We start from the raw sequence: 54,332 nt of genomic DNA on the forward strand, positions 1-54,332 counted from the left end.
GCATGGTGCGTGCGCTGAATAAAATAACGAAGGCTGGTATGCCAGAAAGCGTGCGTATTGCCTGAAAACCCGGTCAGCTACAGAGTCACTCGTCCTGAAGCTGATTTATTCAACAAAGCCGGTTATAGATCTATTTGAAACTCATGGCTTAGTTGTATCTTCTGGTCACAAAGCTGGTCTGATTTTGATATCCTTACCAATTGAAAGTGCGTCAACTGAAGGTAGAGCGTTAAGCACAGAATGGATTATTACCCATTGGGCCAAATGGATTTATCCGGAATGCAATGTTGAAGATGTTCATATCCTTGACGAATATGTAGCAACGCCCATTGAGTAAACAAATGCCAGCCAAACGGCTGGGATTTTAATTTTATCAGTCAGTTACCCTTCAGCCGCCAGCTGAATAATCAACTGTCTCGGCCTGGTGATCACTTCGATCTTCTGCCTGGTCGTAAATCCCAGCGCTTCCAGCCAGCGGCCTCTAATCGGGAACTGTAGCAGCGGGTTCTAGGCCGGTATTCAACTTTTTAATAATGCGCTTGCGATTCACTGACGGCGGTTGTAGTGGCTTATGAGCGCAGGCAACCAGGTGACGATGAAGAGCGGGCAGGACAGCGACCGCTACGACTCGAAGCAGCAGAGCGCCAGCGCGGGCGGCAGCTTTACCTTAGGCTCGATAACCGGCTCGGCCAGCGTCAACGCCTCGCGCGACAGGATGCACAGCATCTGGCAGAGCGTGGAGGAGCAGACTGGCATCTTCGCGGGCAAGGGCGGCTTTGACGTGAGCGTCGGGGGGCACACCCAGCAGAACGGGTCGGTAATCGGCACCACCGCGACGGCGGATAAGTCTGAAGGCAAGACGCTGGAGCAGAAGGCGGATGAGTACGTTGAGGCAGAAAACGAGCGCTATAAGAAAGCAAACTGCGGCGGCATAAGTGCTGAAGCCTGCTCGGTGAAGATGTACACGGAGCGGCGCGAAGCGCTGAAAGATACGGTATCACTGGGCGCTGACTTTATGCCGATCGTGGGAACCCTGAAAAGTGCTGCAGAAGCTAAGAGTGCACTGGATTATCTGGTGGCAGCCGCATCCCGGATACCGGGAGAACGTGTTGCTACGGGTGTGCTGAAAACAGCAGAAAAAGCGCTAACTAAAGGTGATGTGGTTGAAGCGTCGAAGCTGAGTAATAGGGCCAGTGATGAGATATCAGGCTATTTACCGAGTTCCGGACATACATCTTTACCCAGCTCTGGCATCGGATCTAATGCTGCATTTTCAGTTATCAATGTGCAATTAGGTAAAAAACCTGGAAAGCATGTTGAAGATTTCGGTGGTAATGCATCGAATGCGACAGACAGGCAACATGTATCAGATATTATAAATGATATCGGTTCTAATCCTGATAAGGTCGTCGCCGGTAAATTTGCAGGTCAAGGCATATCACAAGGTGCTGACCGCGGAGATGTTTTCTTCAGAATTAAAGGAAATGATGTTGTTGTTACTAAGCCAGATGGCAGTTTTGTCACCATCCTTAAGGATGGTGATAATAACACAACGGTGAAAAATGCATTTAAGGGCGATCCGAAATGATAAATTCTTTAGGGCAATATCAAGTGTGGGTTAGCCATGTTATTGGTGAGAGACTCTCAGGAGTGAGAGGGTTAATCTATGTTTTTGAAACACCTGATTTTGAACATCCACAGCAATTACAGTTTATTTTTTCCAATATGGAGAATAAAGCCAGCTTCAGGTGTGGTAAAGATGGTTCAACTCTGGAAGTAACAGACTTTCCTGTTCAGGGAAATGATCTTGGAGAATATGGAAAGGAAGTAATTATGGATATTTCAAATTTACCATTATTTGTTGATTGTATCGGAAAATCCTTGTTGAAAGTTTATTCGATATTTTCTTCGGTAGAGGATGCCTATATAGGTATCAACTTGGTTTTTGAAAGTGGTTTGAGTTTGATTGCCATAAATGTTGGTGATGAACTAAATATTAGTGATTCTTTATCATCATCATACGAGCATGGTGAAGGTATCCAATATCAAGAGTTATAAATAGTTAATTCCGGCCACCGCCCAGGGGTTTTGATTTATCAGTCAGTTACCCTTCAGCAGCCAGTTGGAAAATCAATTGTTCTGGATCGGCCAGCACTTCAATCTTCTGTCCTACCTCAAATCCCAGTGTTTTCTTTTACGGGTAGTAAGTATAAGCCTGCGACAGCAATTGGTGCCGTAGACTTCTTAACGGGACTATGTAGTTATAACTAATGGAATCAGGAGGATAAGTTAATATCAGAGCCTCAGTACCCATTGAGATATAGTGTCTTACCAGATGATATACAAAATATTTATATCTCGTCTGAACATATCCCATGAATGGAATGAACTGGCTGTATAAAATGATGCTCCCGATTTTTCAGCGGGATCGTGTTGTCAGCCCTACTCAAAATGCTCATTCCTCCGCTTAATCACCGGGACATCACCGGTGTCGTTAAGCGCGCCGTGGAATGCCTTAAACCACTGGAGCATCTTCGGCCTTTCGATGCTGGTGACGCTAAGCCCTTCGTCACGGCCCTACAACTCGAGGGTGTTTTGAGTGGTGATAATACAGGAGCAGAACCGCCTGCGCAGGCGCAACTTAATCTCTTCGGCGGTACAGAAGATGGTCAGGTAAATTTTGCTCAGGAACATGGCAAAAATGTCTTGTCATGCAGTACGGACCCTGATTCGGCTTCATGTCAGAAAGGCCTGGCTATGCAAAATGCGCTGATGGTTGCATTGCCAGCAGGTCTTGGCGGTGGTCTATTGGCAGCGGCAACACCAGAAATAGCGACAGCGGGCAGAGTTGCACTCCAGACTTGCAAAGGCGCCTTTGCCATCTGCCTCAATAATATTGGTATTCAGGTTTCTGAGACAGTTGTTCCGGGCGGAGTTGGAGCTGGTGGAGCAATAGGTATTGGCAAAACAGTTGCAGAGGCGACGACGGCGAAAGCTGAAGCTGTAGCGGCTAATGTAGCTAAAGTTAATCAATTACAGACGAGTACTGTCTTTGACGCAATTAAAGGGTCTCAGCCTGTGTAACCTGGTTCCGTAATTCCTAAGTCCTTTGAAATGACGCTCCCAAATGGACAAAAAGTATGGGTCCATGGTAATGCTACAGAGCATGTGGCTGAATATGCAGCGTCTAAGACCGTTAACTATACTCCTGAAGCAGTAAGGCTCGCGAGTCAAACAGAGCTCAAAAGCTTCCAGGCAGCACTTAACACAGCTTCGAAAAAATGGCATGACTTATGGGCGTATGGAGGTTGATGGTTGGCAGTTAGAAATTAAACCGCCACGTGCAGCAGGAGAACTCCCGATAATTATTCATGCTCGTTATTTAGGGTCACATTAAATGAAAATAGAAATTAATAAATTGCTCAAAATTGTGTTTGATGTGAAAGATTTTGATGAAAATCTACCCTCAGTGCAATTTGAAGTAAGAATTGATGTGCAAAATTTTGCCTATAATTTATGTGCTGAATCAAGCTTTTGGTTCGAGTGTCGGATTTTTGATGAGTTTATTAAAGATATGCAAAAAAATCAGTGCGCTGTTTTAAGGATATCAATGAGTCCTTTGAAATTATCATTGACCCGCATAAAGAAATCCTACAGTGGCTGATGAGAAAAGAAGACCTTGAAGGTAATGTTTCAGTAGCTCAAGGCGCTGAGAAATTAATGGCAGATATGAGGGAAGTTATCTGCCACTTATTCATGGCATATCCCAAATGGTGGTGATTTGACTGTTAATACTAACTGGGCTTGGCTATCTCGTCTATGAGTCGCAACACAGAATCGGCTACTGTCCGTGCAGCAAAAATGGGCGTGAAATGGAGTTCGAGCAATATGAAGCAGGGTATGCCGAGGGGGGTATATCTGTAAATTATTACTGGCAGATGCGCAGTTACCACATAAAGTTAAGACGTTCTATCATAAAAAATGGAGCAACTGAAAAGGCAGTAAATGGTGTAAATGTACGAGATATAAAAACAGGTGAATGTTTTTAGCGGGACCGTAGACTTAAGCCTACTCTTGACAGGATACAGACTGGTGGTTCCTATCCACATAAAAATGATGGAACTACATTCCAGAATCGCCCCAACAGGGATACTGGTGAAACTGGGCTTCCTACGCAACAGCCTGAATACTTTAAGGAATATGTACACCCAACTCCGGGCATTTCTAGTCCTGGTCCCCAACGGATAGCTGTTGGTCAGAAAGGTAAAACATATTATACGAATGACCATTATAAGAACTTTATAAAAATTTAATAGGGGGATACGAATGACTAATAGTAATGATGTTTTCAGATTTATTGATGGTCCGGTATCATATGATACAGGGAAGGTTTTCTTCGCCAGATTAGATCCGTTAATTTCTAATACTGATGAGTTATTAAGATTTCTTTATTACTTGTTATGGTTTCCGGGGTATTTCGGTTTCAACTGGAATGCATTGGAAGATTGCTTGCGTGATTTTAGTTGGGTCAGTGAAGAAAAGATAATAATAGTCCATGATGCGCTGCCTAATATTTCAAATGATGATCTAAAAATATATTTGGAGATTTTAAGAGATACTGTGTTGGATTGGTATGGTTATGAGCAGCATACATTAAAAGTGGTTTTTCAGAAAAAGGATCGTGAGCGCATCACTAAAATTCTATTAACTTGATATCACGTTCTGTAATTCAAGTAAATAAATAGGATTCAGGTTGAGAATAACTAGCTGAGCGTGCAGGAAGCCGAAAGAAAAGCCATTCTGCAGTGTAAGGAGAAGGCTGGCACCATTACGCCTGACGAGCGGCAGGAGCTGTCCAGTTTCAACCAGACCGATAAAATCCGTGACCAGGCTATTCACGATATATGTACACAGGGCAATAAAGGCAGTGCGGCCTGTAGGCGCTGGTCAGCCAGGCTCAGACGGCACTGTATAAATACGGCGACAGGGTTGATTACTCGCTGGTTTACAAAGATCTGTACCCGCAGGAAGCTGCAAATCCTGGAAGCGTACTGAAGGGGCTGGATACGGAAGGCATCAGCCGTGATCAGGCAATAACGGCGATAGCAAAGCAGTCCGGGCAAAGCTGGGACGGCGCAGCGCCCGGCGTAAACCCGACTGAATAAAGGAAATACAAATGGCAGGGCTGTTACTGGCTGCTAAGATGCGGCTGTGCAGATCGGGCGATCACAGCATGGCGGTAGCTTGTGCGGGGGGAAAAGGCGCATCGGGGAAAAAATCTCCGGGTAGCAAAGCGCACCGGGAAAACCTATCAATAAGTTATTGAAATAAAATGGATAAATGGGTTGTGCCGGCCATCTTCGCAACGGAAAATGTTGTTGTTGAGAATAACTTCTTGAGTCAGGGAAGGCCGAAGGACTTCACCGAACAACTCAACGGCTTTAACGGAAATCCATCCTGTGAACAGGGTGTTCGTAAGGATATGGCCAAGGAGTCTGCGGAAAACATCCTGAAGCTAAAATCATGCTGGGAGGCGAGAGATACCGCCTGCGTGGCGCAGATGCGTACCCAGATAGAGCTGAACGAAAAAGCTTACACGGCGTTGCGTGTTCAGGACGATCTCGTAAGCCGTACCTATGAGGACCCGGCAAAGTGGTACGCTGACATCATCGACAACTGTAATGGTCAGTGTGAATGGCTGTCGGCAAGTCTGCAAAAGACGTTCGCGGACGGGATGACAAATGCAGTGTATGGCGCACTGGCAGTGAGTACGGGGAGTTTACCGAAACCGGGGCAGGCGGTGAAGCCTGTCAGTGAAACAATAGGGAGAGGTCTCGTTCCTGAACAAGGTTCCGTCGCAAATGCTAACTTTGCTCAATCAAAAATTAGGGTCAATGAAACATTTAGTGCCGAAGGGGGAGCTAAATATAGTCAAATGGCAGGCCAGCCAGTAAATACTGTGGATGACTTAGCCAATGCGATTCGTAGTGGCCTTATCAAACCAAGTCAACTGTCTGTTGATTATATGGAAATGATGGCACAAGATTAATCCTTAATACAAGAACATCTGTAGCATTAAATCGTGCAGGGATACCTAAATCTGACAGGTAAGGAACCAACTAAACGAACGTGAAAGTACCTGGAATGGATGGTAAACCTACAATGATCTTGCTGCCGATCACTCAATAAGAAATAACCTGCCAGAAACTGGTATTTCAGATATTCCTCGCGGGAGAAAATAATGAGTTCAGGAGCTGCCCTTTCTATTTTAGATCCCTATGAGTGGTTGCCCTCACATGGGGAGAATGCACTATCTGTTGAATCTAAGGGGTTGGATTTAATTATTAAGATCGAATATGACACCGAAGATGAGTATCAGACTTTACATTGTCGTGAGTTACGATTTGATATGGTATGTGCATTTTGTCGTACTGCGTTTCCCGGCGTATCAATGCTCAATATAGATTACGATGTAAGCGTCAAGGATCCATCAACAGGAGCCTTGATTGAATACCCTAATTCTGAGGCTGCATTTGCTTGGAACAAGCATTTTTGTGGCTCAAGACAGATAAAACACTATAAGATTGCTTTTCTTGCTGAAAATGTCTTAATGGAAATTTTTGCTAACAATGTAACTTTAGGTTCTGAATATATTATTCCATCTGAATAAAAGATAATGGGGAACGGATTTAGTTAAACAAACGCCATTATCAGCCTGATAGAATTTAAAGCCCTTTTCATACATGTTTAGGGCTTTAATTTTTAGAACAACTGGTTTGCCATGGCGTAAACCGACTTGAATTGCTGTATCTTCATCTGCGGATAAATGAACATGTTGACGAGATTTTGCATTTAACCCTTGTTCATTAATTGACGGTAAAAATCGTGTAGCGGTTCCATGGTATAGAAATTCAGGGGGGATTTTTTCTTGATATTCAATACCAACCTGTTGTGAGGAATGTCCCTGAACAGCCCGAATACGTAATCCATTTTCTGAAATCGCGAATCGTTTTTTATCACTATTTTCAACAATCGATTTAATCAGATGTTGGTCAAGATCTTTACCGTTTTTAGTTGCACAGATAATTAATAAACCAATATCAGCCCATCCTTCACGATCCAGAGTTAAACCAATGGCTTCAGGGTGGTGACGTAAAACGTAACTTAAAAATTTGCTTACTTCTGCGTATTGTTTATCCATTTACTTTAGTCTCAAAAAGATCCCAGTTCTATATGCCGGGATCATCGTTTAAAAATTGAAAAAATACATTTTATAAAATTATTCCGGCTATTGGAAATAGAGTCTTCTCTTTTCATCGCTGACCATGAAACAAACATGAGTAATTATACCTGGCTAAAGGCTGTAGACCTTTATGAATATGAGCGGCAGCGCTTCCGGCACCACGCGTTCGGCGGTGACGGACGGTGCGATTAGGGGGCGCGACGCTCAGCACCAGGCACAGGACGTGACGGGCCTCAGCCGCGACACTGAAAACGCCAACGGCCGCATCGACAAGATTTTCGACAAGGATAAAGTCAACAACCAGATGGCTTTTGCGCAGGGTGTCAGCATCTGCCATGAAACGTTGTCGGCGATATGAAAGCCCGGGCTACAAAACGGTGGCGGCGCGATGGCGCCGTACCTCGCTAACGCAATCAGGAAAGCCACGACAACCTATGACGCCCAGGGTAACCCGAACACCGTCGTGCTGACGAATACCATGGCGCACGCGGTCGCGGGCGCAGTGCTGGCGCAGATAGCGGGCGGCAGCGCGGCGGCAGGCGCAGCGGGTGCGGCAGGCGGAGAGCTGGCGGCGAAAGCTATCGTGAAGGTGATGTATCCGGACACGGATATCAGCGACCTGACGGAGAGCCAGAAGCAGATGGTGAGCGCGCTGAGCCAGATGGCGGCCGGACTGGCGGGCGGGATCGCGTCGGATTCAGCACTGGGAGGCGGGACCGGGGCGGGGGCCGGGAAGAATGCGGTTGAGATTAATGCTTTGAGCGATCTCCACGAGCAGTTAATCACTTGTGAATCGCAGATAGACAAATTTAAGAAACAGCTAAAAATAGATGAAGAGAAGTTTAGTCAGGAGAACTGCGCAGGGATAAGCGCGGACGCCTGTACTGTTAAATTTTATGATCATCGTAAGAAAGAACTAAACGAAATCACCTCAACCACTGCGGACTTTATTCCTGTTGTAGGTACGATAAAAAGTCTGGCAGAGGCAGAAAGCGCGCTTGATTATCTTGAAGTTGCCGCATCCCTTATTCCGGGAGAGCGAGTGGCTGCTGGGGTATTTAAGTCAGCAAGCAAGGCGCTGGATAAAGGGGGTATTGGGGGAGCGTCGCGGTTGATCAATCTGGCCAGTGACGATATAGGTTCGGCAAAATATTTTTTGGCAGGAACGTAAATATTGGTCGTCAGAGCCAATTAATTTTAATGGTAATAAAGTTTATCAGCGAAATGATTTGTTTGATCCAAAATATGTTGACCCTAAATCGGGGGGGGAATATGGAGTTGATGCAGGCAGGTCGTGTCCCTAGGTAAAGATGGGAAATCTGTTAACTTACATCATATACTACAGAGACAGGATGGCCCTAATGCTGAAGTGACTCAAAGCTTTCACAAGGATAATCATGGTGTTATTCATATTAATGATAATAGTATACCATTGGCAATTAATCGTTCTGAGTTTAACAAATGGCGTTCTGATTATTGGAAGAACAGAGCCAATGATTTTAGATGGAGGGGGTTATGAATAACGAATTACATAAGGTTATCAGTGAACTAAAAAGATTGTCTGGTGATAAAAGAAATAGCTTACCATTACCAGATGATGAGCTTATTAAACAATATGAAAAAGAAATCGGATTTAATTTTACCCCCGATTATAAAGAAGCAATTAAGAAGGTCGGTAATATATTCTATGGCACAATAGATTTATTATCTCTAACCAAAGAGCGAAATTATTATGGTGAGCTGGCACAAGCTTTAGCAGATGCAAGAGAGCAAGGTCTACCAGAGACTTGGTTACCTATCAGCGAAGATAATGGCAGTTACTATTGCATTGATCCTGAAGGAATTATTAGATACTGGACAACGGATGGATACAGTGATGATCACTGGCCAGACCTAGCCAGTTGGATAAAAGAAGTATGGATCGATGGCAATTAAATGAAGATCCCGGCCTCAGTGCCGGGATCGTATTATCAGCCGCCAGGCTCACCCAAAATGCCCGTCCCCGCGCCTGCACACCGGCAGATCGCCGGTGTCGTTCAGCGCTCCCGGAAACGCCTTAAGCCACTGCTTCATCTTCGGTCTGTTGACGGGGACTACGCTCAGCCCCTCGGCGCAACCATACAGCTCGCGGGTGTTCTGGGTGGTGGTGATGATGGCGTCCGGCATCACCCGTATCTTCACCGGCATCCCGTCGGTAAATCCCGCCTGCGCTGTCCACTCGCCGCGTAAAAACAACGCGTTATGCGCTGCCCGGCTGTAGTACTATCATTTTAAATGAAACAGGAAGTATAAGAATTCCTGAAATTGAAAAAGCACTGTTCTATTTTTACTGTGCAAAAAATGAGACAGACCCTTACCCTGTACCGGAGGGTTTATTTAAAAAACGCATGGAAAGATATGAAGAACTGAAAGACGAGCCTGATGCAAAATTCTATCATCTTCATGAAACTTACAATCATTTTGTAAAAGCCTATAATTTAATCACCTGATAACGGTCAGTTACAAAGCGATTATGTAAACCGCATCAATGAACTGATGGAAAAAGGACATCAAAACGGTTGGATAAGCCCTAGGGAAAGGAAGAATTAGAATTTCTTAAAGGGACTCAATTTTAGCTTGAAGCTGACCGTACGCAATCGCTACATAATGCGCTGATGTCTGGTGATTCCGGGGACACGAAGCAACTAACAAGCATTTTGCTGGCTCAGGCAATTGGAACCAGTGCCGCTGGCATAGCTGATGGAGTTGGTAAGGGCAGAGGAAGCGCATTGTCTTTGCCTACCCTAACAAAAGCCAGTAATAGATCGTTTTACAAATCTAATTCAAAACATACGCCTGATCAGCAAGGTAACAGACCTGACGCTGGTGTTGAGCCACAAGATTCGCTGAAACTTTTTGAGCATTCAATTCCAAGCACAAATCAATATTCAAATAGAGAAGTTAGATTTGCTGTTGATGGCCAAGGAAATGTACATCGTTTTGTTGGTATAAATGGTGAGTATCACTGGAACGGAAGCACTGCAGATAAAAATGCTTTAACCAGTGCTCAGATACCAACAGCAATCCAGAAACAATTAGGAGTGAGAATAAAATGATTTATGGCGACCCATTTCGTTTTGCTCTCCAGTTTGATGTCGTTGAAAACTGGAATGAACCGGGAGATATCTGGAAAAATGGCCTTTTTGCTTTATATATCGAAGGTGATAAAGTGTTTGATGTCGTAGATTCTTTTGAGTTGCGAACTACATTCAGTTTTTATTCAAAAATGCCAATAAATGAAATCGCTATTAACGATTTAGATATTGATAAAAGTAAGCTTTACACGAATGCTAAGGATTATTTTCTTGGCGAAAGTGAAAAACTGATTGATGGATTATTTGATATGACATGTATCCCAATGGAAGATAACAGGTGTTATCTTTACTTTATGAAAACGAATGCTGGAGATCGGCTTGTATGGAGTACCAATAAGAGTGGCAAGGTAAATGAGACAGTTCTCGCACCAGGAACAATATTGAATGTGATCAATGAGTTGGCTAACTGCATTTTATAAAAATATTCCAGCTATTGAAAAATAGCCTTTTTACATCGCTGACCATGAAACAAATATGAGTAATTATACCTGGATAAAGGCTGTAGACCTTTATGAACATGAGCTGCAGCGCTTCCGGCACCACGCGTTCGGCGGTGGCGGACGGTACGATCACGGTGCGCGACGCTCAGCACCAGGCGCAGGACGTGTCGGGCCTCAGCCGCGACACTGAAAACGCCAACGGCCACATCGACAAGATTTTCGACAAGGATAAAGTCAACAACCAGATGGCTTTTGCGCAGGGCGTCCAGCAGCTGGCAGGAAACGTTGTCGGCGACGTGAAAGCATGGAAGCTGGATGCGGCAGCGAAAGAGACTTCAGAGCGCCTGCTTAAAGAACATCCTGACTATGCCCGCCTCTCTCAGGCCCAGTTCAATGAGCACGTGCAGAGCGACCCGGGCTACAAAGCGGTGGCGGCGCAGTGGGGCACAGGCGGCACCTATTCGATGGTGGCGACCGCAGTGGCGGGCGCGCTGGGCGGGCTGAGCGCCAGCAACCTGGGCGCCGCAGCGGGCGACGCGATGGCACCGTACCTCGCTAATGCAGTCAAGAAAGCCACGACAAGCTATGGGCGAAGACTGTGACCGCAAATTTTAATTAATGACCTTTATAGACCTAAGGCGAAAGTCGATAGCGGAAGTACTGCGGATGCGGTCCTTTATGAACTTGCAACAGAAAAAAAAGCTAGGGAAAGAGGCCATGTTGAAAAGCTAAAAAATATTCCAAAGTGCTTCAGGATTGGATGATTAAAATCCTGAGGCTTCTCAGGCGGATAGGTCTGCGGTCGAGAATGTATTTAAAGATATGCAAAATGTACTAAAAGGTAAATAGGAATGAATAATTATATTGAGGATTATTTGATTTTTCTAACTCTAAAGTCAACGCCAATAAGAGATACTGTAGAAAAGTCTGTAGAACATTGGTTTCCGGAATCACCACCTACTATTCTATTATTTTCACAAGTAGGGAAGGCACTTGCAGCTCAGCTGTTTTCACTGAGTAATGCAGAAAAATTAGTTTTTTTTCAGCATATCGAAGTAGGAATGTGTTCTGAAAAGGAGGGGCTGGCTACGGCAGTTGCTACCGGACTAGTAGAATCATTAGTTACCGCTTCAGATGAAAATGTAGAGCTCTGGGAAGAAATCGAAAGATGTTTACGGCCTGAATCCAAAAAACATGCAATGGCCTGGAAAAACTTCGGTCAGTAATAATAATTTAACTGCAGCTATTGGCTGTGGTTTTTACTTTATAAATGAAATTCCAAACCCAGAATGCGCCATTCTTCCCTACCTTACGGGAGCAACTGCGTGCGGAATTGCATTAGACCGTTGTGCGGAATTCAGAGCCGCAAATGAGCTTCTATTGACAAATCCAGGTTTAAAACTTAAAGATATTCAGTTCACTCCTGCGATTCGACCAAGAACCAGAGAAGTTGTCCCTCGCTGTGAAAATTGCAAAATATATTTGGTGCTGAATAATGATATATATGGATGATGATTTTTTAGAAAATGACCTGGACTGGTTTTTATCCGCTCAGGACGGTTTTATAGCTCACTTTGCAACAGGGGGGAAAGGCCCAGTTCCGGATGTAATTAGAGAATCCATTGATAATTATGAATTAATTTATGATTATTTTTACTCTCTGGAGCCTTTATCTGAGGTGGAAGTTGTTGAATGCAATCTTCCTGATTTTTCAGATGAAAAAACGCGCTTTCACTATTTGAAATCATTTATCGAAATGTCACGCAAGGGATTATTTAGTTATGACTACAGGGATGGCGAGTATAAGTTAATATCAAGGCCTCAATGCCCATTGAGATATAGTGCATTACCAGATGATATAAAGGGGGTTATTTATACCTCATCCGAAAATAGAACATAAGTGGAATGAATTGGTTGTAAAAATAAAATGGGTGAAAGGTCTTTCCCGCACGGCAGGGCAATAACTTGAATGGAATGTGCAGTTATCGCGAACTGGAAAGTCTCAGTTAGGTTGGGCAACGCGAGATGGTTCACATCTTAATGTATCTCTAGATGGAAATATTATACATAAGTGATGATCATGAAGATAAATTTTTACCACGAAGTCGAAGTTAAGGAAAGCGCGAAAAACAGCAAGTACGCAAAATAAAAAGGAGTTGTTCTTGGGATCAGTGAAGAAGACGATATTATCTATGGTTACACAATAATGATTCATGATAAAGAAAATACAGTGTAAATTGAGAAGGATGATGTTTTTCCTACGGGTACTGTCTTTAGGCGAGAAGACTTTTAAAAAGTATGTCTCAGCGTGACGCTTATGATTACATGGTGATTCAGGACCAGTAAAGTTTGATCACAGTTTCCCATGACATGGAAATTAAGCTATTAAGAAGTGCCTGATGGTAAAGATAAATCTGGCGGACATAACTTGAGGGTTAAATGATGGGGAATATTAAGCTATTAAATTATCCAGAGAAGTCTATCCTGAGAGGAAGGGTTTTCAGATTGCCAGCGGTGTGGCCTTAACATAGCGCCGGACGAAGTTGTTGTTGAGAATAACTATCTAAGCAGTAAACAGATAGATGGCTGGTCGGCAAAAATGAAGTCCTGCCAGGCTGGCGGTAGTGACTGTAGCGGTATCATTAAGAAGTATTAAGAACGGAGTAGCGCTCAACAACATCTCATCAGTGATTGTGTAAGCAACCCATTAACCTGCCAGCAGAAATACGGCCATGTATTGAATGATAGTTTGACAGTGAAACAAGCCATCGATCGTGCATTGGGGGAAGATATCACGATAAAGATGGTTTACGATTCAACAGCGACATTTGCGCAGCAAATGCAGGCCGAAGGCGCTGTTGCAACCAGTAAAGTCTCAGAAGCACTTCAAAAAGAATACGATCTGGACGAAGTTAAGGCAGGAATTATTGCGGGTGCTGCTGCATCGGCGTTCTGGGGGGCGTGGTAATGGTCTGGAAGTAGAGAGGACAAAACAGTCCCGGTGAAAAAAAGTGAAGTTCCCAACAGGGTAAAAAAATTGGTTTACCCGGAAAGTGGAGGTAAATATGATTTTTGGTGATCCATATCGTTTTGCTATTTGGGCAGAATATGTTCCTCAATGGAGTGATTCTTACAAGAATGGATTATTTTATTTAATAGTTAACGGTAATTTGTATCCCGCAGATATAAGAACATCAACCTTATCCGCTGATCTTTATGAAATTACTGATGAAGATTGTGCTTTAGTTCCATTTCCTGAAAATAGAGATATTTTCACCTTGCCGACAAAAGAGGCTTTTGATACTTTATTTAATCTGGCATGCCCAGAACCTTCGGATGAAGATGAGTACCCGGATCAGGTTTTTGATTACTGTATCAAATCTTCAAATGTTAGTAGTTTTGGTGGATGTTTTTTTGCTGTTGCAAATGATAGTTCAATGAGGATTATCGGAGGTCAGACTGAGCATCTTATTAAAGATGAAGGTGCAGAAAAAAACACATGGAAATATGTTGCTAACCCAATAATAGAGGATGTAATCCTTCCTAAGGATGAAATAAAGGAAATCATCATGCAGGTAAAAGGGTATGCAGATTTTCTTAAGAAATAAAAAGCAAGATTTTAAGCTGGTGGCTATGTTAAATAATGAATTTTTAGGTCATTTAAAGTTTCGTTCATTTTTCATAGAAAAGATAAGTTGTTAGATTATTATGTTGTTTTTAAAGCATTATAGTCTGTTTGGATATCGTTGATTATTAGTGAAGGTGTATAAAAATTCTCATAAGAATCTTGTGAGCCATCACTCTTAGATATAAATGAAATTGATGATGAGTTTGCATATCAGATTCAAAATGTTGCAGGGTTAAGCTGTTATATCGGGAAAAAGATATTAAATATTTTTGAGGTCAGGATAAAGTAAATCGAAGATAGATGTGCCGGTATATATTTTGATTGCGAGGGTTGTGGGTTCAGTACACTGGAGATTAATGGGTGTTTGGCAATTATTCATGAAATCAGCGGTAATTTACAGAGTGATATTTACTTAGTTAAATTGTAATGTCTTTTAAAAAAACGCGCAGAAGAGTAATAATGTTGAGAATAACTTTCTTACTGAAATCGCGCAGGCGCAGTCTGAAGGTAAGATTCCAGAGCAGAAGGCCGGTGCGTGCGTTCAGGCGGAAAACGAGCGCTAAAAGAAGGCCAGCTGCGGCAGCATGAGCGCCGAAACCTTTTCGGTGAAGCTGTACGAAGAGCAGCGGAAATTGCTAAGAGATACGGTATCACTGGGCGCTGACTTTATGCCGATTTTTGGAACCTTGAAAAGCGCAGCAGAAACTAACAGTGCGATAGATTATTTGATGGCCGCCACATCTTTTATAACGCGAGAACGTGTTGTTTCAGGAATCCTTAAAGTAGCAGAAAAAGTACTGGCTAAAGGCTTGATGAGTTAGGGATCAAGAGCATAGAGGTGAAAATTGTCAAAGAGTCGCGAAGTCAAACTAGCTAAGATCGTTGCAGATCTGGCTATTTTCTTAGAGTTTACGAGCGAAGAGCTTCTTGATCCTGATACTGCTGTAGAAGCAATGGAACAAGTAGCAGCAGAACTTCAGTTGTTAGATGAGGAAGAACGAAACAATCTTGCTAATATTTTTATTGATTTATCAAATGAATATGAAGGCGATAAATCAGAATATGTTAGGGATTTACCCGAATCTTTAGGTTTAATATGATTAACGAATCCCGGCCACTGAGCCGGGATCGCTTTATCAGCCGTCGGGTTTACCCACAGTGCCCGTTCCCGCGCTTAATCACCAGCAGATCGCCGGTGTCATTAATCGCTCCCGGAGACCCTTCCAGCCACTGGAGGATCTTCGGCCTGTTGATTCCGGCGACGCTTAAGCCCTCGGCGCAACCCCACAGCTCGCGGGTGTTCTGGGTGGTGATGACGATGCAGTCCGGCATCACCCGCATCTTAACCGGCATCCCCGGCGTAAACCCTGCCTGTGAAATCCACTCGCGGCGCAAAAATATCGCGTTATGCACGGCCCGGCTGGTAGCCAACAGCGTCAGGACGCTGATGGAAAGTGAAAGCTTGTCAGCAATAATTACACGCCTGCCGCGGGCAGTTCTTTAAACCTGCCCGAACCATTTGATGCGCCCGTACGTGAACAATCTGCTTACGACGTAAGTCTCGTATGGACAAACATACAAGAAACGCACCGCCATCCCACATTCCCTACCGCAACGCATACCACTCTTTATGCTTCAGCGGATTCAACGCCGCGCCAATAATATCGGAAACCACGTTCACCAGAATCACCAGCCCGCCAACCACCATCACGCCTGCGGAAATCGCCGCGTAATCCTGCTGACGAATCGCATTAATAAGCCAGCGGCCCAGTCCAGGCCAGTTGAACACCATCTCGGTAATCATCGCCAGCGTGAGCATGGTGGAAAACTGCAGGCCCAGACGCGGGATCACCGGCGGCAGCGCATTATGCAGCACATGGCGGCGGATCACGGTAAAACGAGACAGCCCGCGCGTGGCGGCCGCCTTCACGTAGTTTTTATCCATCACCTCGCTGGTGCTGGCGCGCAGCAGGCGGATCACTTCGGTAGCGGGGGCGACCGCCAGCACAATCACCGGCAGGATCATATGCGTCACTACGCTGACCAGCATCTCGTGACGCCACGGCGACGGGCTCAGCCAGGCGTCAACCAGCGCAAGCCCGGTAATATTTTGCACCGGATAGAGCAGGTCAAAGCGGCCGGACACCGGCAGCCAGCCGAGCGTCAGCGAAAAGAACAGCGTAAACAGCAGCGCCAGCCAGAATACCGGCATCGAAAAGCCGAGCAGCGCCAGCGCGCTGATTACCTTGTCCTGCCACTTATTGCGCGTCACGCCGGCGCAGATGCCGAGCGGAATACCGGTCAGCAGCGCCAGCACAAATGCCAGCACGCACAGCTCAAGCGTGGCGGGGAACACCTCGCGCAGCTGCTGGCCGATCTCCTGGCCGTTGGTGCTGGAGACGCCGAAATCAAACTGCAGCATGCCGCTAAACCAGAACCACCAGGCGTCGAACAGCGAAGCGCCCTCCAGCGGCGCGTTGGGCGTAAAATAGCTCAGGCTAAAGCCCACCAGCGACAGCAGGAACAGGGTAATCACCAGCAACAACAGGCGACGCAACATATAGATGATCACTTACGGCTCCTCGCGCTCATCACGGTAAACTCCGGCAAAAGAGGCGTTGCCGAACGGGCTTAACACCAGGCCTTTAATATCGTGGCGGTAGGCCTGCAACCGCAGCGAAGAGGCGAGCGGCAGCACCGGCAGATCGCGCGCCAGCATCTGCTGCGCCAGATGATAGTTCTCAATGCGGCCCGCCAGCTGCTGCGACAGCAGCGCCTTCTGCAGGGTCTCATCGAAGCCAGGCGAGCACCAGTGCGCATAGTTGGTCTGCGAGCGAATCGCCGCGCAGCTCAGCAGCGGACGGAAAAAACTGTCGGGATCGTTACTGTCGGTCGCCCAGCCGGTCAGAGTGAGATCGTGGTTCATCGCCATCAGCTGCGCTTCCTGAAAGCGGCCCTCTACGGGGGCAATGCTCACCTTAACGCCAACCTGCGCCAGATCGGCCTGCAGCAGCTCCGCCGTTTTCAGCGGGCTGGGGTTCCATGCCTGTGAGGCGGACGGCACCACCAGACGCAGATGCAAATCGGTAATACCCAGCGACGCCAGCATCGCGCGCGCTTTTTTCGGATCATATTCAGTGACGCGCGCTTCGTTATCGTAAGCCCAGGAGGCACGCGGCAGCACCGAAGCGGCGGTTTCCGCCGTCCCGTAGTAGATCGACTCCATCAGCCGTTCGTTATTGATCGCCAGCGCCAGCGCGTGGCGTACTTCAGGACGGTCCAGCGGCGCTTTGCGGGTGTTAAATGCCAGGTAGGCGATGTTCATGCCGGGCCGCAGCGTCATGCGCAGGCGGGGATCGTCGCGCAGGATAGAGATCTGACTGGCGGCGGGATAAGCCAGCACGTCGCACTCGCCCGTCAGCAGTTTGGAGAGCCGGCCCGTGCCGCCCGCGCCCATATCGATCACCGCCTGCTGCAGGCGCGGCACCCCTTTCCAGTAGGCGGGATTGCGCGCCAGCCGAATATACTGTCCGGCGCGATATTCGCTGAGCTGATAGGGGCCAGTGCCCACCGGCTGGCGATCGAGCTGCTCCTGTCGGCCGCTGCGGGTCAGCTGGTCAGCATATTCCGCTGACAGCACCGGCGCATAGTGGGTTGCCAGATGCCAGAGAAACGAGGCGTCCGGGCTGTTAAGCCGGATCTCAACGGTATTGCCGTTGAGCTTTTTAACGCTCTGCACCGAATCAGCAAACTGCAGGCTGTCGAAGTAGGGGTAGTTGCCGCCGTTAACGTTGTGCCACGGATGGTTGCGATCGAACATGCGGGCAAAGCTGAACACCACATCATCGGCGTTCATCGCGCGCGTCGGCGTGAACCAGGAGGTACGCTGGAAAGAGACCTTGCTGCGCAGGTGGAAGCGGTAGGTTGCGCCGTTATCGCGCACTTCCCATGAAGATGCCAGGTCGGGCACCAGGCGATAGGTGTAGGGATCGACATCCAGCAAACGGTCGTAGAGCTGCGCGGCAAGGGTATCCACGGCGAGGCCGCTGCTCGCCATCTGCGGATTAAAGGTGTTAAGCGTGCCGTTGACGCAGTAAACAAAGCCGCTGTGGCGAATATCGCGGCTTTCTGCCGACCAGGCAGAGGCGCTTAATACGCTGAGGATAAGCATCAGCGACGAAATTAGTTTTGACATAGAACTCAACGCTGTTCGGGCAATAGGCTGAGTGTATCGCAAAGGCGGCGATGTCCCAAAACATGGTGAAGCGGCTGGGGGGATTTTCGCCAGAGGGTGGGGTATAGACACACCCTTGCTGTGGTAATGAGAAAAATTCTCAATTAGAGCTTTACAGGTGAGAACAAGAATGATTATTATTTGATTGCGCTTCAGCGGTGGCTCTACCGGTGAAGAGCACGACATTGCTCACATTGCTTCCAGTATTGTTGCCCGCGCAAGCGGGCTTTTTTTTTCCCGTCATCTTTTGCGCTGCTGCTGCGTTGGCTGCGCTCGTCTACCCCGGTCACATACTAATGTATGCTCCCGGCGATATCCTCGCTTGCCGCCTTGCTTCAGCACAAAAGCTTTAGGGAAACGGGCCGTCATCTTTTGCGCTGCTGCTGCGTTGGCTGCGCTCGGCTACCCCGGTCACATACTGATCTATGCTCCCAGGGATATCCTCTCTTGCCGCCTTGCTTCAGCACAAAAGCTTTAAGGAAAGCGGGCCACCAACTTTTGCGCGACTGCTGAGGCTGCTCCAGCCATGCCAAAATCACGCCTCATCGCGCGCCTGAATACCGTGCTTCTTCATCATCGCCCGCAGCTGATGATAGGTCACACCCAGCAGATCGGCGGCGCGACGCTGGTTATATTTCGCCTGCTGCAGGCTGGCCTCCACCAGCGCGCGCTCCTGCTGGTTCTGCCACAGGCGTAAATCGAGCGGCAAAGCGGGCAGGGCGTTGGCGGAGGCCTCCGGCGCGGTAGTCCCTGGCTGCGCGCGCGGCGCAAAGGGATTAATAATGATGCGATCCAGCGGCTCGTCGCTGCTGTGATGACGGTAAACCGAACGCTCCACCACGTTTTTTAGCTCGCGCACATTGCCCGGCCACTGATACGCCAGCAGCGTCTCCTGCGCCTCGGGCGTAAAGCCCGGAAACAGCGGCAGCCCCAGCTCGCGGCACATCTGAATAGCGAAATGCTCCGCCATCACCAGAATGTCGCTGCGCCGCTCGCGCAGAGGCGGCAGCTGCACCACGTCAAAGGCGAGACGGTCGAGCAGGTCGGCGCGGAATTTCCCTGCCGCCGCCAGCGCAGGCAGATCCTCGTTGGTGGCGCACACCAGCCGCACGTTAACCTGCAGCGCGTGATTGCCGCCGACGCGCTCCAGCTGGCCATACTCGATGACGCGCAGCAGCTTCTCCTGCACCAGCATCGGGGCGGTCGCCAGCTCGTCGAGAAACAGCGTGCCGCCGTCCGCCCGCTCGAAGCGGCCCAGATGGCGCTTCTGCGCGCCGGTAAAGGCGCCCGCTTCATGGCCGAACAGCTCGGAGTCGAGCAGGTTTTCATTTAGCGCGGCGCAGTTAAGGGAAATAAAGGGGCCCTGCCAGCGGTCGGAGAGGTAGTGCAGGCGGCTGGCGATCAGCTCTTTGCCGGTGCCGCGCTCGCCGACGACCAGCACCGGCTTCTCCAGCGGCGCCAGCATGGAAACCTGCTCGAGGACTTCAAGAAAGTTATTGGACTCGCCTAACAGGTTATCGTTGCTATCAGCCATGATGAAATTCACCACCTCTTAATCAATTTAACTACCTTACGCCACGCGGGCTTCCGTGTAAAAAATAAATATCTATAAAAATCAGTAATATAAAAATTGGCACGCCTTTTGAATATAACAACCAGCGCAAAGCGCACCAACATAAACAAAGAGGAACATCATTATGGGTATTTTTTCTCGTTTCGCCGACATCGTTAACGCCAACATCAATTCGCTGCTGGAGCGTGCGGAAGATCCGCAGAAACTGGTACGCCTGATGATTCAGGAGATGGAAGACACGCTGATTGAAGTGCGCTCTACGTCGGCGCGCGCGCTGGCTGAGAAAAAACAGCTGAACCGCCGCATTGAACAGGCGGAAATCCAGCAGGCCGAATGGCAGGAAAAAGCGGAGCTGGCGCTGCGCAAAGAGAAAGACGATCTGGCGCGTGCGGCGCTGATCGAAAAACAGAAGCTGACCGAACTGATCGCCTCGCTGCAGCAGGAAGTGACTCACGTCGATGAGACGCTGGAGCGCATGAAAGGCGAAATCGGCGAGCTGGAGAAAAAGCTGAGCGAAACCCGTGCCCGTCAGCAGGCGCTGACGCTGCGTCATCAGGCCGCCTCCAACTCGCGCGATGCGCGTCGCCAGCTCGACAGCGGCAAGCTGGATGAGGCGATGGCGCGTTTTGAATCTTTTGAGCGCCGCATCGACCATATGGAAGCAGAAGCGGAAAGTCAGCGTTTCGGCAAGTCGAAGTCGCTGGACGCGCAGTTCGCCGATCTGCAGGCCGATGACGAAATCAGCCAGCAGCTGGAAGCGCTGAAAGCCAAAATGAACCGTAGCGAATAACACTATTTGATCTGCGAGAGTGATTAAGGAGAGTCAATGAGCGCACTTTTTCTCGCTATACCGCTGACCATATTCGTGCTGTTTGTTGCGCCAATCTGGTTATGGCTGCACTACAGCAATCGCCGCAGCGGCAACGAACTGTCGGCAGGCGATCTTCAGCGCCTGCAGCAGCTGACGCAGGATGCGGAACGTATGCGCGACCGCATTCATGCGCTGGAATCTATTCTGGATGCCGAGCATCCCAACTGGAGACAGCCATGATTAAACGTAAGCTGTGGCGTAAACCGGACGAAGGGAAGCTGATGGGCGTCTGCGCCGGCGTGGCTGAGTACCTGGATATCCCGGTGCGGCTGCTGCGCGTGATCGTGGTGCTGTCGCTGTTCTTCGGCCTGTTCGCGATTACTATCTGCGCCTACTTTATTCTGGGGTTTGTGCTAGACGTCAAACCGGCAGATGCCGAAGAGGGCGCAGCAAAGCCCAACGCCGGCGAACTGCTCGACCGGCTGGAAAGCGCGCTGCGGCGCGATGAGTACAGCGTGCGCGAGATTGAACGCTACGTTACGTCTGAAACGTTCAGCGTGCGCAGCCGCTTTCGCCAGCTCTGACTTTCCCTGAACGGGGCCGCCACGGCCCCGTTATACCCGTCAACCGGAGGTTTACTTTGTTATATTCACGCACGTCCTCTTTTCGCCGCCGCGCGACCCCCGCGTTGAAGTCGGTCGGGAAATTCATCATTATCAATGCCGTGAGCTATGGACCGGCCGGACTGACCGGCTGGGCGGTAAAATCAGTTGCGCGTCGCCCGCTGCGCATTCTGCTTTCCCTGGCGCTGGAGCCGTTGCTGCAGCGCGTAATGAAGCGGGCGGCGGCGCGCTTCATCAGGGAAAAAGATGATAAACAAGTCTGAACTACTGTCACTACTCAACCGCGGCGCGGATCGTCATCTGCGCCTGGCGGTTACTGGCCTGAGCCGCAGCGGCAAAACCGCCTTTATCACCTCATTAGTTAACCAGCTGCTTAACGTGCACAGCGGCGCGCGGCTGCCGCTCTTTTCCGTGGTGCGCGACGAGCGGCTGCTGGGCGTCAAGCGCATTCCGCAGCGCGATATGGGCACGGCGCGCTTCACCTACGACGAAGGGCTGGCGCAGCTCTACGGCACGCCGCCCGCCTGGCCGACCCCAACGCGCGGCGTCAGCGAAATGCGGCTGGCGCTGCGCTACCGCTCGCAGGATTCGCTGCTGCGTCATTTCAAAGAGAGCGCCACGCTCTATCTGGAAATCGTCGACTATCCCGGCGAATGGCTGCTCGACCTGCCGATGCTGGCGCAGGATTATGTCGACTGGTCGCGGCAGATGGTGGGGCTGTTGCAGGGCGATCGCGCGCAGTGGGCGCAGCCGTGGCGCGAACTCTGCGCCTCGCTCGATCCCTTTGCGCCCGCCGACGAAAACCGACTGGCCGCCATCGCCGCCGCCTGGACCGACTATCTGCACCGCTGCAAAGCGGAAGGGCTGCACTTTATCCAGCCGGGGCGCTTTGTGCTGCCGGGCGACATGGCGGGCGCGCCCGCGCTGCAGTTCTTTCCCTGGCCGCTAGCGGACGAGTCTGCGCGCGGCAAACTGGCGCAGGCTGACAAAGGCAGCAACTTCGCCATGCTGCAGCAGCGCTTTCGCTACTACTGCCAGCATGTGGTGAAGGACTTCTACCGCAACCACTTCCTGCGCTTCGACCGTCAGATCGTGCTGGTGGACTGCCTGCAGCCGCTAAACAGCGGCCCGCAGGCCTTTAACGATATGCGGCTGGCGCTGACCCAGCTGATGCAGAGCTTTCACTATGGGCAGCGCACCCTGTTCCGCCGCCTCTTTTCGCCGGTGATCGACAAGCTGCTGTTTGCCGCCACCAAAGCGGACCATATCACCGCCGATCAGCACGGCAATATGGTGTCGCTGCTGCAGCAGCTGGTGCAGGACGCGTGGCAAAACGCCGCCTTCGAGGGCATCAGCATGGACTGCATCGGTCTGGCGTCGGTGCAGGCGACCCAGAGCGGGCTGGTGGACCATCGCGGCGAAAAGATCCCGGCGCTGCGCGGCGAGCGGCTGGCAGACGGCGAGGCGCTGACCTTCTATCCGGGCGAAGTGCCGCCGCGCCTGCCGGGCCACGCCTTCTGGCAGCAGCAGGGATTTCAGTTTGAACAGTTCCGGCCGCAGCCGCTCGATATCGATCGACCGCTGCCCCATATCCGCATGGATGCCGCGCTGGAATTTTTATTAGGAGACAAGCTGCGATGAACGATGAACAACTCAAGCCGCGTATCGATTTTGCCCGGCCGCTGGATGGGCCGCGCGAGCCCGCGCTGCGCCCGGCGCAGGCGTTCGAGGGTGAGGCGCAGCAGGCGTTTCTCGCCGTCGATGAGCAGGCCGACGAGGTGGTAGAAGAGGGCGCGGGAGAGCGGGCGGTAGAGCAGGCGCTGCGGCCGAAGCGCAGCCTGTGGCGTCGGCTGGTGGGCGCGGGCGTGGCGCTGTTCGCCGCCAGCGTCGCGGCGCAGAGCGTGCAGTGGATGCACGACGCCTGGCTGACGCGCGACTGGTTTGCCCTTGGCAGCGGCGCAGCGGGCGCTTTAATTGTGATTGCCGGCGTCGGCGCCCTCACCAGCGAGTGGCGTCGCCTCTATAAGCTGCGCGCACGCGCCGAAACGCGCGACGTTGGACGCGAACTGCTGCACAGCCACAGCGTTGGCAAAGGGCGCGCCTTCTGCGAAAAGCTGGCGCAGCAGGCGGGTCTCGATCAGGCGCATCCGGCGCTGCAGCGCTGGCACGCCTCGCTGCATGAAAGCCAGAACGATCGCGAAACCGTTACGCTCTATGCGCAGCTGGTGCAGCCGGTGCAGGATCGTCAGGCGCGACGCGAAATCGGCCGCCACGCCGCCGAGTCGACGTTGATGATCGCGGTAAGCCCGCTGGCGCTGGTGGATATGGCGTTTATCGCGTGGCGCAACCTGCGGCTGGTAAACCGCATCGCCGCTATCTACGGCATTGAGCTTGGCTATTTCAGTCGGCTGCGGCTGTTTCGCCTGGTGCTGCTGAATATGGCGTTTGCCGGCGCGTCGGAGCTGGTGCGCGAAGTGGGCATGGACTGGATGTCGCAGGATATCGCCGCCCGGCTCTCCGCGCGCGCCGCGCAGGGCATCGGCGCCGGTCTGCTTACCGCGCGGCTCGGCATCAAGGCGATGGAGCTTTGCCGTCCGCTGCCCTGGCTGGAAGAGGATAAGCCGCGCCTGGGCGATTTCCGCCGCGATCTTATTAGCCAGCTTAAAGAGACGCTGCCCAAAAGCGGCGCGAAGCGCGAAGGCTAAGCGCCTCCTTCTGCGGTGCGCTGCCCTCAGCGCGAAGCGCACCGCAGACTGAACAGAACTGTCAACTTTTGCTTCCACGCCTCTTCAGACCTGCCGCAAGTTAGCGTATTATCTCCCGATTCTTCACCTGACTAAGGCCATCGCAATGCGTCTTGAAGTCTTCTGCCAGGACCGCATCGGTCTGGCGCGCGAGCTGCTCGATCTGTTAGTCGCCCGTAACATCGATTTACGCGGCATAGAAATCGCGGCGCTCGGCCGTATTTACCTTAACTTCTCTGCGCTTGAATTTGACCAGTTCAGCAGCCTGATGGCGGAAATCCGCCGCACGCCGGGCGTAACCGACGTGCGCACCGTCGCCTATATGCCTTCGGAGCGGGAACATCGCGCCCTGAGCGCGCTGCTGGTCGCCATGCCGGAGCCGGTTTTTTCCATCGACCTGAAAAGCAAAGTGGAGCTGGCGAACCCGGCTGCGCAGCAGCTGTTCGACCTCGACGAGCAAAAAATTCGCAACCACAGCGCCGGCAACCTGATTAGCGGCTTTAACTTCCAGCGCTGGCTGGAGAGCGACCGCGTCGAGGCGCAGGCGCAGCATGTGGTGATCGACGGCCGCGACTTCCTGATGGAGGCGCGTCCTATCTACCTGACCGCCGATGAGGGCACGGGCGACCAGCCGGTTGGCGCCATGGTGATGCTGAAATCCACCGCGCGCATGGGGCGTCAGCTGCAAAACCTGGTGGTAACCGACGAGTCGGAGTTTGACCATATCATCGCGGTGACGCCGAAGATGCGTCAGGTGATCGACCAGGCACGCAAGCTGGCGATGCACGACGCGCCGCTGCTGATCGTCGGGGATACCGGCACCGGCAAAGATATGCTGGCGCGCGCCTGCCACCTGCGCAGCGCGCGCGGCAAGAAGCCGTTCCTGGCGCTAAACTGCGCCTCGCTGCCGGACGACGTTGCGGAGAGCGAACTTTTCGGCCATGCCGCCGGCGCCTATCCCAACGCGCTGGAGGGGAAAAAAGGCTTTTTCGAGCAGGCCAACGGCGGCTCGGTGCTGCTGGATGAGATTGGCGAAATGTCGCCGCGTATGCAGACCAAGCTGCTGCGCTTCCTGAACGACGGCACCTTCCGCCGCGTCGGGGAAGAGCATGAGGTGCATGTCGACGTGCGCGTTATCTGCGCCACGCAGAAGAACCTGATTGAGCTGGTGCAGCGCGGCGAGTTCCGCGAAGATCTCTTTTATCGCCTGAACGTGTTAACGCTGCATCTGCCGCCGCTGCGCGAGCGTCCGCTGGATATTTTGCCGCTTACCGAGATGTTTGTGGCGCGCTTTGCCGACGAGCAGGGCATCCCGCGTCCGCGCCTCTCGCCGCAGCTTAACGGGCTGCTGACGCGCTACAACTGGCCGGGCAACGTGCGCCAGCTCAAGAACGCGCTCTACCGAGCGCTGACCCAGCTCGAGGGGCATGAACTGCGTCCGCAGGATATCGTGCTGCCTGAACAGGCGCTGGACGCCTCGCTGGGGGATGAGGCGATGGAGGGCACCCTTGATGAGATCACCAGCCGCTTTGAGCGCTCCGTGCTCACCCGCCTTTATCTCTCCTATCCCAGCACGCGAAAGCTGGCGAAACGCCTTGGCGTTTCCCATACGGCTATCGCCAACAAGCTGCGTGAATATGGGTTAGGGCAGAGGCGCGGCGAGCAGGAGGAGAAAAACGGCGGCTGACAGCCGCCGGGGTAAAAGCTACTTCAGTACGGCCAGCGCCGCGTCGTAATCGGGTTCCGTGGTGATCTCGTCTACCAGCTGGCTGTACAGCACTTTGTCATGCTCATCCAGCACCACCACCGCGCGCGCCGTCAGGCCCGCCAGCGCCCCTGCAGAAATTTCCACGCCATAATCCTGTTTGAACTCAGCGCCGCGCAGCGTCGAGAGCGTGACGACGTTATTCAGGTTGTCGGCACCGCAAAAGCGCGACTGCGCAAACGGCAGATCGGCGGAGACGCACAGCACTACCGTGTTGGTCAGCTCGCTGGCCAGCTGGTTGAAGCGGCGCACCGAGGCAGCACAGACGCCGGTATCGACGCTGGGAAAAATATTCAGAACCTTGCGTTTTCCTGCATACTCAGAGAGCGACACGTCGGAGAGATTTTTTGCCACCAGCGAAAAGGCTTTAGCCTGCTCGCCTGACTGGGGAAAGTGACCAGCAACCTCAACCGGGTTGCCCTGAAAATGTACAGTATGAGACATAGTAATTCCTTAAACGTCAGAAAAAAGCGTGACTGGCTACAGGTAAGTATGGTTTGAAAAAAGATTTATGACATATCTATAAAAGGCTTACGAGCCTTAAACGCAGATTATCCGAGACGTCGCGCATTTATCGAATGACATGGAGAGAGTATGAGAACGGTAAAAAGCTATCCCGAGTCCTGGCCGCTGCATACCCCTTTCGTCATCGCTCGGGGTAGCCGCACCGAAGCAAAAGTGGTGGTGGTGGAGATCGAGGAGGATGGCGTCAAAGGCACCGGCGAGGCGACCCCCTATGCGCGCTACGGCGAAACGGAAGCGTCAGTGCTGGCGCAGATCGCGGAGATTCTGCCGGGGCTGCAGCAGGGCATGACGCGCGACGCCCTTCAGCTGGCGATGCCGGCCGGCGCGGCGCGTAACGCCATCGACAGCGCGCTGTGGGATCTGCAGAGCCGCCAGCAGCGTCGGGATCTCTGGGCGCTGAACGGCGTCAACCCGCCTGCAGAGGTGGTGACGGCGCAGACCATCAGCATCGATACCCCCGAAGCGATGGCGAGCAGCGCCCGCGCGCTCTGGCAGCACGGCGCAACCCTGCTGAAAATCAAACTGGACGATACCTTTATTACCGAGCGTCTGGTGGCGATCCGCGCGGCGGTGCCGCAGGCGACGCTGATTGTCGACGCCAACGAGTCCTGGCAGGCTGAAGGGCTGGCGGCGCGCTGCCAGCTGCTGGCGGATCTGGACGTAGCGATGCTGGAGCAGCCGCTGCCCGCCGGTCAGGATGCGGCGCTGGCAAACTTTATCCATCCGCTGCCCATCTGCGCCGATGAAAGCTGCCATACCCGCGACAGCCTGCCGGCGCTCAAGGGACGCTATGAGATGGTCAATATCAAGCTGGATAAAGCGGGCGGCCTGACCGAGGCGCTGGCGCTGGCCGCAGAAGCGAAGGCGCTCGGCCTTGAGGTGATGCTTGGCTGCATGATCTGCACCTCGCGGGCGATCCATGCCGCGCTGCCGCTGGTGCCAGCGGCGCGCTTCGCCGATCTGGACGGGCCGACCTGGCTGGCGGTGGATGTTGAACCCGCCATTCAGGTCAGCGCCGGTCGGGTAGTTATCGCTGCCAGCGCAGCAGGTTGATCATCGCCTCAAGATAGCGCTCCGTGGCTTCATCAACCGAAATAGCCGGCATCTCGGCGGTAATGCAGGGCAGGCCGAGATCGTTGCACCAGCTGCCGAACGAGCCGGGCGTATCGTAGCCGACGCTGCTGACGACCGGCAGCGCGGTCTGCTGCGCCAGCCAGCGGCCAAGCTCGCTGTCGCGCGGATCGTCGATGCAGGCCAGCGGCTCATGCCAGGAGACCACCCAGCGCGGCTTCAGCCCGTGGATCAGCTCGCACAGCGCCTGCGTCTCCGGCTCGGAGCCGGGGCGATCTCCGGTTGAGAGCAGCACGTCGCGCGTCTCCGCGACGCTGTTCCAGCGATAGACCGTGTCGCCGCTCTGCCAGTTGGCTGCCGGAAAGTTGCGGTTAAGATCGACGCCGTGCGCGTTGGCGCGCAGCCCCAGCTGACAGCCGTCTGGATTGACCGCCAGCACCACGTGGTGCCGACGCAGCCGGTCCGGCAGCGTGCGCATCGCGGCGGAAAGGGTGGCGATAGCGGCGTTTTCATCTCCGTGGGTGCCCGCCAGGATGAGCCCGCTGTCGCTATCGGCGGCCGGCGCGGGAAACCAGAGCAGCGGCGCGCCCAGCACGCTGTCGCCGTAGCGCTGATACGGGATCTCAAGTTTTCCGCGTCGTGGTCGCGGGTGTAACACCGTCATCGGCTTTCTCCTCAGTTACCCTCTGCAGACAAAGTAGCGGAAAAGCCGCGCGCGGAAAATCGCTATTTATCCTTCAGGCATTTGCGCTACAGTGCCGGGGTCATGCTGCGCCCGGTAGTGCGTTGCGCAGCGCTTCATTAGGGTAAGGGAGTGAAGATGAAAAGCACATTTCGCCACACGCTGACGGCGCTGATCCTCGCCGGCATCGCCAGTCCGGTGCTGGCGGCGCAGCTGCCGCCCGGTGCGCAGCTGGCCGCGAAGCAAGAGATTGTCCGCCATATCAAAGATGAGCCCGCCTCGCTCGATCCGATGAAAGCCGTGGGGCTGCCGGAAATCCAGGTAATCCGCGATCTCTTCGAGGGGCTGACCAGTCAGGATGCGCAGGGCAATATCGTGCCGGGCGTCGCTGAAAGCTGGAGCAGCAGCGACAATAAAACCTGGATTTTCACGCTGCGCGGCAATGCGAAATGGTCGAACGGCGAGCCGGTGACGGCGCAGGATTTCGTCTACAGCTGGCAGCGCCTGGTCGAGCCGAAAAACAGCTCGCCCTTTGCCTGGTTTGCCGGGCTGGCAGGCATCAGCAACGCGGGCGCGATAACCAAAGGCGAGCTGCCGGCGGATCGGCTCGGCGTCAGCGCCGTGGACGCGCAGCACCTGAAAGTGACGCTGGACCGGCCCGTGCCCTGGTTCCCGGCGCTGGCGGCCAACGTCGCGCTGTTCCCGGTGCCGCAGCGCGTTATCGCCAGTGCAGGCGACGGCTGGACCGCGCCGGGCAAGCTGGTGGGCAACGGCGCTTATCAGCTGGCGTCGCGCGTGGTGAATGAGAAGATCGTGCTGGTGCGCAATCCCGCCTACTGGGATGACGTGCACTCGGTGCTGACCAGAGTGACCTTTATTCCCATTAACGAAGAGTCGAGCGCCACCAAGCGCTACCGCGCGGGCGATATCGACATCACCGAATCTTTCCCGAAAAACATGTATGCGCAGCTGAAAAAGACGCTGCCGGGCGAGGTTTATACGCCTGACCAACTCGGCACCTACTACTACGCCTTCAACACACAAAAGGGCGCGACGGCGGATGCGCGCGTGCGCAAGGCGCTGTCGTGGAGCATCGACCGCCGCATTATCGCAGAGAAGGTGCTGGGCACCGGCGAGAAGCCCGCCTGGCGTTTTACCCCCGACGTGACCGCAGGCTTCAGGCCAGTACAGTCCTATATTGAGCAGCACAGCCAGCAGGAGCTTAACGCCCAGGCGAAAGCGCTGCTGACCGCCGCAGGATATGGGCCTGGCCGCCCGCTGCATCTGACGCTGCTCTACAACACCTCGGAAAGCCATCAGAAAATCGCCATCGCGGTGGCGTCGATGTGGAAGAAGAATCTCGGCGTTCAGGTCACCCTGCAAAATCAGGAGTGGAAGACCTATATCGACAGCCGCAACAGCGGCAATTTCGACGTTATTCGCGCCTCCTGGGTCGGTGACTACAACGAGCCCTCCACCTTTCTTAGCCTGCTGACCAGCGGCAACAGCAGCAATATCGCGCGCTTCAGCAACGCCGATTACGATGCGGTTCTCGCCCGGGCGCGCGGCGAAACCCAGGCTGATGCGCGTAACAGCGACTATAACAAAGCAGAGCAGATTCTCGCTGAACAGGCGCCGATTGCGCCAGTCTATCAGTACACCAACGGTCGTCTCATCAAGCCGTGGGTGAAGGGCTATCCCATCAATAACCCTGAAGATGTCGCCTACAGCCGCGAGCTGTGGATCGAGAAGCACTAAGCCCGATGCGGCCTGCCCGGCAGGCCGCCTGCGGACACCTTTGCTCACAGCCTGAGGATTGCAACTCAACCGCGCCGCGCTAGACTGTATCGTATTGATTTTTTTAGTGAGGCAAGTGAGTGAACGTCATTGAAGGCAAAGCGTTACAGGTATCCGACGCCATTATCGCCTGTCAGCTGGATGGCAAGGGCGGCCTGATCCCGATTGAAGATAAGGACGTTATCCACTGTGAACGTCCCTGCTGGCTGCATCTTAACTATACCCATCGGCAAAGCGCCGAATGGCTGCAGTCTACGCCGCTGATCCCCGATACGGTGCGCGACGCGCTGGCGGGCGACAGCATGCGGCCGCGCGTCAGCCGTCTTGGCGACGGGTTTATGATCGTGCTGCGCAGCGTCAACCACAACGCCGACTCCCGGCCGGAACAGCTGGTGGCGATGCGGGTCTTTATCAACGACAAGCTGATTGTGTCAACGCGTCGCCGCAAGGTTTATGCGGTGGATGCGGTATTGACCGATCTGCAGAACGGCAATGGGCCGGAAGATGGCGGCAGCTGGCTGGTGGACATTTGCGACGCGCTGACCGATCACGCCAGCGAATTTATCGAAGAGCTGCATGACAAAATCATTGTGCTGGAAGATGCGCTGCTGGACCAGCGCGTGCCGGCGCGCGGCGAGCTGTCACTGCTGCGCAAGCAGCTGATCGTTATGCGCCGCTATATGACGCCGCAGCGCGACGTCTATTCACGCCTCGCCAGCGAGAAGCTGCCGTGGATGGATGACAGCGACCGCCGTCGCATGCAGGAGGTCTCAGACAGGCTGGGGCGCGGGCTTGACGATCTCGATGCTGGCGTGGCGCGCACCGCCGTGCTGGCCGATGAGGTCGCCTCGCAGATGGCGGAGGCGATGAACCGCCGCACCTACACCATGTCGCTGCTGGCGATGATCTTCCTGCCAACAACCTTTCTTACCGGGCTGTTCGGCGTCAACCTCGGCGGCATGCCGGGTGCCAGCTCGCATTTTGGCTTTAGTATCTTCTGCCTGCTGCTGCTGCTTATGATTGTCGGCGTCGCCTGGTGGCTGAAGCGGCGGCGCTGGCTGTGACAATAATGTAATCAAAAGGTTGTAAAAGTTAACGGCAGGGCAATAATCCGTCGCAGCGGGCAAAAAAGGAAGGAAAGCTGATCGAGGTCAATAACCCTGTCGTGCAACAGCGGCAGAATCTGTTCCGCAGGTGGATGCAACGTCAAGCGATGGGCGTTGCGCTCCATATTGTCTTACTTCCTTTTTTAGAATTACTGCATAGCACATATTTAATTCGATACGCCGGCCTTATCCGCCGGCTTTTTTTTGCCCCTGCGGCTGAGTTATACCTATGCTTAAAGGACAACGACCACAGAGGAGCAGGGTATGACATCCATTATCACCAGCGATCCGATTCCTACCGATCCCGTTCCGATCCCCGATCCAATACCGCAGCCGCCGCCGAGCCCGCAGCCCGATCCGCAGCCAGAGCCAGGCTATCCGCCGATCCTCGATCCGCTGCCGCATCAGTAAAAAAAAGGGCGCGCTGATTCAACAGCGCGCCCTTTTTTACTGGCTGCGGCTTACGGCAGCTGCAGCACGTCGAGGCGAACCGCCGGCGCGGCTTCCTCCTCTTCCTGCCAGCCGGCAGGCTGCATCGGCAGCGTTTCGCGGTCAAAGGCGAGATCGCCGCCGTCCACCACCGCATCGCCGTGCTGAATGTTTTTAAAATCGAACAGGCTGGTATCCGCCAGGTGCGACGGCACGACGTTCTGCATTGCGCTGAACATCGTCTCCAGTCGGCCCGGATAGCGTTTATCCCAGTCGCGCAGCATATCGCCAATCACCTGGCGCTGCAGGTTCGGCTGCGATCCGCAAAGGTTGCAAGGAATAATCGGGAACTTGCGCGCCTCGGAGAAGCGCACGATATCTTTTTCGCGGCAGTAGGCCAGCGGACGGATCACGATATGCTTGCCGTCGTCGCTCATCAGCTTCGGCGGCATTCCTTTCATTTTTCCGCCGTAGAACATGTTGAGAAACAGCGTCTGCATAATGTCGTCGCGGTGGTGGCCCAGCGCGATTTTGGTGCAGCCCAGTTCGGTGGCGGTTCGGTAGAGAATGCCGCGGCGCAGACGTGAGCAGAGCGAACAGGTGGTTTTGCCTTCCGGGATCTTCTCTTTAACGATGGAGTAGGTGTCTTCCTCGACGATTTTGTATTCGACGCCCAGCGACTCCAGATATTCCGGCAGGATATGCCCTGGAAAACCCGGCTGCTTCTGGTCGAGGTTAACCGCCACCAGCGAGAAATTAACCGGCGCGCTCTGCTGCAGATTGCGCAGGATCTCCAGCAGCGTATAGCTGTCTTTACCGCCCGACAGGCAGACCATGATGCGGTCGCCTTCTTCAATCATATTGTAATCGGCGATTGCAGCGCCGACGTTACGACGCAGACGCTTCTGGAGTTTATTGAGGTTGTACTGTTCTTTCTTGTCAACCGTTTGATTTTCTTGCATTTTCTTTGTCTCTGAAACCAAAAGGGGCAGATAAGCGGCAACATCTTTCTGCACGTTTTTTTGCCCCATCTGACTGGCTATAAAAGAGGGGGTGGCGCCAGCTGACAACAATCAGCAGGCAAAAGCATGCCGCGTATGGTACGGATTACGGCGCCGAATGCCAGCACGTTTTACTGCGGCGTCCCAGCGTTATCTTGTGCTGGAGAGAGACCAGGGCTTCTGTGCGCCTTTCAGGGCGTGCGGATGCGTGCGGCGGCGGCTTTACTCAGTGGCGACGCCATTAGTTAATGGTTATCAGCCTGAAGTTAAATGCATAGTGCTGACTTAAATCAATCCCTGCCGGGGAATAGCGCTTTAATCTCCCCGGCTGCTTTGGCTTTTAATTTTGAAATCACCCCATGCAGCATCGGTAAGTTACAATGTCTGTATTTATCATTGAGAATCTATAATGTGGTATTTTCTTGCGGCTTCACTCCTTTCCCTCAGGGTTAATAAAATTATATCTGGCTTTTTACTGGCGGTGGCCGTGGGGCTGGGTTACGTTAATCAGGTGATTGATTATCACGCGCTGTTTTTACTTTTAGTCGTTGTTGGCAACTATCTTTTAATGATATCCGTCGGGGAAAAGAGCAGAAAAATAAAAGAGGGGCTTAGCTGCATCAATTTGTTAATCGCCCTGGCACTGGCGCTACACCTTATTCCGGGGTTTGATAACCCGAAGGTGCTGGATTCAGTTATTGCGGGTTCACAAAGTGCTCCCTTTACGATGTATTATAATTTTGATAAAGCCCTTATTCCTTTCGTTCTTCTGATTAGCATGAAAACGCTATTTGTGGCGAAACCCGCTAAACAATCGGGCGTGCTGGGCTGGGCGTTATTAATTGTCTCCGTTCCCGCGCTGTTGCTGTTGGGGGTTGCACTGGGTGGTCTGAGGATTGAACCGCATTTGCCAGCCTGGTTTGCTCAGTTTGCTCTTGCCAATCTGTTTTTTGTCTCCCTGGCTGAAGAGGCTTTGTTCAGGGGCTATGTGCAGCAGCGGTTAACGCAATTTATCTCGCCTGTTCTGGCGCTACTCATTACATCAGCGCTATTTGGTGTGATGCACTATGCGGGGGGATGGCTGCTGGTGTTTTTTGCAGGCTTGTCCGGGATTATTTATGGGCTTGCATGGATGTGGAGCGGGAGATTGTGGGTTGCAGTGATGTTTCATTTCGGTTTGAACTGCGTTCATTTATTATTCTTCACTTATCCCTTCTATAGTCGGCATTAAGCAGGAACAACCAATAGCGCTGAGAGAGGGTGAATAAATAACGTCAGGCATTACAGCTTTGGTTAATCGGTAATGCCTCCTTCGTTGATCCAGCACCCGGAATAACCCCAAAAAACTGATATAAAATGCTGCCGCTGCGGTGAATCCCCCTGTGCGGAGGGGCTAAGCCAGCTTAATGCACTGCTAAGTATGCATGGCGGGTCAGGTTCTGGCTTTTCTGACTCACCGGGAGGCACCCGGCACCGCAGCTGTTGCACGCGTCCCTGGCTGTCTGGCCTGCGCCCGGGACAGGCCTTTTCCGCGTTTCCCGCGCGTCGTTCGGGGCGGCAAAGCGCAGGTTCTGCAGGCCCGCGCCGTCAGTTCCCTGTGACGCAGGCCGGAATAAAGGGTAACCTGCCCAGGTTTCAGATCGGGCCTGGGGCAGGTCTTCTGGCACTTCGTTATGCGTTAAGGTGTGTCAGCGCTATTGCTTTTCCACCGGATCAGCGCGCCTGTTCAGCCTGCGCAGCATCTGCTACCTCTTTGCTTCCGATTTTTACAGGTCATACCCTGAATACCTCAATCATTGTGCGCAGGGAGTGGGCTTGCTCAGAGAGCGACTGGGAGGCGGAGGATGATTCCTCGACCAGCGCCGCATTGTTCTGCGTGACTCCATCCATCTGGCTGACGGCGATGCTGACCTGAGATATGCCCTGCATCTGTTCGGAGGAGGAAAATGAAAGGTTGTCCATCGATTCGGCCAGTTCGCCAACCATCCCGACAATTTTAAGGATGCTCTGCCCGGCTTCTGTCGCTGCTGCCACTCCGGAATCTACAACGCTTACGGCGTCCGCCATCAGTCGCTTAATATCAGACGCGGCGTTTGCGCTGCGCTGGGCAAGCGTTCTGACTTCACCCGCCACTACCGCAAAGCCACGACCGTCCTCACCGGCACGCGCGGCCTCGACGGCAGCATTTAGCGCCAGGATGTTGGTCTGGAAGGCGATGCTTTCAATAACGGAGGTAATTTCCTGTACTTTTGCTGCGCTCACGGATATCGCATTCATCGTTTCCGACATACGCTGAACGTCTCTCTCGCCTGAACGAGCAAGCTGTGCCGTTTCACGCGCGGAGCCGGCCGTCTGCTGTGCTCCCTCAGTATTACTTTTCACCGTTGCCGTAAGCTGTTCCATGCTTGCAGCCGTTTCCTGCAGCGCAGCGGCCTGCTGTTCGGTGCGCGAGGAGAGCTCCGTATTGCCCTGCGAAATCTCGTCGGCGGCCAGCGCCACGGAGGCAGACGCATCCCTGATCTGGGACACCAGACCTCGCAGATTTGCCTTCATGCCATCAAGCGATGCCAGCAGGCTGCTTGTGTCGTTGCGCCGCAGTATAACCGGCACCGTCAGGTCGCCCGCTGCGATGGCGGCGGCCAGCGCCTGAGCCTGTGCCGGCTCGCCGCCCAGCTGGCGCATCAGTATGCGGCAGATAACGATGCAAACTGACACCGCCGTTATAACGGAAAACAGGCAGAGCAGGGCGAGCATCAGCCTGGCGTTAGCCACGTTGTCGCTTAGCTCATGCACCCTGTCATTACTCAGCTGCTTCTGAATATCAGCCAGTTCATTCAGGCCCTTCAGCAATCGCTGCTGGGCGGGACGCACCGTTTTCAGCAGATAAGCGGTGGTCTCCTGATCGTTATTCTGCAGAGCCATCTTTCCGGCGTTGATCAGCGTCTTTAGCGCGTCATCCTCAGCGGCCAGCACTTCTTCAAGCACAGCCTTGCCGTTAGCGGTGACGTTTTGCGACATGTTTTTAACCAGCAGCTCCCGCTCTTTGATATATTTATCACGCTGCGTTTCCAGCCGCTGCCACTCAAGCTGCATCTCTTCGGGCGAGCTCATCAGTGCCATATTGCGCACAGCAATAGCCATATCCCGCACATTGCCCCGCATATCCAGGGCAAGAGTAAGCCGCTTCATCCTGTTGTTGACTACGTCGTCCATGCCTCGTTGCGCTTGCGTTAGTCCATTGAATGCAACTCCTGTACAGATAATCAGGAGCAGTACAAGTAATCCAAATCCAGTTCCAATACGTGTAGAAACTTTCATCATACTTCCCTTTGTTTAATATCACCGAGCGTTACTATCGGCTTCACAGGCGGTTACTTCATGGCCTTTACAAAATAAATTGGCATCAATCTAATCGAGAGCGACTTATGTTGCGTAACGAGATGGAAAGGAGTGCGATGCGCGTGTCTGCTGGCTTCCCGACGCGGGGTGCAGCATGCAGCAGAGAGCCGCTTGCCGATCTCGCTGGCGCGGCGGCTGACGTCATTGCAGGATGAAGTGGCGAGGGAATAGGGCTGACATACCGGCAGGGAGGCCAGCATAACGCGACCCTCAGCCGGGCCGATGTTCGCTTCGGCGAAAAGCGAACCTGTACTGAACTGGCCCGATCAGAGTCGGGTCAGGAACTGATCTATATCGTTACGGCTGGACAGCCTTATCTGACGACTATGACTGACTTGAGAAAAAACAGAGAGATGGCCTTGATAACTGCTCATTCCGGTTCGTTTTTCATATAAGGAGGCCCATTCCAGCAAGTCTTTAAACGCTTCAACTGAGCCACTGTTTCTGATCCCGCGGGCTGTAATGTTTTCAACACATTCCGCTGGCTCAGGCGTTAGCCATATAACATGTGAAGCATACGCGGCGACTTTCTCTGCAATCCAGCCATAGACGCCCTCTATAATCCAGCGCTCACTCTCTGCGATCGCCAGAACATCGTTTAGTACATCGGCTTTAGCCCGGGCTCTGCCGTAGCCTCCTTGCTGCCAGTTGAGCGTATCCAGATCTGTAACAGGCAGCTTGTTAAATGCAGACAGACGTGCAGCCAGCCAGCTTTTACCTGAACCGCTGTTTCCCATAATTAGCACACGCTGTAAGTCATTACGCATATTCAACTTCTTATCGGAGTCGTTGCTGGCTGCCAATGATATACAGAAACAACAGCATGAAAACCTGTTTCTCTACACCCGGCGGCTTCAGGGGGGCATGCCTTCTCCGCGCGTTGGAGTTATAGAGGCCACTGCTGGCACAAAGCGGGCAGGTTGCCGGTTAGCAGAGGCAGCCTGCTGTTATTATCTGTTCTCCAGGCAAAGCAAGCCGGAATAACCCCTGTTATTCCGGGGCGGGGAGATCAAGAAGCGTTAGCAACAGCGTCAGTGAGGCTGGGGCATCGCCATATCTGCACTCACCGGCAACGGAATCCCACGGCATCGCATCGTCGAGGCAGAAATCACCGGCGCACGTCATTTCCGTGCGGGTATCCAGCAGGCCTGCGGGGATCCATACCCACGGGGAGTTACGCAAAGTATTAGGCACCGTGCTGCCACAGGATCGGCAGAAGTCGTTGCGATACCCCTGAGGACGCTGCCACGTAGCGATCGCTTCTGCGGCGCCTTCCGCCCAGGCAAAATCTTTGGCGCTGACCAGTGTCGCCAGGTTATGCCCGGTCCCGCTCTGCTTTCGGCAAAGCGAACAGTGGCAGCGATAATATTTTCGCGGCAGAGTGTAGAGCTGAAACGCCACCTTGCCACAAAGGCAGGTTCCTTTTGCAACAGCGTCATTCATCGCATATTTCCCTGGTTAGCGGAGGCTGTGAGTCTCTGTCCCGCCACAGTACGGCGGGGTTGCAGCTGGTGATCCCCGGATAGAGCGGAAGTTATACTCTCATAAAACAAACTTAGCCCGCGCCACCCGATAGCGTGTTTTTAGCACCTGGAGAGCAAATCATGAAAAAATCGATAGTACCTAAAGAATTTCAACACTATTTCACCGACTGGCACTTCTCTCCTGCTATCGAGGCAGATGGCACCCTCTATCTTTCAGGCGTTACCGCAGCCCGCAAGGATAAACCTGTCAGCAAGCATCCTGAAGAACAGTTTCATGATGCCTTTTATAAGCTCGGGATTTATTTACAAGCCGCCGGTTTAAGCTATGAGCACATCCTTGAGATGACAACTTTTCATATTGATTTAAAAAAACATATAGCGGTGTTTTCGAAAGTAAAAGACGAGTATATAAAGGCACCATACCCGGCCTGGTCCGCCATCGGGGTAGCAGAATTTATCCCCGAAAATGCGCTTGTTGAAATGCGGATTGTAGCAAGAAGACCATGATAAGCGCCGGCTCGAAAAGCGTAATCATCGCCACTTTAAGCACAGCGGATAGTCACCGGCAGCTAAAGAGCCTGAAAGCACGGCGCTATAGCACATATAACCAATGCCAGCTGCAATGCAGCGGCTGCCAGACACCGGCGTTCAGCGCAAAAGCGGCAGGGCATTTTATGACTCCAGATGGATTAAAGCCGCCATCGCTGGCGGCCTTAATCCATCTTATCGTGCAGGCGCCGATAGCCGAAGAGCCAGCGGCGCGGCTGTATTAACTTGCCGTCGCGCTCTTTATCGCTGGACGCTGCGGCAGCAGCCAGAGAAAAGCGATAATAATCAGCGCCAGGGTCAATGAGGCGCTATAGCGGCTCAGCGCAAGGCCGCCCGAGGCGACAGGCTTATCCAGGAAGTCGCCGACCACTGCGCCCAGCGGTCGGGTCAGGATAAACGCAGCCCAGAACAGCGCCGTACGCGAAAGCGTGGTAAAGCGGCTGGCGGCCCAGATAATGGCCAGCGCGCCCACAAACAGCAGGATCCCGCCGTCGTAGCCCAGCCCTTCGCTGTCTGCGGTCCAGTCGCCTAATGCCGTGCCCAGCGTTTGCGAAAACATAATGGTGACCCAGTAAAAGCACTCGGTTACGCCGTTGTTTACAGAGTTCACGGCGATGGTGCCGCAGGTAATGCGCCAGATAAACAGAGAAAGAATCAGCAGCGTGCTCAGCAGCAGCGTGCCGCCCAGATAGCCTATCCCCAGGGAGCGATCGGCAAAGTCCGCCAGCGTCGTGCCGACGGTGGTGGTGGCGACCACGGTAAACCAGTAAATCCACTTATTAAAGCTGTGGCGTTTAATCTGCACCACGACAGCGATTAAAAAGATAATGGCGAAAATCAGCGTACCGGTAAGGTAGCCCAGATCCATTGACATGGTCACCGCATCGCCGCCGGTTTCACCCAGCGTGGTGGCAGCGATTTTCGTTAGCCAGAAAGCCAGGGTAACGGCAGGCACTTTGCTGAGGGAGTGAGATTCTGTAATCTTATTTTGCATAGGGACAGGCTCCGGAAAAGCCCGAATCGGGCCAGGGAAGCCTTTACTCTATAGGATTATTCTTAAGCTAAGATTAAGTGCTGTAAAGCTGTTTGCGAGAAGGCGCGCGCAAAGTCAGGGCGGTGAACAGCGGAATAACGGCTTTTCCGGCGGGCTGCGCGTAGTCGTCATCGTGAGCGGCGGTGGTTCCGGCGGATAACTATAAAGCGCCTCTGCTGAAAGCTACGCCCGCGGGCGGCAGCCGCTGGTGTAAAACGACCACAAAGCGACAACGCCCGGTACAATGACAGGCGAAACGCTAATATTAAACCCGGCAAAACCTCACTATGCCCTTAGCGACCAGAAACACCTTAGCGGCGTGCAATCAAACCGGCAGGAGACCCTGATGAAAAATGACCAACGCAGTGCCGCCTCGCTGATAATGCTATCAGGCTTTAGCGGGGTCGTAGGGGTAGTGCTGCTTTCGCTCTTCGCCCGGCACTGGGGGGAGTTTGTGCAGTACTGTCTCACCCTGCAGATCTCACTGCATCGCTATCTGGTGCAGTACCTGCTTTTGCAGCGCGATCATCATATTAAAGGCGGACTGATGCTGATAGCTGGCAGCTTTGCCTACGGTTTTTTGCATTCGGTTGGCCCCGGCCACGGCAAGTTTGTGATTACAACCTGGCTTGCTACCCACAGGGAAAAACTCACCGCCAGCCGCATGATTACCCTGGCTGGCAGCCTGATGCAGGGGATCGTCGCGGTGCTTTTTGTACTGATCCTTGCGGTCTTCCTCAATCTCTCGATGGGCGACCTGAGCCTGAGCCGCTACTGGATGGAGAAAGCAAGCGCGTTGCTGATTGCCGGTTTTGGCCTCGCGCTGATCGCGCGGGCGGCGGGTATCGATCGTCTGCTGAGGCGCGCGATCAGACCGTGGCATCATCAGCATGATGCGGCGTGCGGCTGCGGACATAAGCACCAGCGCAGCGCTGATGAACTCACCGGCGGCTGGCGCAATGCGGCCTGGGTTATTGCCGGTATTGGCATCCGGCCCTGTAGCGGGGCGCTAATGATCCTGCTCTTTGCCAATGCCGTCGGCATGTTCAGCTGGGGCGTCGCGGCGGTGATGGCGATGTCGCTGGGCACGGCGGCCTCTATTATGATCCTGGCCACCTGGGTGCATCACTTCCGGGAGTGGATGCTGGCCGCGAAACCGCCCCTTGTGGTGCGCTACGCGGGCACGCTGGGCAGGGTGGCATTAGTCGCAGGCGGAATGGCGCTTATCCTTTTTGCAGTGGTGCTGTTTTCAACCGTAATTCCAGTGAGCAGCAACGGCGATTTTATTACCGCAGGCTGCTAGCGGGCTAAAACAGCGACGCGACGCTACCGCATATCTGCTTGTTTTCTCGCTCTCTTGCCGCGGCGGTACTCTTCAAAGTAAGGCAGCATTTCCAAAAGAAAAATAGCGGAAAGCACAAAGGCGATGTAGCCCGACGGCAGGGGATCTGACCTGAGCATCAGTTCATATTTCGCGGCTTCGCTACCGAAACCAAATAGTGCCTGAAACTGCGACCAGTGCCTGGAAATAACCAGCAGTAACGCCATCAGCGGCACCATCTCAAGAAAGCTGTGCACATGCTGCTCAACCGGCGAGACTTTCCTGGCCGTCACCGCATAGCTCACATCCCAGAGCGCGGTCGCCTCATGACAAAAAAACATAGCGATCATAAAACCGATAACCAGCGCGTTAACCTCCAGAAACAGAGCGGAGAGAAGCGGGAGGCCCATTTCCACAAACATCAAAATATGGATCCAGGTCTCCTTTAGCCCGGTTGTGGTTTCGATATTCGTTGCCCGGTGGCAAATCCAGTCAGCAAATCCCGCTATCAGCCAGACGGGCAAGACAAAATAGAGCAGAAGCAGCATTTGGGGATCGAGATGACTCATCGTGAATGACCGCAGTTTTTAGATGATGAAAGCATAGAGCATAGACTGTTGCAGCCTGCCGGGCGTACCGCCGACGTCGCTGCGCCGCTATTTAACCGGCGAGTGAAAAAGCTGTACAACATGGCGTTTACAGGGCGCGCAGGCCTCTGGCGGACAAAGAGCCTGTCAGGGAGAAGAGGCTTCTTTACACGCCCGAAAAGGGTGCTGCCTGCCGCTGTTAGAGGGTAATTGCTCCCGCTTTTGCGCGTAGCCGTACCAGATATTTATTCAATATCGCAGAGTCGCGCACTGATATAAAAAGAGGAAGTTGTTAGCAGCCTTAAATATCCTGGCCCTAAAGAGAGGTCAGTTATTTAAGCTGGCGCAGCGTTTAGCTTATCGCTGCGCTTTAATAAAGACAGAAAAGTTGACTTCTTCTTTATATCTGCTTGTTAAGGCAGTGATACTGCCAATATTTTATCTGGCATGTTTGGGTTGCTATTACAGCGCAGCGGCAGAGGATTGCTGCCGTCATCCTTGTGATCTAGATCAATTCTCAGCATTTTTTGCAAAATTGTACATTAAAAAAATAGTTGTACAAATGAGCTTCTTTATCCTTTTTTAATTAGCTGATTATGAATGCCGATCGGCTTAAATAAGTTTTAAGCGTAGCGGTGGCTTTTTACTAAAAGTGTTTTCGCATATTGAATTTTCCTGGCGTTAATTCCATAGTTCATATGTTTACCGCAGTAATCTTATGAAACATATCGCTTGTACTTATATGAGGTGATGAGATGCAACAACGTCGAGGTGGTGCAGGTAATTTTGCGGAAAATCCAGAGCGTGCTCGTGAGGCGGGGCGTAAAGGGGGTAAGATGAGCAGCGGTAATTTTAAATACAACCGTGAACGCGCGGTAGAAGCGGGACGCGCTGGCGGAAAGTTAAGCCGACGAACAACCGGTAATACAGGTGAGTAGAAGGGTAACTCTTTAAAGGCCCCTTGTTTCTTTCATTTGAAAATCAATGGGTTATGGATACATCGTTGCTGACTGCGGCTTAAACAGGCAGTTGTAATGCTCAACACAGTCTGGAGAAATGTTGTTTTAATTCATTCAGTCGGGATTCGTATGCATGATAACAGTACCAGCACGTTAATGCGTTCTTTGAAAGACAAGCAACCTGAGGAAGCAGATATAAAGGCTTTTATTATAGGCTCGATCGTTTATGAACTTATGAACTCAGAAAGAATGATTAATCGCAAAGCGATCTGTTGTAAATTGCTGAGAAGGCTGGAATGTTGTGAGTCTCCTGAAGAAGAGCGATTATATCATCAGCTGATTAAATTACTGTTCGGCGGAAACAGGCGGATGCGCAGCGGTGATTAAAGATACAGCCGCGATACTTGTACAAACCCTGGTTCAGTGCCTGATAAAAGCTGTCCTTTATATATATAAGCCCTTTATTCTGGGTGGCCCGATTTATCGGGCTTTTTTTATTGGTGGGTAAGCTTCTTTTGGGGGCGGTGTTTAATGCCCTGTTGGAGTGGAAATAATTTCCGCATAGCAAAAGAAGCGTATCGATAAATATCTATGCGTTCCGTTGCCACGGGCGTGGAGCCGGTATAAATACCCTCATCCTTTTATTGTATATCGCACCAGTCCCTCTGTTCATCGCCCTGAAGAGCGCGGCTTTTTTACCGATCTTTTTCTGACCAGGACGGCCAGCCGTTAGAGCCCGCCATCGCTGCATGACACCCCTGGCCAGCCACCGGCAGCTAACCACAAAACCTTTACTCAATTTTTATTCCCACCCCTCTCATTAATACAAAATTTTTATACGCCTGATGGTTGAATTCTGTTGAGTTTTTACTCCGTCTTTTACCCCCACGCCGCCCGGCAAAAGCCGGGCGCATAACAGGATGCTTCCATGTCGGGCTTAATTCTGGTTTCACATAACTACTCCCAGCACTCCACGCTCTCGGCGCTGTACGACGCTATCCTGTCGCGCCGCGGCGGACTCTGGATTAGCTGGAACGGAAAATGCGAAGCGATCGCGCCGGAAACGCCGCGCACGCTCGCTTTCCGCCACGGCACTAAGTTTGACACCCTGACGTTTCCGCTAACGCAGGAGGAGGCGGAAGCGGGGTACCACGGCTACGTGCATCAGGGATTGTGGCCCGTTTTTCACCAGCGTCCCGATCTGGCGCGCTTTACCAGCCAGAGTCGACGTCACTATCAGAAGATCAACGAAGCCTATGCGCGGGCCATCAGCGAATATGCGATGCCGGACGACCAGCTGTGGATCCAGGATTATCATCTTATTCCCTGCGTCAAACTGCTGCGCGAGGCGGGACTGCTCAACCGCACCGCCTTTTTCTTTCACCAGCCGTTTCCTTCCGGACAGGGATTCGAGGCGATTCCGGACTGGCAGTGGCTGGCCGAGTCGCTGTTATGCTGCGATCTGATCGGCTTTCAGACGCTTCAGGACAGGAATAACTTTTTGCTGTGGATCGAAAGCGAATACCGCACCGAGCGTCTCAGCGCCACCAGCGTGCGCGTTCATGGCCGCATTATCGCCACCGGTGTCTTTCCGGTAGGCATCGACCTGGAGGATGTGGAGTACCTGAAAGAGAGCAACAGCTGTCGCCTGACGGAGCAGCAGTGCCGCGATACGCTGCCGGAGCATACCGTGCTCAGCGGCGGCCATCTGGACAGCAGCGCCGGGCTGCCGTATCGCCTCAGCGCTATGGAGGTGCTGCTCCGCGACCATCCAGAGCATGAGGGATCGATTCGTCTGCTGCAGCTCGCCTCTCCGGCGGCTGGCCATCTTCCCCGCGCCAGAGAGGTCACGCAGGATCTGGAAAGCCTGTGCGGCGAAATGAACGGCGCGCACGGCCTGTTTGGCTGGTATCCGGTTAGCTGCCTGACGCACACCTACAGTCGGGAAGAGCAGGCGGGCATCTACCGCGCCTCGCGCGTCGCGCTGGTGACGCCGCTGATGGCCGGCATGAGCCTGATGGCGAAAATGTATGTGGCGCTGCAGGACCGGGCCAATCCCGGCGTGCTTATCCTGTCGCAGTTCGCGGGCGCGTCGGAGCATATGGACGGTGCGATTATCGTCAATCCCTATGATCCCGACGCCATTGCCGACGCCATCCATACCGCGCTGCGGCTGCCGCTGAAAGAGCGGCAGCACCGCCACGCCAGGCTGATGAAAGGCATCCGCCGCCTCGACTGCCACTGGTGGGCCGACAGCATGATCGCCAGCCTGAGCGACACCGAGGGCGATCCTTTTCGGGCCGCAACGGAGAGCAGCCTGTACGCGGCGGCCCCTAACGGGCGCATCCGCTACTAGCAGACCTCCCCACTGCGGCTGGCGCACGCCGCCGCACTAGCCTGGCCGAGGGCGCGCCTCCCGCATGGCGCGCCGGTAGCGGCCTGGCGGCATGCCATACTGGCGGCTGAACGCCCGGGTAAGCGTCTGCTGCGACTCAAACTGATAGCTGACGGCAATATCGACTATGGGGCGATCGCTGTTAATCAGTTCGCTGGCTATCGCTTTCATTCTTTCCAGACGAATAAACGCGCCGAGGCTAAGGCCGTGATAGTGCATAAAACGTCGGTTTAAGTACCACTGCGAATAGCCAAACCGGGCGGCAATATCGCGCAGCAAAAGGCGGTGAGCAATATTTTCTTTTATCCAGCGCGCCAGTTCGGCGTAGAACTGCTGTTCTGGCAACATAGCGTAATTCCCCGCTGCGGGCGGCGCATTATCATAAGAGACAGTGCGTCCAGGCCTGCAGATAGATCGCCACGCATGCTGGACACGCGACGGCGAGCATGAGCCGATTCTTCGGTAAACGGAACATTTACAAGCTCCAGGTCAGGTCAGGTCAGGGCAGGCGTGCCTGTGCCTTCGCCGCCGCCGCCGCGCAGGAAAACAGTGCCAGTCTGGCCATGTACAGCGCCGTTTTTCTGGTTATCATCAAGCCTCCTCGTCATCCGATTTTTTCCGCCCCTTATCGGGCTCTGGTATCGCCTGCCGCCACTATCGGGCAGTCGTGTCAATAAACGGCCAGGGATTTATGAAGAAAGTGTCAAGGTGAGCCATGCAGAATAAAAAGATCCTGATTATCGAAGACGACGCCAGCGTGGCGGAGGTACTGGAAGCCTATCTGCGCCGGGAAAATTACCTGGTCAGGGTGGCGGCGGATGGCGTGGCCGGTCTGGAGCAGGCCGAGCGCTGGCGTCCCGATCTGGTGCTGCTCGACGTTATGCTGCCCGGCCTGAACGGCACCGAGGTGCTGGCGAAGATCCGACGCGGCAGCGACGTGCCGGTCATCATGGTGACGGCAATGGGCGACACGCCGGATCGCATCGGCGCGCTGCGCTACGGAGCGGATGACTACGTGGTGAAGCCTTATCATCCCGGCGAGGTGGTGGCGCGCGTGCAGGCGGTATTACGGCGCAGCCACCCCAGGGCGCCAGAGGAAGAGGTGCTGCGCTGGGGGGCGCTGGAGGTCAATACCGCGGCTATGACGGTCACGGTGGAGCAGGAAGAGTCGGGCATCACCAGCCTCGATATCACCCCCACGGAGTTCTCACTGCTGACCACCCTGATGCGCGCGCCGGTTCGCGCCCTGAGCCGCCAGTATCTGCTGGAGCAGTGCCTGCCCGAAAGCGACGCGCTGGAGCGCGTGGTCGATACGCACATCTATAATCTGCGGCGCAAGCTGGAGGCGGCGGGCATCAATGAGGTGCTGCTAAACGTACGCGGCATCGGCTACCGGTTCCGCCAGCCATGAAAAAAACGCCTCCGCAAACCCTGTGGCGCTGGCTCTGCGTACGCATCCTGACCCTGGCGATCGGCACCGTGGTGCTGATCGCGCTCTGCATGTGGCTGCGCTTCACGGTGCAGTATCTCTGGATCACCTGGCATATGCCGCCTGAGGTGCTGAAGACCTTTTTGATCCTGCGCGAAAATCCGCAGCGCGATCCGGCGCGTTTTCACCAGATTGTCGATAGCTGGTGGGGCATCCGCTATTCCGATCCCTCTATCGCCTCGTCCGACTGGATCACCGTCGGCATTCTGGTGCTGGTGACCATTCCCTTTATCGCCTATTTCGGGCTGCGCCATGCCCGGCCACTCTCTGCGCAGTTCAGCCAGCTGAGCCGCGCGGCGGAAAGCGTGGCGGAAGGCGATTTCGGCGCCCAGGCCGCGCTGACGCCGGGGGCGCCGGCAGAGCTGTCGCAGCTGGCGCAGAACTTCAACGCCATGACGCGGCAGCTGGCGCGCTATGACAAAGAGCTGCGTGCCTCGCACGTCGCCATGGCCCATGAGCTGCGTTCGCCGCTGACGGCGGCAATGGTGCGGCTGCAGGCGCTGATTGACGGAGTCTTCACGGCGGATCGGCGGCAGCATACGCTGATCATGGAGCAGTTAAGCTGCCTGCGCAGGCTGATTGATGAACTGCATCTGCTCTCGCTGGCCGACGCGGGACAGCTCAGCCTGGAGATGAAGCCCTGCAATCCGGCGGCGCTGCTGCATGAGCGCCTGCTGTGGATTAAACCGCAGCTCGACGAGGCGGGCATGCGCGTGGAGGTTGCCATAGCGGAGAGTGCCGTGCTGCCTGTCGATCCGTTCCGGCTGGGGCAGGTGTTGACCATCCTGATGGAAAACGCGCTGCGCTACGCCGGACCCGGCGGCAGCATGACGCTCAGCGCCCGCCGCTGCGGCGAGGGATACGAAATCAGCGTGCAGGATAGCGGGCCGGGCGTGCCGTCAGCGTTTCTGCCGGTGATGTTCGAGCGCTTTACGCGCGGCGAAGCCTCGCGGGCGCGTCACTCCGGCGGCAGCGGGCTGGGTCTCTCTATCGCGCAGGCGATCTGTGAGGCGCACGGCGGCACCATCGCGGCCTCACTGCCGCCCGAAGGCGGCCTGCGGATGCGTATTCTGCTGCCCGAGCGCCGCCTGACACCCCCTTGATAACGGGCCTCTGTCCGCAAGATAACGCGGCCGCAACAGGTCGGCAAGCGGCCCGGCAGGCCGGACTTTTAGAGAAGCGCCTCGCCTCTTTATGGTGGCGCACCGGGCCAGCGCCTTGATGCACGGAAGGGCGAGGCTGCTCAAGTCCTATTTTGACTGAGAGGTTACGCGCGCCCGCAGGCCGTTGCGGCGCTCTTCAGGCTCGGCGATGCGTTTTACCTCGCCCACCAGCAGGATATAGGAGAGCGCGCCCATCAGCGCCACCGCCGCGATATAGATCAGCGCCGGGCCAAAACCGTAATCCTGTGCCAGATAGCCAATCGCCAGCGGAACGGTAATGCCGCCCAGCCCGCCGACAAAATTAAACACGCCGCCGGTCAGGCCAATCAGGCGCATCGGCGCCAGCGACGATACCAGCGACCAGGTAATGGACGCGAAGCCGTTGCCAAAGAAGGCGAGCGCCATCAGCACCATAATCCAGACCGGATCGTCGGTGTAGTTCGCCCCCATAATGCAGGTGGAGATCAGCAGCCCGCAGATAATCGGGGTTTTACGCGCCGCGCCGAGCGAATAGCCTTTCTTCACCAGCCTGTCCGCCAGCCAGCCGGAGAGCAGCACGCCGACAAACGCGGCGAGAAACGGCACCGTGGTCATAAAGCCCGCCTTCAGCGCGGTGATGCCTTTTTCCTGGGTCAAATAGTTGGGGAACCAGGTCAGGAAAAACCACAGCGTTGAGGTGACGGCAAACTGCCCCAGATAGACCCCCAGCAGCTTGCGATGAAACACCAGCTTCCAGTCGGCCTTGCTCAACGGCTGGCGCGCCTCTCTCGCCGCGGGCGCATCGCCGTCAACCAGGCCGCCGCCGCGCTGAATATAGGCCAGCTCGGCCTGGCTGATGCTTTTGGTCAGACGCGGCGGCTGATAAACCCTGAACCAGATCAGCGACCAGAGAATGCCGATGCCGCCGGTGACGATAAAGACCCAGTGCCAGCTCAGCAGCTCCTGTATCCAGATTAGCAGCGGCGTCAGAAAGGCCAGGCCAACAAACTGCCCGGAGGTAAAGAACCCCACCGCAGAGGCGCGCTCCTGTTCCGGGAACCAGCTGGTGACCATGCGGTTATTGGTGGGAAAGGCGGGCGCTTCAAAGATGCCGGTCACGGCGCGCAGGGCGATAAGTGAGATCAGCCCGGTAGCGAAGCCCTGCAGCAGGGTCGCCACCGACCAGCCCAGAATGGCGATAAAATAGGTGAGCCGTGAACCGACGCGATCGAGAAACCAGCCGCCGGGGATCTGGCACAGGGTATAGAGCCAGGCGAATGCGGAAAAGACATAGCCCATTTCCGCTTTAGTGATGCCGAACTCCTGCTGAATATGCGCCGACGCCACGGCCAGATTCGCCCGGTCGACGTAACAGATCACCACGGTAATAAAGATCATCAACAGCGTCAGATAACGACGTCGCCCGGCTTTTGCATGCGTTACGGAAATATCCATCGCAATCTGTCTCCAGATTTTGGGCATGGCAAAGCCATTCACCATGCCCTGTTAATTACAGAGGGTGTGTTTTCTCGTTATTTATTGTGAGAGCGCGTGAGGCTGAGCTAATTAACCCGCATCACCATTCTGCGACGGAGCCGTCCGCATGGCGCCACAGTGGATTACGCCAGTCTGGCGCCTGTTTGCTGCGTTCGATAACCTGCTCTTCGTCAATCTCCACGCCGAGACCCGGTTTCATCAGGGGCTTAAAGAAGCCGCCTTCCATGCAGAAGTCCGCCTTATTTTTCACAAAGTCGAGCAGCTCGGCGCCCTGATTGTAATGAATGCCCATGCTCTGCTCCTGGAAGACCGCATTGCGCGAGACGAAATCGACGTGCAGACAGGCGGCGAGGGCGACAGGGCCGAGCGGGCAGTGCGGGGCGAGGGCGACGTCGTAGGCTTCCGCCATCGCGGCGATTTTAACGCACTCGGTGATGCCGCCTGCGTGGGAGAGATCGGGCTGCAGGATCGCCACGCCGCCCGCCTCGAGCACGCGTTTGAACTCAAAGCGCGAGAACATGCGCTCGCCCGCCGCGATAGGGATAGTGGTCTGCGCCGCCAGCCGGGGATAATATTCCGCCTGCTCCGCCAGTACCGGCTCCTCGATAAACAGCGGACGGTAAGGCTCCAGCTCCTTGATCAGCACCTTCGCCATCGGCGCGCTCACGCGGCCGTGAAAGTCGAGGCCGAACTCAACCTTATCGCCGAAGGCGTCGCGAATTTGCGCGACGGTATTAACCGCGGCGTCCACTTTGCGCGAGTCATCGATTATGCCCAGCTCTTCGCAGCCGTTGAGCTTAAAGGTGTCGAAGCCGATTTCGCGTAATTTCTCGATGCCGGCGATCACCTCCGCCGGGCGATCGCCGCCAACCCAGCTATAGGCTTTGATTTTATCCCGCACCAGGCCGCCCATCAGCTGCCAGACCGGGGCGCCCAGCACCTTGCCTTTGATATCCCACAGCGCCTGATCGATACCGGCGATGGCGCTCATCATAATCGGGCCGCCGCGGTAAAAACCGGCGCGGTACATTACCTGCCACAGATCGTTGATGCGTGCCGGATCCTGACCGATAAGATAGTCGCCCAGTTCATGCACCGCGGCTTCGACGGTGCGTGCGCGCCCCTCAATAACGGGTTCTCCCCAGCCGACAACGCCTTCGTCGGTCTCGATCTTGAGAAACATCCAGCGCGGGGGTAAGCGGTAAGTGGTGAGCCGGGTTATCTTCATTTCACTGCCTCTCTGTATGCCTGAACAAATGCGGCCGCCTGCTGCGCGGTGCGCGCCACGGACTGCCCGGCGCGATAGAGATCGCTGCCGAGTCCGGCGCCTGTACAGCCTGCCTCCAGCCACTGCGCCAGGTTGGCCGGCGTGACGCCGCCCACCGCCAGCACCGGCACGTCGTCGGGCAGCACGGCTTTTAGCGCCTTGATATAGCCCGGACCGAACGCGGAGGCGGGGAAAATTTTGAGCGCCTGCGCGCCGGCATCCAGCGCGCTAAAGGCTTCGCTGGCCGTGGCGCAGCCTGGACAGACGGTCATGCCCAGGCTCACGGCGTGGCGGATCAGCGCCGGCTGAATATTGGGCGTTACGATCAGTTTGCTGCCCATCTCCGCCAGCCGGTCCACCTGTTCCGTTTTCAACACTGTTCCGGCACCCGTTAACGCCCTGTCGCCGTAAGCCTTCAGGATCAGCGGGATGCTGATCTCCCACTGCGGCGAGTTAAGCGGAATCTCCACCGCGTCGAAACCGGCGTCAATAACCGCGCCGACGTGCGCCACGACCTCATCGGGTGTGACCCCGCGCAGAATCGCGATAAGGGGAAGTTCAGTTTGCCATTGCATTAACGATGCTCCTTATGCCTGTCTGAAAGGCGGTATCGCCGGCTATCACGCTCGCCTGCAGGCCAGCGGCGGCCAGCGCCTGTTGATAACGGCGCGTCAGCGTCTCGCCACCCACCAGCGCGACCGGCTGATGGCTAAAGCGTTCGCACATCGTGGCGACCTCCGCGCCGATCAGCAGACCGGATAAAAACTCGCTGACCTCTTCAGGCGCCAGGCTACCGAGGAGATGGGCGGCGCGAATTTCAAACAGCTGCGCCAGCAGCGCCGGCGTGGCGAGTCCGCGCGCCAGCCCGGCGTCAAACGCGGCCTGCGACGGCTGCTGTTCGGGTAAACCGGCACCGACCAGCGAGTGGCGCAGCAGCAGCGCGTGAAGTTCGCCGGTCATCACGGTGTGAAAGTCGAGGATGCGTTCGCTCTCGACCTGCACCCATTTACAGTGGGTGCCCGGCATCACGTAAACGGGCGAGGGCGCCAGCGCGTATGCGCCGAGCAGCTGCGTCTCTTCGCCGCGCATCACGTTATGGTGATCTTCGCGGCTGACGCATAAACCAGGCACGATCCAGAGGTTATCGTCGATAAGCGTCAGCTGCTCGCCGATAGCCGATAAGGGGGCGGGAAGGGGCAAATAGGGTACGCTACGCCAGCCCACGCTGCTGCCCACCATGCCGGCCATCACCACCGGCGTTGCGGAGTCGCGCCATCCCTGGGTGATCTCATCTAATACCGCCTGCGGCCGCTTCCCGTTTAGCCGGGTGACGCCTGCTTCTGACTCTCTGCCTGCCTGACAGCGTTCGTTCTCAAAAAGCCAGGCGCGCAGGTTGGTGGAACCCCAGTCAACGGCGATATAGCGAGATCTCATGTGATGTCCTTTAACCTGTGTGTTGAGCTGGCGATCATGGTGTAGGCCGCCTGCTCGGCTGCGTCGCCGTTCTGCAGCCGTATGGCGTCGAACAGCGCTTTATGTTCCCTCAGCGTTTTCGGCATATTGGCCTCATCGCCTTGCCAGGTGCGCTCGAAGACGGCGCGCTGCAGCGAGCTGATCGCCACGCTAAGCTGCTCCAGCACCGGGTTATGTACCGCACGCAGCACCGCCTCGTGATAGCGAATATCCGCTTCGTTAAAGGCCTCCCGGTCCTGGTTGTGGGCGATCATGTCGTTGAGCGCCAGTTCAATCTGTGCCAGATCCTGCGACGTCGCGCGCTCCGCCGCCCAGCGGGCAATGGCGGGCTCTACCAGGTTACGCACTTCGCTCATGGCCGCGATCAGATGCGGATCGTCACTGTTTTCCAGCACCCACTGCAGCACGTCCGAATCCAGATAGTTCCACTGACCGCGCGGCGTAACGAAAGCGCCGTGATAGCGCTTGATCTCAATAAGCCGTTTCGCCGTCAGCGAGCGGAACACTTCGCGGATGATATTGCGCGAGGTAGCGAACTCGTCGCACAGCTCCGTCTCCGCCGGCAGCGGCGCGCCGGGCAGATATTTGCCGCTGACGATCTGTTTGCCCAGCGTGATAACGATGCGGTCGGTTTTGTTGAGGGTCATAGAAGCTCCTTGTGCCTGACTGTTTGCTTCTACTTTACCCCGAGCGCCTGGTTTCGCCTCATATTTGAAGTACAAACTGTTCGATATCAGCTGGCAGTGCGGGAGTATTGTAGTACGATAAAAGTTAGTTGTACTACAATGTGGATCACATAATCGCCATTTGGCGCTGTGGCCTTTTACCCTGGGCTGGAGGGCAGCCGCGAGCCGCTCGCGGCTGTGCTTAACAACTGTTTAATGTTGCGCGTCAGGATTAATGTCGGAATTAAAACGCTGTGATGCTAATTAACAAAATATCAGCGTTGCGTTTATAAAAAATAGCGGCACCGCTTAGAATGCTGGCGGCAGCTTTACTACTCTCCGTCTGGGCGGGTGCGGCTATTATTGCCCCTAAAGATGAGCGTGCTATTAATATCGTCAGTAGACCAGTTATTAATAAAGGAACAGGCAGCATCTTTATTTGGCCTGAACCTTTTGCGGCTTATAAAAAACGGAGAGTCGCGTTACGGTTGCGCTATATTCACCCGCGTTAACGCTGCGCTGCCGTCTGTTAAGCTCGCCAGCGGAGATTATGGCGGCCCGCCGCTGCCTACCCCGGGGAGGAGCAGTGGGCCAGCCCGCAGAGCAGGGCAAAAAAAAATCCCGCTCCGGGAGTCGTTGGCGACCGGTAGGTGAAGCGGGATAGCCAGAATGGCTGGCACCAGGGAAACGCATACCACATGCCTTACAGAATAATCCATCCATTTTATTTAGTTAAACAATTAACTGCCGATAGCTAATCTCGTTGATCTAAATCAAGCTTAACCGGATAAATAAAGAGGTCTGGAGGGGCGCTTTTTATTTGGCCTGCTGTCTTTTTTGCGCTGGCAATATATCTAAGTTCGCCCGATCGGTTGTGGGGTTATTAAAGAGGTATACGCAGTCAAATTGCAGCTGGAATAAAGCATTTAACTATTTGATCCCAGGCCTGATGCTGACTTTCCTGAGGACAGGCAGCAGCGCGTCTTATTATTCCTGCGCCAGGCAACGCGGCGCAGCACAGGGGCCCGCCGCTAAAATAATCTTTATCGCGGAGGCAGCAGGCCCGTGCGGGCCTGCTGTGCCCGCTTAGCCAGGCCCCTCGCTGCCCGCCGCCAGCAGCGGCACCAGAACGTCGCTGATGGGGGTCGCGATACCGTGCGCGCGGCCGTAACGCTGGATTACGCCGTTGCGAATCTCCCACTCCAGCGGGCGATTTGCCTGCCGGTCGGCGAGGATTGAGGTGCCTAAATCCGCTGGCGCACGTTGAAACACTTCGAGGATGGTCTGCGGCACATCATCGTCAAGCTCCGCGCCCTGCGCCCGCGCGACCTCGGCACATTCGCGCAGGTAGCTCAGCGCCAGGGTGCTGATATCGGCGCGGGCAAACATGCCGGCGCGACGGTTAGCCAGCACCATCAGGCCCGCCACCGCGTTCTGCAGCAGTTTGCGCCAGGCGATCGAAACAAAGTCCGTCGAGAGCGCTACCGTGCAGCGCGTGCCGCTCAGCGCCTCGACCACCCGCTGCGCCTGCGGCAGGTCCGGCAGCGTCAGACGCGGCGCGGCGCGCAGCCAGACAGAGGCGTCTGGCTCGCGCTGCGCCGGAAACCATACCACCGCAGGCAGCACGTCGGCGCCATTTACCCAGGGCTGCAGCAGCGCCTGCTGCTCGACGCCGTTCTGCAGCGCGCAGACCACGCTGTTTTCGTCGCACAGCCGCGCCAGCCAGTGGGCGCTGTCGGCGATTTGGGTGGTTTTTACCGCCACGAAGACCAGGTCGAACGGGCGGTCAATGGCGGCCGGATCGGTCATGACCGGGCCAGGCACGACCACTTCACCCTCGTCGTGACGCAGGATCAGCTGCGGGTGCGCAGTGCGTCCGCACAATTGCGGCGTGCGGCCCGCTTCATGCAGCGCGGCGGCGATGGTGGTGCCAATCGCGCCCGGGCCAAGCAGCGCAATGGTAAAGCGATCTGTCATAGTAACTTCTCCTCGCTCAATGAATTCATCGTAAAGGTGCCCGCGGCAATCACCGCACACGCCGCTATTTTCCTGCGCGTCAGGGGCTCGCCGGGAAACAGATAGCCCAGCACGGCGACAAACAGCACGCTGGTCTCGCGCAGGGCAGAAACCGCGCCCATCGGCGCAGAGGAGATCACATCAATAATAATGCCGCAGGCCAGCAGCGACACCAGCCCGCCAGCAGCGGCGACAGGCAGGCCCGGCCGCCAGCGCAGCGTGGCGTCAGGCGGGAGATACGCATCATGGG

General features: G+C 54.4%; 61 protein-coding genes and 7 pseudogenes. 43 read left to right on the plus strand and 25 right to left on the minus strand.

All coding sequences use genetic code 11. The features are described 5' to 3' along the window. Positions 1-124: 124 nt before the first annotated feature. Positions 125-337, plus strand: a complete 213-nt coding sequence (imm45, locus tag MHZ97_RS22300) for an Imm45 family immunity protein (protein WP_309242206.1) — start codon at positions 125-127, stop codon at positions 335-337. Positions 338-381: 44 nt separating this feature from the next. Here imm45 and MHZ97_RS09775 read toward each other — a convergent pair. Continuing rightward, positions 382-480: pseudogene (locus tag MHZ97_RS09775) on the minus strand (SymE family type I addiction module toxin); the annotation flags it as partial. Between the two features lie 118 nt (positions 481-598). Here MHZ97_RS09775 and MHZ97_RS22430 point away from each other — a divergent pair. From MHZ97_RS22430 to MHZ97_RS09810, 9 genes and pseudogenes are all read left to right on the plus strand, one after another. After that, positions 599-850, plus strand: a pseudogene (locus MHZ97_RS22430) (hemagglutination protein); the annotation flags it as partial. A gap of 734 nt (positions 851-1,584) precedes the next feature. Beyond that, positions 1,585-2,058: a hypothetical protein gene (locus tag MHZ97_RS09785; RefSeq protein ID WP_239314530.1), complete on the plus strand. Its 474-nt coding sequence runs from the start codon at positions 1,585-1,587 to the stop codon at positions 2,056-2,058. 375 nt (positions 2,059-2,433) lie between these two features. After that, a complete protein-coding gene (locus MHZ97_RS09790) occupies positions 2,434-3,084 on the plus strand; it encodes a hypothetical protein (protein WP_239314529.1) in 651 nt (216 codons plus the stop codon). Between the two features lie 313 nt (positions 3,085-3,397). After that, positions 3,398-3,664, plus strand: coding sequence for a hypothetical protein (locus MHZ97_RS09795; protein WP_239314528.1), 267 nt, complete (start codon positions 3,398-3,400; stop codon positions 3,662-3,664). A 415-nt stretch (positions 3,665-4,079) separates the two neighbouring features. After that, positions 4,080-4,313 (plus strand): annotated as a pseudogene (locus tag MHZ97_RS22435) (ribonuclease domain-containing protein); the annotation flags it as partial. A gap of 13 nt (positions 4,314-4,326) precedes the next feature. Next, positions 4,327-4,713 carry a barstar family protein gene (locus MHZ97_RS09800; RefSeq protein WP_239314527.1) on the plus strand — a complete coding sequence of 129 codons (387 nt, stop codon included), beginning with the start codon at positions 4,327-4,329 and terminating at the stop codon, positions 4,711-4,713. A 60-nt stretch (positions 4,714-4,773) separates the two neighbouring features. Beyond that, positions 4,774-5,055 (plus strand): DUF6862 domain-containing protein, encoded by a 282-nt coding sequence (locus tag MHZ97_RS22440; protein ID WP_366925712.1) that lies wholly within the window; start codon positions 4,774-4,776, stop codon positions 5,053-5,055. A gap of 277 nt (positions 5,056-5,332) precedes the next feature. Then, positions 5,333-6,049: a hypothetical protein gene (locus MHZ97_RS09805; protein ID WP_239314526.1), complete on the plus strand. Its 717-nt coding sequence runs from the start codon at positions 5,333-5,335 to the stop codon at positions 6,047-6,049. Between the two features lie 192 nt (positions 6,050-6,241). Further along, the gene (locus MHZ97_RS09810; RefSeq protein ID WP_239314525.1) at positions 6,242-6,670 is read left to right on the plus strand and encodes a hypothetical protein; all 429 of its coding nucleotides are present in this window, start codon (positions 6,242-6,244) and stop codon (positions 6,668-6,670) included. Here MHZ97_RS09810 and MHZ97_RS09815 read toward each other — a convergent pair. Further along, on the minus strand, positions 6,638-7,201 hold the full coding sequence (locus tag MHZ97_RS09815; RefSeq protein ID WP_239314524.1) for an RNA 2'-phosphotransferase: 564 nt from the start codon (positions 7,199-7,201) through the stop codon (positions 6,638-6,640). The two genes, MHZ97_RS09810 and MHZ97_RS09815, sit on opposite strands and share 33 nt — an antisense overlap. Positions 7,202-7,373: 172 nt before the next feature. On the opposite strand from MHZ97_RS09815, the gene MHZ97_RS09820 reads away from it, so the two are divergent. From MHZ97_RS09820 to MHZ97_RS09835, 4 genes are all read left to right on the plus strand, one after another. Beyond that, positions 7,374-7,601, plus strand: coding sequence for a hypothetical protein (locus tag MHZ97_RS09820; protein ID WP_239314523.1), 228 nt, complete (start codon positions 7,374-7,376; stop codon positions 7,599-7,601). 30 nt (positions 7,602-7,631) lie between these two features. Beyond that, a complete protein-coding gene (locus MHZ97_RS09825) occupies positions 7,632-8,414 on the plus strand; it encodes a VENN motif pre-toxin domain-containing protein (protein ID WP_239314522.1) in 783 nt (260 codons plus the stop codon). Between the two features lie 123 nt (positions 8,415-8,537). Beyond that, a complete protein-coding gene (locus MHZ97_RS09830; protein WP_239314521.1) occupies positions 8,538-8,762 on the plus strand; it encodes an HNH/ENDO VII family nuclease in 225 nt (74 codons plus the stop codon). After that, positions 8,759-9,178 (plus strand): SMI1/KNR4 family protein, encoded by a 420-nt coding sequence (locus MHZ97_RS09835; protein ID WP_239314520.1) that lies wholly within the window; start codon positions 8,759-8,761, stop codon positions 9,176-9,178. The genes MHZ97_RS09830 and MHZ97_RS09835 overlap by 4 nt, the downstream gene beginning before the upstream one ends. A 48-nt stretch (positions 9,179-9,226) precedes the next feature. Here the strand turns inward: MHZ97_RS09835 and MHZ97_RS09840 are convergent, their stop codons facing one another. After that, positions 9,227-9,478, minus strand: coding sequence for a SymE family type I addiction module toxin (locus MHZ97_RS09840; protein ID WP_308544595.1), 252 nt, complete (start codon positions 9,476-9,478; stop codon positions 9,227-9,229). Between the two features lie 419 nt (positions 9,479-9,897). Here MHZ97_RS09840 and MHZ97_RS09845 point away from each other — a divergent pair, with 419 nt between their 5' ends. The 10 genes and pseudogenes from MHZ97_RS09845 to MHZ97_RS09885 all read left to right on the plus strand — a co-directional run bounded on the left by MHZ97_RS09845 (position 9,898) and on the right by MHZ97_RS09885 (position 15,545). Next, positions 9,898-10,338: a hypothetical protein gene (locus MHZ97_RS09845; RefSeq protein WP_239314519.1), complete on the plus strand. Its 441-nt coding sequence runs from the start codon at positions 9,898-9,900 to the stop codon at positions 10,336-10,338. Beyond that, complete coding sequence (locus MHZ97_RS09850) at positions 10,335-10,796, plus strand: immunity 42 family protein (protein WP_239314518.1); 462 nt, start codon at positions 10,335-10,337, stop codon at positions 10,794-10,796. Before MHZ97_RS09845 ends, MHZ97_RS09850 begins: the two co-directional genes overlap by 4 nt. Before the next feature lie 92 nt (positions 10,797-10,888). Then, positions 10,889-11,419, plus strand: coding sequence for a hypothetical protein (locus MHZ97_RS09855; RefSeq protein WP_239314517.1), 531 nt, complete (start codon positions 10,889-10,891; stop codon positions 11,417-11,419). 249 nt (positions 11,420-11,668) lie between these two features. Further along, positions 11,669-12,043 (plus strand): hypothetical protein, encoded by a 375-nt coding sequence (locus tag MHZ97_RS09860; protein ID WP_239314516.1) that lies wholly within the window; start codon positions 11,669-11,671, stop codon positions 12,041-12,043. A gap of 278 nt (positions 12,044-12,321) precedes the next feature. Further along, the gene (locus MHZ97_RS09865; RefSeq protein WP_239314515.1) at positions 12,322-12,717 is read left to right on the plus strand and encodes a hypothetical protein; all 396 of its coding nucleotides are present in this window, start codon (positions 12,322-12,324) and stop codon (positions 12,715-12,717) included. A gap of 76 nt (positions 12,718-12,793) precedes the next feature. Then, positions 12,794-12,892, plus strand: coding sequence for a polymorphic toxin type 17 domain-containing protein (locus tag MHZ97_RS22445; protein WP_366925713.1), 99 nt, complete (start codon positions 12,794-12,796; stop codon positions 12,890-12,892). 470 nt (positions 12,893-13,362) lie between these two features. After that, positions 13,363-13,776: pseudogene (locus tag MHZ97_RS22450) on the plus strand (hemagglutination protein); the annotation flags it as partial. Between the two features lie 106 nt (positions 13,777-13,882). After that, complete coding sequence (locus tag MHZ97_RS09875) at positions 13,883-14,425, plus strand: immunity 42 family protein (RefSeq protein WP_239314513.1); 543 nt, start codon at positions 13,883-13,885, stop codon at positions 14,423-14,425. A gap of 604 nt (positions 14,426-15,029) precedes the next feature. Beyond that, a complete protein-coding gene (locus tag MHZ97_RS09880; protein WP_239314512.1) occupies positions 15,030-15,266 on the plus strand; it encodes a hypothetical protein in 237 nt (78 codons plus the stop codon). Between the two features lie 24 nt (positions 15,267-15,290). Then, positions 15,291-15,545, plus strand: coding sequence for a hypothetical protein (locus MHZ97_RS09885; RefSeq protein ID WP_239314511.1), 255 nt, complete (start codon positions 15,291-15,293; stop codon positions 15,543-15,545). 49 nt (positions 15,546-15,594) lie between these two features. Here the strand turns inward: MHZ97_RS09885 and MHZ97_RS09890 are convergent. The 4 genes and pseudogenes from MHZ97_RS09890 to pspF all read right to left on the minus strand — a co-directional run. Then, a pseudogene (locus MHZ97_RS09890) lies at positions 15,595-15,828 on the minus strand (SymE family type I addiction module toxin); the annotation flags it as partial. 223 nt (positions 15,829-16,051) lie between these two features. Next, complete coding sequence (gene sapB / locus MHZ97_RS09895) at positions 16,052-17,017, minus strand: putrescine export ABC transporter permease SapB (protein WP_103795903.1); 966 nt, start codon at positions 17,015-17,017, stop codon at positions 16,052-16,054. Continuing rightward, entirely contained in the window at positions 17,018-18,640 is a 1,623-nt protein-coding gene (sapA, locus tag MHZ97_RS09900; RefSeq protein ID WP_103795902.1) for an ABC transporter substrate-binding protein SapA, read from the minus strand. A 574-nt stretch (positions 18,641-19,214) separates the two neighbouring features. Further along, positions 19,215-20,213: a phage shock protein operon transcriptional activator gene (pspF, locus tag MHZ97_RS09905; protein WP_239314510.1), complete on the minus strand. Its 999-nt coding sequence runs from the start codon at positions 20,211-20,213 to the stop codon at positions 19,215-19,217. A 163-nt stretch (positions 20,214-20,376) separates the two neighbouring features. Here pspF and pspA point away from each other — a divergent pair, with 163 nt between their 5' ends. The 7 genes from pspA to tyrR all read left to right on the plus strand — a co-directional run bounded on the left by pspA (position 20,377) and on the right by tyrR (position 26,117). Further along, positions 20,377-21,042 carry a phage shock protein PspA gene (gene pspA / locus MHZ97_RS09910; protein ID WP_103795890.1) on the plus strand — a complete coding sequence of 222 codons (666 nt, stop codon included), beginning with the start codon at positions 20,377-20,379 and terminating at the stop codon, positions 21,040-21,042. A 36-nt stretch (positions 21,043-21,078) separates the two neighbouring features. Further along, entirely contained in the window at positions 21,079-21,303 is a 225-nt protein-coding gene (pspB, locus tag MHZ97_RS09915) for an envelope stress response membrane protein PspB (protein ID WP_033746941.1), read from the plus strand. After that, positions 21,300-21,647: an envelope stress response membrane protein PspC gene (gene pspC / locus MHZ97_RS09920; protein ID WP_033746944.1), complete on the plus strand. Its 348-nt coding sequence runs from the start codon at positions 21,300-21,302 to the stop codon at positions 21,645-21,647. Before pspB ends, pspC begins: the two co-directional genes overlap by 4 nt. Before the next feature lie 56 nt (positions 21,648-21,703). Further along, the gene (gene pspD / locus MHZ97_RS09925; protein WP_033746947.1) at positions 21,704-21,949 is read left to right on the plus strand and encodes a phage shock protein PspD; all 246 of its coding nucleotides are present in this window, start codon (positions 21,704-21,706) and stop codon (positions 21,947-21,949) included. After that, positions 21,933-23,327: a YcjX family protein gene (locus MHZ97_RS09930; RefSeq protein WP_103795889.1), complete on the plus strand. Its 1,395-nt coding sequence runs from the start codon at positions 21,933-21,935 to the stop codon at positions 23,325-23,327. The genes pspD and MHZ97_RS09930 overlap by 17 nt, the downstream gene beginning before the upstream one ends. Beyond that, on the plus strand, positions 23,324-24,391 hold the full coding sequence (locus MHZ97_RS09935) for a TIGR01620 family protein (protein WP_239314509.1): 1,068 nt from the start codon (positions 23,324-23,326) through the stop codon (positions 24,389-24,391). Before MHZ97_RS09930 ends, MHZ97_RS09935 begins: the two co-directional genes overlap by 4 nt. A gap of 145 nt (positions 24,392-24,536) precedes the next feature. Beyond that, positions 24,537-26,117 (plus strand): transcriptional regulator TyrR, encoded by a 1,581-nt coding sequence (tyrR, locus tag MHZ97_RS09940; protein WP_103795887.1) that lies wholly within the window; start codon positions 24,537-24,539, stop codon positions 26,115-26,117. A gap of 18 nt (positions 26,118-26,135) precedes the next feature. On the opposite strand, the gene tpx is transcribed toward tyrR, so the two are convergent. Beyond that, positions 26,136-26,639 carry a thiol peroxidase gene (gene tpx, locus MHZ97_RS09945; RefSeq protein ID WP_239314508.1) on the minus strand — a complete coding sequence of 168 codons (504 nt, stop codon included), beginning with the start codon at positions 26,637-26,639 and terminating at the stop codon, positions 26,136-26,138. A 150-nt stretch (positions 26,640-26,789) separates the two neighbouring features. Between tpx and ycjG the strand changes: the two genes are divergently transcribed. Further along, complete coding sequence (gene ycjG, locus MHZ97_RS09950) at positions 26,790-27,773, plus strand: L-Ala-D/L-Glu epimerase (RefSeq protein ID WP_239314507.1); 984 nt, start codon at positions 26,790-26,792, stop codon at positions 27,771-27,773. Here ycjG and mpaA read toward each other — a convergent pair. Further along, positions 27,748-28,455, minus strand: a complete 708-nt coding sequence (gene mpaA, locus MHZ97_RS09955) for a murein tripeptide amidase MpaA (protein WP_103795884.1) — start codon at positions 28,453-28,455, stop codon at positions 27,748-27,750. The genes ycjG and mpaA overlap by 26 nt on opposite strands. A 156-nt stretch (positions 28,456-28,611) precedes the next feature. Here mpaA and MHZ97_RS09960 point away from each other — a divergent pair, with 156 nt between their 5' ends. Both MHZ97_RS09960 and zntB read left to right on the plus strand, forming a co-directional pair. Next, positions 28,612-30,231, plus strand: coding sequence for an ABC transporter substrate-binding protein (locus MHZ97_RS09960; protein ID WP_239314506.1), 1,620 nt, complete (start codon positions 28,612-28,614; stop codon positions 30,229-30,231). Positions 30,232-30,350: 119 nt separating this feature from the next. Then, positions 30,351-31,334, plus strand: coding sequence for a zinc transporter ZntB (zntB, locus tag MHZ97_RS09965; protein WP_103795882.1), 984 nt, complete (start codon positions 30,351-30,353; stop codon positions 31,332-31,334). Positions 31,335-31,345: 11 nt separating this feature from the next. Here zntB and MHZ97_RS09970 read toward each other — a convergent pair whose 3' ends face one another. Continuing rightward, positions 31,346-31,501, minus strand: coding sequence for a hypothetical protein (locus tag MHZ97_RS09970; protein WP_239314505.1), 156 nt, complete (start codon positions 31,499-31,501; stop codon positions 31,346-31,348). 139 nt (positions 31,502-31,640) lie between these two features. Here MHZ97_RS09970 and MHZ97_RS09975 point away from each other — a divergent pair, with 139 nt between their 5' ends. Continuing rightward, on the plus strand, positions 31,641-31,787 hold the full coding sequence (locus MHZ97_RS09975) for a hypothetical protein (protein WP_239314504.1): 147 nt from the start codon (positions 31,641-31,643) through the stop codon (positions 31,785-31,787). Positions 31,788-31,837: 50 nt separating this feature from the next. Here MHZ97_RS09975 and ttcA read toward each other — a convergent pair whose 3' ends face one another. Together ttcA and MHZ97_RS22455 are read right to left on the minus strand one after the other, a co-directional pair. Beyond that, entirely contained in the window at positions 31,838-32,767 is a 930-nt protein-coding gene (ttcA, locus tag MHZ97_RS09980) for a tRNA 2-thiocytidine(32) synthetase TtcA (protein ID WP_239314503.1), read from the minus strand. Positions 32,768-32,815: 48 nt separating this feature from the next. Continuing rightward, positions 32,816-32,995 (minus strand): annotated as a pseudogene (locus tag MHZ97_RS22455) (site-specific integrase); the annotation flags it as partial. Between the two features lie 220 nt (positions 32,996-33,215). Between MHZ97_RS22455 and MHZ97_RS09990 the strand changes: the two are divergent. Then, entirely contained in the window at positions 33,216-34,037 is an 822-nt protein-coding gene (locus tag MHZ97_RS09990; RefSeq protein ID WP_239314502.1) for a CPBP family intramembrane glutamic endopeptidase, read from the plus strand. Between the two features lie 542 nt (positions 34,038-34,579). Here the strand turns inward: MHZ97_RS09990 and MHZ97_RS09995 are convergent. From MHZ97_RS09995 to MHZ97_RS10005, 3 genes are all read right to left on the minus strand, one after another. Continuing rightward, positions 34,580-36,124, minus strand: a complete 1,545-nt coding sequence (locus MHZ97_RS09995) for a methyl-accepting chemotaxis protein (RefSeq protein WP_239314501.1) — start codon at positions 36,122-36,124, stop codon at positions 34,580-34,582. A gap of 347 nt (positions 36,125-36,471) precedes the next feature. Then, positions 36,472-36,972 (minus strand): hypothetical protein, encoded by a 501-nt coding sequence (locus MHZ97_RS10000; protein WP_239314500.1) that lies wholly within the window; start codon positions 36,970-36,972, stop codon positions 36,472-36,474. Positions 36,973-37,195: 223 nt separating this feature from the next. Next, positions 37,196-37,648, minus strand: a complete 453-nt coding sequence (locus MHZ97_RS10005) for a GFA family protein (RefSeq protein ID WP_103795878.1) — start codon at positions 37,646-37,648, stop codon at positions 37,196-37,198. Between the two features lie 161 nt (positions 37,649-37,809). On the opposite strand from MHZ97_RS10005, the gene MHZ97_RS10010 reads away from it, so the two are divergent. Continuing rightward, a complete protein-coding gene (locus tag MHZ97_RS10010; protein WP_239314499.1) occupies positions 37,810-38,196 on the plus strand; it encodes a RidA family protein in 387 nt (128 codons plus the stop codon). A 262-nt stretch (positions 38,197-38,458) separates the two neighbouring features. On the opposite strand, the gene MHZ97_RS10015 is transcribed toward MHZ97_RS10010, so the two are convergent. Then, positions 38,459-39,232: a hypothetical protein gene (locus tag MHZ97_RS10015; protein ID WP_103795876.1), complete on the minus strand. Its 774-nt coding sequence runs from the start codon at positions 39,230-39,232 to the stop codon at positions 38,459-38,461. Positions 39,233-39,653: 421 nt separating this feature from the next. Between MHZ97_RS10015 and MHZ97_RS10020 the strand changes: the two genes are divergently transcribed. Continuing rightward, on the plus strand, positions 39,654-40,574 hold the full coding sequence (locus MHZ97_RS10020) for a nickel/cobalt transporter (protein ID WP_374044225.1): 921 nt from the start codon (positions 39,654-39,656) through the stop codon (positions 40,572-40,574). Positions 40,575-40,597: 23 nt separating this feature from the next. Here MHZ97_RS10020 and MHZ97_RS10025 read toward each other — a convergent pair whose 3' ends face one another. Continuing rightward, a complete protein-coding gene (locus MHZ97_RS10025; protein WP_103795874.1) occupies positions 40,598-41,161 on the minus strand; it encodes a diguanylate cyclase in 564 nt (187 codons plus the stop codon). Positions 41,162-41,934: 773 nt separating this feature from the next. Between MHZ97_RS10025 and MHZ97_RS10030 the strand changes: the two genes are divergently transcribed. The 3 genes from MHZ97_RS10030 to MHZ97_RS10040 all read left to right on the plus strand — a co-directional run bounded on the left by MHZ97_RS10030 (position 41,935) and on the right by MHZ97_RS10040 (position 44,494). Next, on the plus strand, positions 41,935-42,117 hold the full coding sequence (locus tag MHZ97_RS10030; protein WP_239314497.1) for a general stress protein: 183 nt from the start codon (positions 41,935-41,937) through the stop codon (positions 42,115-42,117). 96 nt (positions 42,118-42,213) lie between these two features. Next, positions 42,214-42,525 (plus strand): biofilm development regulator YmgB/AriR family protein, encoded by a 312-nt coding sequence (locus MHZ97_RS10035; RefSeq protein WP_239314496.1) that lies wholly within the window; start codon positions 42,214-42,216, stop codon positions 42,523-42,525. A gap of 541 nt (positions 42,526-43,066) precedes the next feature. Continuing rightward, positions 43,067-44,494, plus strand: coding sequence for a trehalose-6-phosphate synthase (locus tag MHZ97_RS10040; protein ID WP_239314495.1), 1,428 nt, complete (start codon positions 43,067-43,069; stop codon positions 44,492-44,494). Positions 44,495-44,530: 36 nt separating this feature from the next. On the opposite strand, the gene MHZ97_RS10045 is transcribed toward MHZ97_RS10040, so the two are convergent. Next, positions 44,531-44,881: a helix-turn-helix domain-containing protein gene (locus MHZ97_RS10045; RefSeq protein ID WP_239314494.1), complete on the minus strand. Its 351-nt coding sequence runs from the start codon at positions 44,879-44,881 to the stop codon at positions 44,531-44,533. A gap of 367 nt (positions 44,882-45,248) precedes the next feature. On the opposite strand from MHZ97_RS10045, the gene MHZ97_RS10050 reads away from it, so the two are divergent. Then, complete coding sequence (locus MHZ97_RS10050; RefSeq protein WP_239314493.1) at positions 45,249-45,944, plus strand: response regulator transcription factor; 696 nt, start codon at positions 45,249-45,251, stop codon at positions 45,942-45,944. Continuing rightward, entirely contained in the window at positions 45,941-47,125 is a 1,185-nt protein-coding gene (locus MHZ97_RS10055; RefSeq protein WP_103795868.1) for a cell wall metabolism sensor histidine kinase WalK, read from the plus strand. The genes MHZ97_RS10050 and MHZ97_RS10055 overlap by 4 nt, the downstream gene beginning before the upstream one ends. A gap of 147 nt (positions 47,126-47,272) precedes the next feature. Here MHZ97_RS10055 and MHZ97_RS10060 read toward each other — a convergent pair whose 3' ends face one another. The 7 genes and pseudogenes from MHZ97_RS10060 to MHZ97_RS10090 all read right to left on the minus strand — a co-directional run. Then, positions 47,273-48,664, minus strand: coding sequence for an MFS transporter (locus MHZ97_RS10060; RefSeq protein WP_239314492.1), 1,392 nt, complete (start codon positions 48,662-48,664; stop codon positions 47,273-47,275). A gap of 76 nt (positions 48,665-48,740) precedes the next feature. Continuing rightward, entirely contained in the window at positions 48,741-49,889 is a 1,149-nt protein-coding gene (gene dgoD, locus MHZ97_RS10065) for a galactonate dehydratase (protein ID WP_103795866.1), read from the minus strand. Further along, entirely contained in the window at positions 49,886-50,503 is a 618-nt protein-coding gene (locus MHZ97_RS10070) for a 2-dehydro-3-deoxy-6-phosphogalactonate aldolase (RefSeq protein ID WP_103795865.1), read from the minus strand. Before MHZ97_RS10070 ends, dgoD begins: the two co-directional genes overlap by 4 nt. Further along, the gene (locus MHZ97_RS10075; RefSeq protein WP_239314491.1) at positions 50,487-51,362 is read right to left on the minus strand and encodes a 2-dehydro-3-deoxygalactonokinase; all 876 of its coding nucleotides are present in this window, start codon (positions 51,360-51,362) and stop codon (positions 50,487-50,489) included. The genes MHZ97_RS10070 and MHZ97_RS10075 overlap by 17 nt, the downstream gene beginning before the upstream one ends. Next, a complete protein-coding gene (gene dgoR / locus MHZ97_RS10080; protein WP_103795863.1) occupies positions 51,359-52,048 on the minus strand; it encodes a D-galactonate utilization transcriptional regulator DgoR in 690 nt (229 codons plus the stop codon). The genes MHZ97_RS10075 and dgoR overlap by 4 nt, the downstream gene beginning before the upstream one ends. Positions 52,049-53,152: 1,104 nt before the next feature. Further along, entirely contained in the window at positions 53,153-54,043 is an 891-nt protein-coding gene (locus tag MHZ97_RS10085) for an oxidoreductase (RefSeq protein ID WP_239314490.1), read from the minus strand. Continuing rightward, positions 54,040-54,300 (minus strand): annotated as a pseudogene (locus MHZ97_RS10090) (EamA family transporter); the annotation flags it as partial. The pseudogene MHZ97_RS10090 and the gene MHZ97_RS10085, both read right to left, overlap by 4 nt. Positions 54,301-54,332 lie beyond the last annotated feature (32 nt).

Origin of the sequence: Pantoea sp. ACRSC, from assembly GCF_022346785.1 — a bacterium.
Classification (GTDB): domain Bacteria; phylum Pseudomonadota; class Gammaproteobacteria; order Enterobacterales; family Enterobacteriaceae; genus Pantoea; species Pantoea alvi.

Bases quoted from the DNA above. Each gene is read 5' to 3' on its own strand.
- MHZ97_RS09930 (WP_103795889.1), top strand. From the start codon at position 21,933: ATGATAAACAAGTCTGAACTACTGTCACTACTCAACCGCGGCGCGGAT.
- tpx (WP_239314508.1), bottom strand. From the start codon at position 26,639: ATGTCTCATACTGTACATTTTCAGGGCAACCCGGTTGAGGTTGCTGGT.
- MHZ97_RS09820 (WP_239314523.1), top strand. From the start codon at position 7,374: ATGAATATGAGCGGCAGCGCTTCCGGCACCACGCGTTCGGCGGTGACG.
- MHZ97_RS09815 (WP_239314524.1), bottom strand. From the start codon at position 7,201: ATGGATAAACAATACGCAGAAGTAAGCAAATTTTTAAGTTACGTTTTA.
- MHZ97_RS09935 (WP_239314509.1), top strand. From the start codon at position 23,324: ATGAACGATGAACAACTCAAGCCGCGTATCGATTTTGCCCGGCCGCTG.
- pspC (WP_033746944.1), top strand. From the start codon at position 21,300: ATGATTAAACGTAAGCTGTGGCGTAAACCGGACGAAGGGAAGCTGATG.
- MHZ97_RS10030 (WP_239314497.1), top strand. From the start codon at position 41,935: ATGCAACAACGTCGAGGTGGTGCAGGTAATTTTGCGGAAAATCCAGAG.
- MHZ97_RS09875 (WP_239314513.1), top strand. From the start codon at position 13,883: ATGATTTTTGGTGATCCATATCGTTTTGCTATTTGGGCAGAATATGTT.
- MHZ97_RS10025 (WP_103795874.1), bottom strand. From the start codon at position 41,161: ATGAGTCATCTCGATCCCCAAATGCTGCTTCTGCTCTATTTTGTCTTG.
- dgoR (WP_103795863.1), bottom strand. From the start codon at position 52,048: ATGACCCTCAACAAAACCGACCGCATCGTTATCACGCTGGGCAAACAG.
- MHZ97_RS09990 (WP_239314502.1), top strand. From the start codon at position 33,216: ATGTGGTATTTTCTTGCGGCTTCACTCCTTTCCCTCAGGGTTAATAAA.
- MHZ97_RS10040 (WP_239314495.1), top strand. From the start codon at position 43,067: ATGTCGGGCTTAATTCTGGTTTCACATAACTACTCCCAGCACTCCACG.
- MHZ97_RS10085 (WP_239314490.1), bottom strand. From the start codon at position 54,043: ATGACAGATCGCTTTACCATTGCGCTGCTTGGCCCGGGCGCGATTGGC.
- MHZ97_RS09845 (WP_239314519.1), top strand. From the start codon at position 9,898: ATGTCTGGTGATTCCGGGGACACGAAGCAACTAACAAGCATTTTGCTG.
- pspF (WP_239314510.1), bottom strand. From the start codon at position 20,213: ATGGCTGATAGCAACGATAACCTGTTAGGCGAGTCCAATAACTTTCTT.
- MHZ97_RS10045 (WP_239314494.1), bottom strand. From the start codon at position 44,881: ATGTTGCCAGAACAGCAGTTCTACGCCGAACTGGCGCGCTGGATAAAA.
- MHZ97_RS10075 (WP_239314491.1), bottom strand. From the start codon at position 51,362: ATGAGATCTCGCTATATCGCCGTTGACTGGGGTTCCACCAACCTGCGC.
- MHZ97_RS09860 (WP_239314516.1), top strand. From the start codon at position 11,669: ATGAATAATTATATTGAGGATTATTTGATTTTTCTAACTCTAAAGTCA.
- pspB (WP_033746941.1), top strand. From the start codon at position 21,079: ATGAGCGCACTTTTTCTCGCTATACCGCTGACCATATTCGTGCTGTTT.
- MHZ97_RS10070 (WP_103795865.1), bottom strand. From the start codon at position 50,503: ATGCAATGGCAAACTGAACTTCCCCTTATCGCGATTCTGCGCGGGGTC.
- pspA (WP_103795890.1), top strand. From the start codon at position 20,377: ATGGGTATTTTTTCTCGTTTCGCCGACATCGTTAACGCCAACATCAAT.
- MHZ97_RS10060 (WP_239314492.1), bottom strand. From the start codon at position 48,664: ATGGTGAATGGCTTTGCCATGCCCAAAATCTGGAGACAGATTGCGATG.
- MHZ97_RS09785 (WP_239314530.1), top strand. From the start codon at position 1,585: ATGATAAATTCTTTAGGGCAATATCAAGTGTGGGTTAGCCATGTTATT.
- MHZ97_RS10015 (WP_103795876.1), bottom strand. From the start codon at position 39,232: ATGCAAAATAAGATTACAGAATCTCACTCCCTCAGCAAAGTGCCTGCC.
- MHZ97_RS10000 (WP_239314500.1), bottom strand. From the start codon at position 36,972: ATGCGTAATGACTTACAGCGTGTGCTAATTATGGGAAACAGCGGTTCA.
- MHZ97_RS09825 (WP_239314522.1), top strand. From the start codon at position 7,632: ATGGCGCCGTACCTCGCTAACGCAATCAGGAAAGCCACGACAACCTAT.
- MHZ97_RS10055 (WP_103795868.1), top strand. From the start codon at position 45,941: ATGAAAAAAACGCCTCCGCAAACCCTGTGGCGCTGGCTCTGCGTACGC.
- MHZ97_RS09800 (WP_239314527.1), top strand. From the start codon at position 4,327: ATGACTAATAGTAATGATGTTTTCAGATTTATTGATGGTCCGGTATCA.
- MHZ97_RS09865 (WP_239314515.1), top strand. From the start codon at position 12,322: ATGGATGATGATTTTTTAGAAAATGACCTGGACTGGTTTTTATCCGCT.
- MHZ97_RS09970 (WP_239314505.1), bottom strand. From the start codon at position 31,501: ATGGAGCGCAACGCCCATCGCTTGACGTTGCATCCACCTGCGGAACAG.
- MHZ97_RS09850 (WP_239314518.1), top strand. From the start codon at position 10,335: ATGATTTATGGCGACCCATTTCGTTTTGCTCTCCAGTTTGATGTCGTT.
- MHZ97_RS09805 (WP_239314526.1), top strand. From the start codon at position 5,333: ATGGATAAATGGGTTGTGCCGGCCATCTTCGCAACGGAAAATGTTGTT.
- MHZ97_RS09995 (WP_239314501.1), bottom strand. From the start codon at position 36,124: ATGAAAGTTTCTACACGTATTGGAACTGGATTTGGATTACTTGTACTG.
- ttcA (WP_239314503.1), bottom strand. From the start codon at position 32,767: ATGCAAGAAAATCAAACGGTTGACAAGAAAGAACAGTACAACCTCAAT.
- ycjG (WP_239314507.1), top strand. From the start codon at position 26,790: ATGAGAACGGTAAAAAGCTATCCCGAGTCCTGGCCGCTGCATACCCCT.
- MHZ97_RS09795 (WP_239314528.1), top strand. From the start codon at position 3,398: ATGAAAATAGAAATTAATAAATTGCTCAAAATTGTGTTTGATGTGAAA.
- MHZ97_RS09835 (WP_239314520.1), top strand. From the start codon at position 8,759: ATGAATAACGAATTACATAAGGTTATCAGTGAACTAAAAAGATTGTCT.
- MHZ97_RS10020 (WP_374044225.1), top strand. From the start codon at position 39,654: ATGCTATCAGGCTTTAGCGGGGTCGTAGGGGTAGTGCTGCTTTCGCTC.
- dgoD (WP_103795866.1), bottom strand. From the start codon at position 49,889: ATGAAGATAACCCGGCTCACCACTTACCGCTTACCCCCGCGCTGGATG.
- MHZ97_RS10010 (WP_239314499.1), top strand. From the start codon at position 37,810: ATGAAAAAATCGATAGTACCTAAAGAATTTCAACACTATTTCACCGAC.
- MHZ97_RS09975 (WP_239314504.1), top strand. From the start codon at position 31,641: ATGACATCCATTATCACCAGCGATCCGATTCCTACCGATCCCGTTCCG.
- MHZ97_RS09855 (WP_239314517.1), top strand. From the start codon at position 10,889: ATGAACATGAGCTGCAGCGCTTCCGGCACCACGCGTTCGGCGGTGGCG.
- MHZ97_RS10050 (WP_239314493.1), top strand. From the start codon at position 45,249: ATGCAGAATAAAAAGATCCTGATTATCGAAGACGACGCCAGCGTGGCG.
- MHZ97_RS09960 (WP_239314506.1), top strand. From the start codon at position 28,612: ATGAAAAGCACATTTCGCCACACGCTGACGGCGCTGATCCTCGCCGGC.
- MHZ97_RS10005 (WP_103795878.1), bottom strand. From the start codon at position 37,648: ATGAATGACGCTGTTGCAAAAGGAACCTGCCTTTGTGGCAAGGTGGCG.
- mpaA (WP_103795884.1), bottom strand. From the start codon at position 28,455: ATGACGGTGTTACACCCGCGACCACGACGCGGAAAACTTGAGATCCCG.
- MHZ97_RS09880 (WP_239314512.1), top strand. From the start codon at position 15,030: ATGAGCGCCGAAACCTTTTCGGTGAAGCTGTACGAAGAGCAGCGGAAA.
- tyrR (WP_103795887.1), top strand. From the start codon at position 24,537: ATGCGTCTTGAAGTCTTCTGCCAGGACCGCATCGGTCTGGCGCGCGAG.
- MHZ97_RS09810 (WP_239314525.1), top strand. From the start codon at position 6,242: ATGAGTTCAGGAGCTGCCCTTTCTATTTTAGATCCCTATGAGTGGTTG.
- MHZ97_RS10035 (WP_239314496.1), top strand. From the start codon at position 42,214: ATGCTCAACACAGTCTGGAGAAATGTTGTTTTAATTCATTCAGTCGGG.
- sapA (WP_103795902.1), bottom strand. From the start codon at position 18,640: ATGTCAAAACTAATTTCGTCGCTGATGCTTATCCTCAGCGTATTAAGC.